55 protein-coding genes (1 of these 55 only partly in view) are annotated in these 57671 nt (G+C 32.9%); 20 read left to right on the forward strand and 35 right to left on the reverse strand.

Annotated elements, in window-relative coordinates; translation table 11 throughout:
• Positions 1 to 18: 18 nt before the first annotated feature.
• The 9 genes from APR43_RS11355 to APR43_RS11395 all read right to left on the reverse strand — a co-directional run bounded on the left by APR43_RS11355 (position 19) and on the right by APR43_RS11395 (position 7232).
• Positions 19 to 855 carry a mechanosensitive ion channel family protein gene (locus tag APR43_RS11355; protein WP_053473516.1) on the reverse strand — a complete coding sequence of 279 codons (837 nt, stop codon included), beginning with the start codon at positions 853 to 855 and terminating at the stop codon, positions 19 to 21.
• A gap of 19 nt (positions 856 to 874) precedes the next feature.
• Positions 875 to 1273, reverse strand: a complete 399-nt coding sequence (locus APR43_RS11360) for a hypothetical protein (RefSeq protein WP_053473515.1) — start codon at positions 1271 to 1273, stop codon at positions 875 to 877.
• Between the two features lie 12 nt (positions 1274 to 1285).
• A complete protein-coding gene (locus APR43_RS11365) occupies positions 1286 to 1723 on the reverse strand; it encodes an acyl-CoA thioesterase (RefSeq protein WP_053473514.1) in 438 nt (145 codons plus the stop codon).
• A 126-nt stretch (positions 1724 to 1849) separates the two neighbouring features.
• A complete protein-coding gene (locus APR43_RS11370) occupies positions 1850 to 3082 on the reverse strand; it encodes an RNA polymerase sigma factor (RefSeq protein WP_053473513.1) in 1233 nt (410 codons plus the stop codon).
• Between the two features lie 46 nt (positions 3083 to 3128).
• Positions 3129 to 3476 carry a YciI family protein gene (locus tag APR43_RS11375; RefSeq protein ID WP_053473512.1) on the reverse strand — a complete coding sequence of 116 codons (348 nt, stop codon included), beginning with the start codon at positions 3474 to 3476 and terminating at the stop codon, positions 3129 to 3131.
• Positions 3477 to 3523: 47 nt separating this feature from the next.
• Complete coding sequence (locus APR43_RS11380; protein ID WP_053473511.1) at positions 3524 to 3976, reverse strand: carboxymuconolactone decarboxylase family protein; 453 nt, start codon at positions 3974 to 3976, stop codon at positions 3524 to 3526.
• A 146-nt stretch (positions 3977 to 4122) separates the two neighbouring features.
• Positions 4123 to 5142: a saccharopine dehydrogenase family protein gene (locus APR43_RS11385; protein ID WP_053473510.1), complete on the reverse strand. Its 1020-nt coding sequence runs from the start codon at positions 5140 to 5142 to the stop codon at positions 4123 to 4125.
• A 21-nt stretch (positions 5143 to 5163) separates the two neighbouring features.
• A complete protein-coding gene (locus APR43_RS11390) occupies positions 5164 to 5868 on the reverse strand; it encodes an outer membrane beta-barrel protein (protein WP_053473509.1) in 705 nt (234 codons plus the stop codon).
• Between the two features lie 74 nt (positions 5869 to 5942).
• Positions 5943 to 7232: a Na+/H+ antiporter gene (locus APR43_RS11395; protein ID WP_053473508.1), complete on the reverse strand. Its 1290-nt coding sequence runs from the start codon at positions 7230 to 7232 to the stop codon at positions 5943 to 5945.
• Positions 7233 to 7602: 370 nt separating this feature from the next.
• Between APR43_RS11395 and dnaK the strand changes: the two genes are divergently transcribed.
• From dnaK to APR43_RS11470, 15 genes are all read left to right on the forward strand, one after another.
• Entirely contained in the window at positions 7603 to 9486 is a 1884-nt protein-coding gene (gene dnaK / locus APR43_RS11400) for a molecular chaperone DnaK (protein WP_053473507.1), read from the forward strand.
• Positions 9487 to 9712: 226 nt separating this feature from the next.
• A complete protein-coding gene (locus APR43_RS11405) occupies positions 9713 to 10276 on the forward strand; it encodes a DUF6252 family protein (RefSeq protein WP_053473506.1) in 564 nt (187 codons plus the stop codon).
• Between the two features lie 174 nt (positions 10277 to 10450).
• Complete coding sequence (gene corA, locus APR43_RS11410; protein WP_053473505.1) at positions 10451 to 11524, forward strand: magnesium/cobalt transporter CorA; 1074 nt, start codon at positions 10451 to 10453, stop codon at positions 11522 to 11524.
• 66 nt (positions 11525 to 11590) lie between these two features.
• Positions 11591 to 13684, forward strand: a complete 2094-nt coding sequence (gene pta / locus APR43_RS11415) for a phosphate acetyltransferase (RefSeq protein ID WP_053473504.1) — start codon at positions 11591 to 11593, stop codon at positions 13682 to 13684.
• 403 nt (positions 13685 to 14087) lie between these two features.
• A complete protein-coding gene (locus APR43_RS11420) occupies positions 14088 to 15272 on the forward strand; it encodes an acetate/propionate family kinase (protein WP_053473503.1) in 1185 nt (394 codons plus the stop codon).
• Positions 15273 to 15373: 101 nt separating this feature from the next.
• Positions 15374 to 18118, forward strand: coding sequence for a LuxR C-terminal-related transcriptional regulator (locus APR43_RS11425; protein WP_053473758.1), 2745 nt, complete (start codon positions 15374 to 15376; stop codon positions 18116 to 18118).
• A gap of 244 nt (positions 18119 to 18362) precedes the next feature.
• Positions 18363 to 21383, forward strand: a complete 3021-nt coding sequence (locus APR43_RS11430; protein WP_053473502.1) for a SusC/RagA family TonB-linked outer membrane protein — start codon at positions 18363 to 18365, stop codon at positions 21381 to 21383.
• Positions 21384 to 21387: 4 nt separating this feature from the next.
• A complete protein-coding gene (locus APR43_RS11435; protein ID WP_053473501.1) occupies positions 21388 to 22842 on the forward strand; it encodes a RagB/SusD family nutrient uptake outer membrane protein in 1455 nt (484 codons plus the stop codon).
• Between the two features lie 18 nt (positions 22843 to 22860).
• Positions 22861 to 23760 carry a LamG domain-containing protein gene (locus APR43_RS11440; RefSeq protein ID WP_053473500.1) on the forward strand — a complete coding sequence of 300 codons (900 nt, stop codon included), beginning with the start codon at positions 22861 to 22863 and terminating at the stop codon, positions 23758 to 23760.
• A gap of 69 nt (positions 23761 to 23829) precedes the next feature.
• A complete protein-coding gene (locus APR43_RS11445) occupies positions 23830 to 25215 on the forward strand; it encodes a glucoamylase family protein (protein ID WP_053473499.1) in 1386 nt (461 codons plus the stop codon).
• Between the two features lie 13 nt (positions 25216 to 25228).
• Positions 25229 to 25942, forward strand: coding sequence for a prolyl oligopeptidase family serine peptidase (locus tag APR43_RS11450; protein ID WP_053473498.1), 714 nt, complete (start codon positions 25229 to 25231; stop codon positions 25940 to 25942).
• Positions 25943 to 25952: 10 nt separating this feature from the next.
• Positions 25953 to 28253, forward strand: a complete 2301-nt coding sequence (gene bglX, locus APR43_RS11455) for a beta-glucosidase BglX (RefSeq protein ID WP_053473497.1) — start codon at positions 25953 to 25955, stop codon at positions 28251 to 28253.
• A gap of 89 nt (positions 28254 to 28342) precedes the next feature.
• Positions 28343 to 29128, forward strand: coding sequence for a glycerophosphodiester phosphodiesterase family protein (locus APR43_RS11460; protein ID WP_053473496.1), 786 nt, complete (start codon positions 28343 to 28345; stop codon positions 29126 to 29128).
• A gap of 56 nt (positions 29129 to 29184) precedes the next feature.
• Positions 29185 to 31095 carry a discoidin domain-containing protein gene (locus tag APR43_RS11465; RefSeq protein ID WP_053473495.1) on the forward strand — a complete coding sequence of 637 codons (1911 nt, stop codon included), beginning with the start codon at positions 29185 to 29187 and terminating at the stop codon, positions 31093 to 31095.
• A gap of 169 nt (positions 31096 to 31264) precedes the next feature.
• On the forward strand, positions 31265 to 32659 hold the full coding sequence (locus APR43_RS11470; protein WP_053473494.1) for a M20/M25/M40 family metallo-hydrolase: 1395 nt from the start codon (positions 31265 to 31267) through the stop codon (positions 32657 to 32659).
• A gap of 74 nt (positions 32660 to 32733) precedes the next feature.
• On the opposite strand, the gene APR43_RS11475 is transcribed toward APR43_RS11470, so the two are convergent.
• The 19 genes from APR43_RS11475 to APR43_RS11565 form a co-directional block, all read right to left on the reverse strand.
• On the reverse strand, positions 32734 to 33039 hold the full coding sequence (locus tag APR43_RS11475) for a hypothetical protein (RefSeq protein WP_053473493.1): 306 nt from the start codon (positions 33037 to 33039) through the stop codon (positions 32734 to 32736).
• A 5-nt stretch (positions 33040 to 33044) separates the two neighbouring features.
• Positions 33045 to 33497, reverse strand: coding sequence for a hypothetical protein (locus tag APR43_RS11480; RefSeq protein ID WP_053473492.1), 453 nt, complete (start codon positions 33495 to 33497; stop codon positions 33045 to 33047).
• Between the two features lie 88 nt (positions 33498 to 33585).
• Positions 33586 to 34278 carry a YiiX family permuted papain-like enzyme gene (locus APR43_RS11485; RefSeq protein ID WP_053473491.1) on the reverse strand — a complete coding sequence of 231 codons (693 nt, stop codon included), beginning with the start codon at positions 34276 to 34278 and terminating at the stop codon, positions 33586 to 33588.
• Positions 34279 to 34386: 108 nt separating this feature from the next.
• Positions 34387 to 35295 (reverse strand): hypothetical protein, encoded by a 909-nt coding sequence (locus APR43_RS11490; RefSeq protein ID WP_053473757.1) that lies wholly within the window; start codon positions 35293 to 35295, stop codon positions 34387 to 34389.
• A gap of 19 nt (positions 35296 to 35314) precedes the next feature.
• Positions 35315 to 36133, reverse strand: coding sequence for a 3-deoxy-8-phosphooctulonate synthase (gene kdsA, locus APR43_RS11495; RefSeq protein WP_053473490.1), 819 nt, complete (start codon positions 36131 to 36133; stop codon positions 35315 to 35317).
• Between the two features lie 155 nt (positions 36134 to 36288).
• Positions 36289 to 37077: an arylamine N-acetyltransferase family protein gene (locus tag APR43_RS11500; RefSeq protein ID WP_053473489.1), complete on the reverse strand. Its 789-nt coding sequence runs from the start codon at positions 37075 to 37077 to the stop codon at positions 36289 to 36291.
• A 238-nt stretch (positions 37078 to 37315) separates the two neighbouring features.
• Positions 37316 to 37657 (reverse strand): hypothetical protein, encoded by a 342-nt coding sequence (locus APR43_RS11505; RefSeq protein ID WP_053473488.1) that lies wholly within the window; start codon positions 37655 to 37657, stop codon positions 37316 to 37318.
• Between the two features lie 25 nt (positions 37658 to 37682).
• Positions 37683 to 38135, reverse strand: a complete 453-nt coding sequence (locus APR43_RS11510) for a hypothetical protein (RefSeq protein ID WP_053473487.1) — start codon at positions 38133 to 38135, stop codon at positions 37683 to 37685.
• Between the two features lie 121 nt (positions 38136 to 38256).
• Positions 38257 to 38934 (reverse strand): lysoplasmalogenase, encoded by a 678-nt coding sequence (locus tag APR43_RS11515; RefSeq protein ID WP_053473486.1) that lies wholly within the window; start codon positions 38932 to 38934, stop codon positions 38257 to 38259.
• Entirely contained in the window at positions 38934 to 40220 is a 1287-nt protein-coding gene (locus tag APR43_RS11520; RefSeq protein ID WP_053473485.1) for a sterol desaturase family protein, read from the reverse strand. Before APR43_RS11520 ends, APR43_RS11515 begins: the two co-directional genes overlap by 1 nt.
• A gap of 65 nt (positions 40221 to 40285) precedes the next feature.
• Positions 40286 to 40561 (reverse strand): ATP-dependent Clp protease adaptor ClpS, encoded by a 276-nt coding sequence (locus tag APR43_RS11525; RefSeq protein ID WP_053473484.1) that lies wholly within the window; start codon positions 40559 to 40561, stop codon positions 40286 to 40288.
• A 38-nt stretch (positions 40562 to 40599) separates the two neighbouring features.
• Positions 40600 to 41433, reverse strand: a complete 834-nt coding sequence (gene prmA, locus APR43_RS11530) for a 50S ribosomal protein L11 methyltransferase (protein ID WP_053473483.1) — start codon at positions 41431 to 41433, stop codon at positions 40600 to 40602.
• 272 nt (positions 41434 to 41705) lie between these two features.
• Positions 41706 to 42458 (reverse strand): triose-phosphate isomerase, encoded by a 753-nt coding sequence (gene tpiA / locus APR43_RS11535; RefSeq protein ID WP_053473482.1) that lies wholly within the window; start codon positions 42456 to 42458, stop codon positions 41706 to 41708.
• A gap of 57 nt (positions 42459 to 42515) precedes the next feature.
• Positions 42516 to 43016 (reverse strand): TlpA family protein disulfide reductase, encoded by a 501-nt coding sequence (locus APR43_RS11540; RefSeq protein ID WP_053473481.1) that lies wholly within the window; start codon positions 43014 to 43016, stop codon positions 42516 to 42518.
• A gap of 307 nt (positions 43017 to 43323) precedes the next feature.
• Complete coding sequence (locus APR43_RS11545) at positions 43324 to 43977, reverse strand: DUF2974 domain-containing protein (RefSeq protein ID WP_053473480.1); 654 nt, start codon at positions 43975 to 43977, stop codon at positions 43324 to 43326.
• Between the two features lie 3 nt (positions 43978 to 43980).
• Positions 43981 to 44442 (reverse strand): hypothetical protein, encoded by a 462-nt coding sequence (locus APR43_RS11550; protein WP_053473479.1) that lies wholly within the window; start codon positions 44440 to 44442, stop codon positions 43981 to 43983.
• A 49-nt stretch (positions 44443 to 44491) separates the two neighbouring features.
• Complete coding sequence (locus APR43_RS11555; protein ID WP_053473478.1) at positions 44492 to 45508, reverse strand: hypothetical protein; 1017 nt, start codon at positions 45506 to 45508, stop codon at positions 44492 to 44494.
• A gap of 111 nt (positions 45509 to 45619) precedes the next feature.
• Positions 45620 to 46741 carry a BT_3928 family protein gene (locus APR43_RS11560; protein ID WP_053473477.1) on the reverse strand — a complete coding sequence of 374 codons (1122 nt, stop codon included), beginning with the start codon at positions 46739 to 46741 and terminating at the stop codon, positions 45620 to 45622.
• 94 nt (positions 46742 to 46835) lie between these two features.
• Positions 46836 to 47378 (reverse strand): DUF1599 domain-containing protein, encoded by a 543-nt coding sequence (locus tag APR43_RS11565; protein ID WP_053473476.1) that lies wholly within the window; start codon positions 47376 to 47378, stop codon positions 46836 to 46838.
• 226 nt (positions 47379 to 47604) lie between these two features.
• Here APR43_RS11565 and folP point away from each other — a divergent pair, with 226 nt between their 5' ends.
• Entirely contained in the window at positions 47605 to 48438 is an 834-nt protein-coding gene (gene folP / locus APR43_RS11570; protein ID WP_053473475.1) for a dihydropteroate synthase, read from the forward strand.
• A gap of 148 nt (positions 48439 to 48586) precedes the next feature.
• Positions 48587 to 49219 (forward strand): hypothetical protein, encoded by a 633-nt coding sequence (locus APR43_RS11575; protein ID WP_053473474.1) that lies wholly within the window; start codon positions 48587 to 48589, stop codon positions 49217 to 49219.
• 37 nt (positions 49220 to 49256) lie between these two features.
• Here APR43_RS11575 and rlmH read toward each other — a convergent pair whose 3' ends face one another.
• From rlmH to APR43_RS11610, 7 genes are all read right to left on the reverse strand, one after another.
• Positions 49257 to 49730, reverse strand: a complete 474-nt coding sequence (gene rlmH, locus APR43_RS11580; RefSeq protein WP_053473473.1) for a 23S rRNA (pseudouridine(1915)-N(3))-methyltransferase RlmH — start codon at positions 49728 to 49730, stop codon at positions 49257 to 49259.
• Between the two features lie 130 nt (positions 49731 to 49860).
• On the reverse strand, positions 49861 to 50163 hold the full coding sequence (locus APR43_RS11585) for an antibiotic biosynthesis monooxygenase family protein (protein WP_053473472.1): 303 nt from the start codon (positions 50161 to 50163) through the stop codon (positions 49861 to 49863).
• A 173-nt stretch (positions 50164 to 50336) separates the two neighbouring features.
• Positions 50337 to 51752: an adenosine deaminase gene (locus tag APR43_RS11590; protein WP_053473471.1), complete on the reverse strand. Its 1416-nt coding sequence runs from the start codon at positions 51750 to 51752 to the stop codon at positions 50337 to 50339.
• Between the two features lie 481 nt (positions 51753 to 52233).
• Positions 52234 to 52515 carry a GNAT family N-acetyltransferase gene (locus tag APR43_RS11595; RefSeq protein WP_053473470.1) on the reverse strand — a complete coding sequence of 94 codons (282 nt, stop codon included), beginning with the start codon at positions 52513 to 52515 and terminating at the stop codon, positions 52234 to 52236.
• 2 nt (positions 52516 to 52517) lie between these two features.
• On the reverse strand, positions 52518 to 52913 hold the full coding sequence (locus APR43_RS11600; protein WP_053473469.1) for an OsmC family protein: 396 nt from the start codon (positions 52911 to 52913) through the stop codon (positions 52518 to 52520).
• Between the two features lie 3 nt (positions 52914 to 52916).
• Positions 52917 to 53798: a pirin family protein gene (locus APR43_RS11605; RefSeq protein WP_053473468.1), complete on the reverse strand. Its 882-nt coding sequence runs from the start codon at positions 53796 to 53798 to the stop codon at positions 52917 to 52919.
• 299 nt (positions 53799 to 54097) lie between these two features.
• Positions 54098 to 55198: a DNA alkylation repair protein gene (locus APR43_RS11610; RefSeq protein ID WP_053473467.1), complete on the reverse strand. Its 1101-nt coding sequence runs from the start codon at positions 55196 to 55198 to the stop codon at positions 54098 to 54100.
• 239 nt (positions 55199 to 55437) lie between these two features.
• Between APR43_RS11610 and nadC the strand changes: the two genes are divergently transcribed.
• From nadC to APR43_RS11625, 3 genes are all read left to right on the forward strand, one after another.
• Positions 55438 to 56295, forward strand: coding sequence for a carboxylating nicotinate-nucleotide diphosphorylase (gene nadC, locus APR43_RS11615; protein ID WP_053473466.1), 858 nt, complete (start codon positions 55438 to 55440; stop codon positions 56293 to 56295).
• A gap of 83 nt (positions 56296 to 56378) precedes the next feature.
• Positions 56379 to 57302, forward strand: a complete 924-nt coding sequence (locus APR43_RS11620; protein ID WP_053473465.1) for a YihY/virulence factor BrkB family protein — start codon at positions 56379 to 56381, stop codon at positions 57300 to 57302.
• 1 nt (position 57303) lies between these two features.
• Positions 57304 to 57671 carry the 5' portion of a DUF2147 domain-containing protein gene (locus APR43_RS11625; RefSeq protein ID WP_053473464.1) on the forward strand. The gene runs 61 nt beyond the window's last position, so 368 of the gene's 429 nt are visible here — the first part of the coding sequence; it begins with the start codon at positions 57304 to 57306; its stop codon lies off the right edge, out of view.

The following is a 57671-nucleotide window of genomic DNA, read 5'->3' on the forward strand; positions in this document are numbered from 1 at the left end:
AGAAGTGTCGTTTATAAACTATTTTTTAAGTGTTACAACTCTTTGCGGATACGGAATATCAATCTCTGCTTCGTCAAAACGTTTTTTGATACTTTGCAGTAAATCGCAATACATAACAAAACCGTCTGTAGAGTTTTTTGCCCAAGCCCAAGCTTTTAGTGTTACGCTCGAATCGGCCAAAGCCACAACTCTTGCTACGACCAAAGGCGTTTTTTGTTTTTTATTTTCGGCAGTTCTGGTGTCAATAAAAAGCGGATGTTTAGCGATTTCATCCTGCATTATTTCTAATGCTTTTTCGACATTCGATTCATAGCCAATTCCTATTTCGATTATTTTACAGCATTTGGTATCGTGCATATTAGTATTGACAATAATCTGATTGCTGATAACGGAGTTTGGAATTATAATTCTGTTATTTTCTGCATCTTTTAAAACAACTTGTCTCAAATTGATGTCTTCAACTGTGCCGACAAAATTATTTATGGTGATTTTATCATTGATTCTAAAAGGCTTAAAAATCACAAGGAATATTCCGCTCACAATATTACTCAAAGCCTGTTGCGAAGCTAAACCTGCAACTAGAGAAATTACGCCGGCACCAGCTAAAAAGGAATGTCCGATTATTTTAAATTCGGGAATTTGGATTAAGGCAAAAGCAAATCCCAAAATATAAATTACAGTGATAATAAAATGTTTTAGAAACTTAAATCCGGTTACATCATATTCCTTATCGCTTAATTTTCGGTATAAAAAATAGCGAAGTACTTTATCTGTTATCGAACCTAAAATTATGGTTGTAATGGCTATAATAGCAATAAAAATTCCTATTCTAAAGTCTTTTAAGTAATCGATCATAGCTTTGAGAATTTTTGTATTAATGTAAAATTACAGATTCGATTAACCATTTTTTGTCTACTTTTTTCAGGTTAAATTCTATTGGCATAGCAATATCCTGATTTGGAGAAACAACTATTTGGGCAGTCGAATCTGTAATTTCTTTTTCGAAATATTGAGCGTCTTTTTCTTTATCCAGAAATCTTGCTTTTTGATCATCCGGAATGCTTTTTTCCATTTTTTTAAGGGTTTCTAAATTCATTAAATTCTCTTTATTAAGAATCACGAATTCTTTCGCAGCTTTAAAATCAAAATGATTTGTTGCAGCTAAATAAGCTGTAACAGTTTCTTTTGGAGTTGCGATTTCCTTTTTGGATTTATGCGATTCACAGCTTGTAAAAACAGCCAGAAAAATTAAAAACGCTATAGAATATTTCATTTGTTTTGTGTTTTACAATCCAACAAAATCATCACTTTTTGGAAAAATGCTTAAAGCCTGAATTGCAATTTCGGGAGTTGGAGAAGCCAGTTTTCTAAGTTTGGTATCCATCCATGCACCGTCGACTGTAATGGTGGCACAAAGTGTATCATCTTCTCGTCTAAATTCGTGAATGATAGACCAGCGCGAAGCATCGGCTTTCATTTTTGATGTTTTGGTATGAATAAATATTTTGTCTGAAAGTTTTAATTCTTTTCTAAAAACACATTCTTCCCTAAATAAAACGGGACCAAAACCCTGCGTTTGCATTACTCGTAATGTCAAGCCAAGTTCTTCGAGAATTTCGATACGATGCTGTGCACCAAAATCGTAATAAGCACTATGACGAACGTGAAAATTTGGGTCAAGATCTGACCAGCGAAAAGAGATTTCCTTAATAAATGAAGCCATTTTTGTATTTGTAATTTAATAATTTTTTAAATGCTGTACTGAAATTGTTTTTTGAACATACATTTTAAGAAATCTAAATTACAAATAAAAACTGAATGGAACTGAGAAAGTAAATTGAGGATTAAACTATATTTTTAGTATACCGATGTTTTGTTTGATGATGTTTTTATCAGAAACGGAACTGGCAAGCTGCAAAGCTTTTTCGAAATGTTCAAGTGCTTTTTTATTGTCAATATCTGTATATAAGTTTCCTAATAAAGAGTAATAAAAATGATTGTCGGTTAATTGTAATTTCTCTGCTTCAATAATGGCAGTTTGTTTTCCGTTTGTTTTGGCTAAAGCAAATGTGCGGTTGAGCGCTGCAATTGGCGAATATTCGAGAATTAATAATTGATTGTAAAGCTGTAATATGTTTTCCCATTTTTGGGCAGAATCTTCTTTTTGAGTATGCCAATATGCGATTCCGGCTTCGAGATGGTATTTCGTAAGTTTGTTTCCGGTTGATGCTTTACCGAGAAAATAAGTGCCTTTTTCTATAAGTTCCTGATTCCAGAGTGTTTCATCCTGATTTTGATATAAAACCGTTTCTCCATCGCTGTTTGTTCTGGCATCAAATCTTGAAGAATGAAAACACATTAAGGAAAGTAATGCATTTACGGGTGGCAGGTTTGTTGCCGGATTTTCGATTAATAAAAAAGTTAAACGCATGGCTTCGGCACAAACGTCTTTTCGTAAAATTGTATTTTGAGACGTTGAATAATAACCTTCTGAAAATAGTAAATACAGGGTTGTTAAGACATTTTCGAGTCTGTTGTTGATTTCAGAATTGCTGGGCTGCTCAATTTTCACATTGGCTTCTTTCAGTTTTTCTTTGGCGCGGTTAATTCTTTTGTAAATGACTTCTTTATTGGTTAAAAAACCGTCTGCAATTTCCTGAATTCCAAATCCGCATAACAGATTTAGTGCCAATGCAATTTGTGCTTCGGCAGAATTTATGGGATCACAAACTGTAAAAATCATGGCTAACTGACTGTCAAAGATATTTTTATTGGATAAATCAATTTCAATTTCTTCAGACTTATTAGCATTGTGTTTTACTTCGACGGCAATTTTTTGTTCGAAGAGTGTATCACGTTTTAAGTAATTTTTTGTTTTGTTTTTTGCAACGGTATAAAGCCATGCCGTTGGATTCTCCGGAATTCCTTTTACGCTCCATAATTCTGTTGCGGCGAGAAAAGTATCGCTGGTAATATCTTCGGCGATTTCGATGTTTTCAATTCCGAATAAATAACAGAGTACCGAAACTATTTTTCGGTACTCTGTTCTAAATAAATTGGGTAAAAGCTGACTTTCTTCCATTTATAAAATTCCTTTTTAAAAGAATAAGAAGTTATTTTTAAGATTATTATGCTCCGGTTACGGCCATTCTAATTTCAACATTTCCGCCCAATCCTAAAATCGGACATCCGTTTGCAATACTTACGGCTTCGTCATAATCTGCCGCTTTTATTATAATCAAACCGCCAATTGCTTCTTTAATTTCGGCATAAGGCCCGTTGATTACACTTTTGTTCGATTTAACAATTTTGCCTTCACCATCCCAGCGCTGTAAAGGTTTTGCTAACTTGTTCTGAGCAGCGATTCCGCCCAGCCAATCCTGCCAAAGCTTAAGTGAATCCTGTAATTCCTGTGGAGAAGGCTGTGTTTCTTTAGTGATATAATCTCTTCTAAATATTAATACAAATTCGTTCATGATATTATTTTTTTAATGTCAATATTTTTATGCGATAATTATTTTGATTAACCGAATTGCCCAACTTTGTAAGTTCCCGGTTCGTTAGGAAATGCAAGGTTGATGCGGTTCCAAGTGTTAATGTTTGTAATTGCCAAGGTTAAATCAATTAATTCCTGTTCGTTAAATTCGCTTACTGCTTCTTTATAAACTGAATCTGGCACGTCGCATTTTGTTACAGCTTCGGCCCAGGCAAAAGCAGCTCTTTCGCGATTTGTGTAATATGAGGTTTCTCTCCATGCACTTAATCCGTATAAACGTTGTTCAGTTTCACCTTTATGGCGTGCATCTTTATAATGCATATCTAAGCAATAGGCGCAGCTGTTTATTTGTGAAACTCTAAATAAAACTAATTCTAAAAGAGCTGATTCTAAAGTTGATTTTTTTAAATAACCGCCAATTCCGTAAAGTGTTTTTAAAGCGTCTTGTCCTTTTTCGTGAATGTTAATTCTTGTTTCCATTTTGTATAAAGTTTTAATGTTATACTCTAATAACAATCGAACTTTCGGAATTGGACAAAATATTTTATTTTTTTTGAAATAAATTTGAAAATAATTAAAATTCCTTGTGTTTACAGGACTTTACGGATACTTTTTTTAATGAAAAATTATAAATGAGATTCTTCTATAGCCGAAATTGTGATGTCATCTTCATTTAAAGACTTTAAAAAATCTGCTGTGTCAAAAATTTCTCCAATAACGGTAACACCAGTTTTAGCTGTTTTTTCAGATAGTATTCTGTTTACGGTTTCTACGACTAAAGGTGAAGTTACAGCATAAATATCTTGTCCTTGTGCTGTAATTTTTCTTTTGATATTATCTTTTACAGCAACCACTTCTACAGAAAACTGCTGCGATGACCTGTTCTTTTCGTCAGTAGGTTCAGGTTCAGGAGTATCTTTATTTCTAAGATCGTCTAAAGAATTTTGACTCAAATAAGTATTGATCGTATTTACATTTAAATGACGTGAAATGGTAATAATTTCAGAGAGAGGTAGACTCACAACTTGTTTAATTCCAATTGGATTTTGGAAATTCCAGTCAATTGGAACACTTGGTTCCAGTTCTTGTAATTTATTGTTTTTTAATGTTAATCTGGTGTAATGATTTCTATCGCCTGTTAATCTGGTTCCTTTTGTGGGATACCAGGAATCAAGGCCAATATAGATGTTTATTTCGTCAATTTTGTCCCAATCGTATGTTATTGCCGTACTCAATAAATCGCCTAAACCGCCATAGAATGCAACGGCAGGAATTATTAAAATTTTGCCTTTGGCTTTTTCAGCATAATTTTCAAATACATCTAAAACTGCTTTTTGCTCGGCACTTAAATCAATATAATGAATACCTAACCTTAAAGCAGATTCAATAATAGGTTCTGCAGTATCTAAAAATGGACCTGCACAGTTTATAATAATTTCAGATTCAGAAAAAGCATTGTCTAAACTTTCAGCGTCACTAATATCTGCGGCTTTTATTGTTGAATTTGGATATTGACTTTTCAATTGCTGCAACTTTTCCTCATCTCTTCCGGAAAGAATTAATTGATATCCTTTTCTGGAAAGTTCAGCGACAATAAATTTTCCCGTGTGTCCGTAAGCGCCATAAATTGCAATGCTATTTTTCATATTCCAGAGTTTTTTAGTTTTTTATAGTACTTGATACGTTACACCAAATCTGAAGATTTTTGAGTAAGCTTCGTTTGTGCCGCCAACATATCCATCAAGATAATTTTTTAATCCGAAAGAATAGCCTACATAAACACCAAATTTTTTATAATCTGTTGAGATTTGAATTCTTGGACGTAAATCTGTACTTATTGTTTTTCTGTCTCTAGACGTAGTATATTTATTTCCATCTGTATCAGTTGCATCTCCTTTTTCTTTAGTACTTAGGATATTTGCAATATCAAGACCTGCCACTAAATCGATAGGAAATGTATCTGCATTAAAACGGTATCCGGCAAAAGGGTTTACGTTGATGGTATTAACATTCATGAAAGTTTCGCCAGAAACGGGAACAGCAACAGCTTCTTCATATTTAAATACTGAGGTCAAGGAAGTTTTGCTTCGCAAATCTTCGTAACCAACTCCTATACCATATATAAAATTAACTCTGGTTACTCTTTTCAAATTTAATGAAACTCCATAAGAAAGCGTATTTTTTGATCCATAAGGATTATTGGTGTATCCATAACCTATGGTTTCAGAATCTAAAATAAACGAAGATGATTCTGCACTTTTTCCGCCAAAAGCAGAAAGTCCAGAATCTAAAGAAACTCTTAATTCTGTTTTTTGAGCGTAAGAATTGGAAAAGAAAATAAAGGCAATCGCTAGTAATACTACTTTTTTCATTAGAAGTTTTTGGTTAAAATTAATGAAGCTAATGTAGGTAAAATAGTATTGTATTTTGAAGCGATATTTTATTTTTATTTTAAATTTTCTTCTAGTTTTTGTTCTTTTTCACTTTTAGCATTTAATCGTTTAACGATCCACGGAAGCGTAAGTCCCTGCCCGATAAGCGTAAAAAGCACGACTGCAACAGAAATAAAAATAATCGTATTTCTTTCGGGAAAAGGAGTACCGTCTTCAAGAAATTTTGGAAGTCCAATAGCAATGGCAAGAGATACAATACCGCGCATTCCGGACCAGCCTAAAATAATACTGTTGTTAAAGTCTAACAGCGCATCTTCACTAACTTTTCTTTTTCCGCCTCGGTTTTTTTGAAATGCTTTTTGAAGATTGATTTTTTGGAGAAATACCCTAACCATTCTAATCAACAAAGCTACAATTGTAATGATAAAAGCATAACCGAGATATGGCAGAATCATGTGATTATCGATATCTTTTAATAAATATCTGGCATTAAGTCCAATTAAAATAAAGATTAATCCGTTTAATAGAAAGATGATAATATCCCAAAGGCTTTTGGAACTGTTTTTTAAGTTTTCCGGAAATATTTTTTTGCTGAAACGGGCAATTGCCAGTCCGGAAACTACTACTGCAATTACGCCTGAAACGTGAAATTGTTCTGCTACCAAGTAGGCTACAAACGGCATTAATAGCATAAAGCTAATCGTGACATTGGTGTTTTTATGTACTTTACTTAATATAAAAGCAAGGATTTTTGCAATCACCATTCCTACCAAAAAACCGCCTCCTAATAAAAAGATAAACTGCAGCGTTGCTTTCCAGATTACAAAAGCAGATCCCATTACGGCTGCAACAGCAAAGCGATAGGCAACAAGTGCAGAAGCATCGTTTATTAAACTTTCACCTTCTAGAATTGTAATGGTTTTATGAGATATTCCCAGTCCTTTAGTAATGCTTACAGCGGCAACGGCGTCGGTTGCAGAAAGTATGGCGCCAAGTACAAATGCCAGCGGCCAGGTAATATTCGGGATCATATAATGAGCTACTACGGCAATCCAAAATGTGGTAAGAAAAACTAAAGTTATCGCCAGCGTGCTGATGGTATTGAGATTGGTTTTAAAATCCTTTGGAGAAATATTAAACGAAGCATCATATAATAATGGCGGCAGAAATATCAAAAAGATAATTTCGGGATTAATCTGGATTTCGGTCATGGTTGGAATAAAACCAATGGCGATTCCAACAATTACAAGAAGAATAGGGTAGGGAAGTTTTGCTTTATCAGCAAAGACAGATAATCCGATTACGATGGCAAGTATAAATATAATGATGCTGTAATTTTCCATTTTTTGGATTTAGAAAAATGCTAATGTACTTAATTCAGTATTTAATTAAAAATTATTCTGATTGGAGAAAGACAAAAGTTCTAATGAAAACTAATGCCCTAGCCCCGATAGAAGCGGCATCCTTTTATGGTCTCGTTTCTTTAACGAGACCATAAAAGATATAGCGGATAGCGGGAATAAGCTCCTTTAAATATGACATATTTATAGGCTTATGCCATGGTTGTCAGTCTTGAAAAATGTCATGTTGTCAGATGAATATTGTTGTGCCAATATTAAAACTGACAATTTACTTTGGTTTTTTATCTTGGCACAAAGATTGACTTATGCCACGTGAGTTATGAAAATTAAATCAAAATTAAATATATAAAAAATGGGTAAAATAATCGGAATTGACTTAGGTACGACGAACTCTTGTGTTTCTGTAATGGAAGGTAACGAAGCAGTTGTTATCCCTAATGCAGAAGGAAAAAGAACGACTCCATCTATCATCGCTTTTGTTGAAGGTGGCGAAATTAAAGTAGGGGATCCTGCAAAAAGACAAGCAGTAACGAATCCTACAAAAACGATTGCTTCTATTAAACGTTTTATGGGACACACTTTTGCTGAAACTCAAGATGAGGCAAAAAGAGTTCCTTACAGTGTTGTAAAAGGTGACAACAATACTCCACGTGTGGATATTGATGGTCGTTTATACACTGCTCAGGAGTTGTCTGCAATGACACTTCAAAAAATGAAAAAAACTGCTGAAGACTATTTAGGTCAAACTGTAACTGAAGCAGTTATTACTGTTCCTGCTTACTTTAACGATGCACAACGTCAAGCTACTAAAGAAGCTGGTGAAATTGCTGGTCTTAAAGTTATGCGTATCATCAACGAGCCAACTGCTGCTGCACTTGCTTACGGATTAGATAAAAAAGGAACTGATCAAAAAATTGCTGTTTACGATTTAGGTGGAGGTACTTTTGATATCTCTGTTCTTGAATTAGGTGACGGTGTATTTGAAGTATTATCTACAAATGGTGATACTCACTTAGGTGGTGATGATTTTGACCAGGTTATTATTGACTGGTTAGCTGACGAATTCAAATCTGAAGAAGGTATTGATTTACGTTTGGATCCAATGTCATTACAACGTTTAAAAGAAGCTGCTGAGAAAGCTAAGATTGAATTATCATCTTCTGCTGAAACAGAAATCAACTTACCATACGTAACTGCTACTGCTTCTGGACCAAAACACTTAGTGAAAAAATTATCTAGAGCTAAATTTGAGCAATTATCTGATACTTTAGTAAAACGTTCTATGGAGCCAGTTGCTAAAGCATTAAAAGATGCAGGTTTATCTACATCTGATATCGACGAAGTTATCCTTGTAGGAGGTTCTACTCGTATGCCAAGAATCGCAGACGAAGTAGAGAAATTCTTCGGTAAAAAAGCTTCTAAAGGTGTTAACCCTGATGAGGTTGTTGCTATTGGAGCTGCTATTCAAGGTGGAGTTTTATCTGGAGATGTAAAAGATGTATTGTTACTTGACGTAACACCTCTTTCTTTAGGTATCGAAACTATGGGTGGTGTATTGACTAAATTAATCGAGTCTAACACAACTATCCCAACTAAAAAATCTCAAGTATTCTCTACTGCTGCTGATTCTCAACCATCTGTTGAAATCCACGTATTACAAGGAGAAAGAGCTATGGCTGCTGATAACAAAACTATTGGTCGTTTCCACTTAGATGGTATCCCGCCAGCACCAAGAGGAGTTCCTCAAATCGAAGTAACTTTCGATATCGATGCTAATGGTATCATCAAAGTATCTGCAACTGATAAAGGAACTGGAAAATCTCACGATATCCGTATCGAGGCTTCTTCTGGATTAACAGCTGAAGAAATCGAAAAAATGAAAAAAGATGCTGAAGCTAACGCTGATGCTGACAGAATTGCAAAAGAAAGAGCTGAAAAATTGAACGAAGCTGATAGTACTATTTTCCAAACTGAAAGTCAATTGAAAGAATTGGGAGATAAATTAACAGACGATCAAAAAACAGCTATCGAGTTTGCTTTAACTGAATTAAGATTTGCTCACCAATCTCAAGATCTTGAGGCAATCCAAAAAGGATTAGACAATGTAAATGCAGCTTGGAAAACAGCTACAGAAGCAATGTACGCTCAAGGTGGTGAACAAGGTCAACAAGCTGCTCCACAACAAGAGCAATCTGGAGACAATGTTGAAGACGTTGAATTCGAAGAAGTAAAATAATTTACTACGTAAAGACGCACTGCGGTGCGTCTCTACAATTGAATATAAAAACCGAGTCAGAAATGACTCGGTTTTTTTGTGTCTATATATTAAATTGTTGTGTTTCAGTTATATGAAAATTAAGATTGATTTAATTGAAAAAAACTTCGCAAAATGAGGTTTCCCTCAATTTAATTATCAGGTTTTAGCTTAGTTTTGGGAAAAATAACCTAAAACAAAAAATACCATGAAAAAAATCTTAAGCCTCGGGTTTATCTTCCTGACTATTCTATTTACGGGATGCAGCAGTGATAACGATGATAATGCTGTTGACAATGAAAACTCAGTTTCTGCTGTTATAAATGGAGCAGACTGGAAACCTACAAAAATCAATAGTGTGACTTTAATTAAAGTACCAGGAATGAACCAGCGTTTTGATATAAACATTCAAGATGATTCTAAAATGCTTATGCTTGCATGTGAAAACGCTACTACTGCTGAAGATGCAATGCCATTAAAAGAATATAATTTTTACGAAGAGATAGATGAAGAAGATAAAAAATTACAGGTTAGTGATGCATTATTTATTAATTCTTATTTAATCGATGGAAATACTTATACAGAACACATTCCTGTTTCTGGAAAAATAACAATAACCGCAATGGATCCAAATAAAAAGACGGTTTCGGGAACATTTAGTTTTAAAGCTGTAAAAGGAGGCGTGTTGCAAACTAAAATTGTAACTCCAGAAGTTTTTGAAGTAAAAAATGGAGTGTTTACTAATTTATCATATACGGTTTACAAACAATAAATTACATCGAAAATGATATCAAACCGAGTTAGAAATGACTCGGTTTTTTTATGCCTGTTATTTAACGTAGAGATGCACTGCAGTGCATCTATTTATAAGGTTTTTTACAAAATGACAATTGTCATTTCCCATTCAGATTCTTTTTCGTAATATTACTATTGTAAATTTTTTTGAATGAGAAAGATTAAATACAAAAAAGGAAGAAAGCTCCAACACATTACTTTAGAATATACAGGCTCGCATAAAGAACATGAAGCCGAAATGCAGCTTTTTGTTTATGATGATGCCGATGTTGTTGAATATGAAAAGTTTACAGTTCTTGCTTTAAATTCCTGTTTTGATTATTCTAAAAATAACTGGCTGAATATTCATGGTCTAAATGACATCAATCTTATTAAAACAATTGGTGCACATTTTAAGCTGGATGATTTTTTACTTGCCGATATTTTAAATACTACCAAAAGAACCAAGCTAGAGGAACAGCAAAATGTTTTATTCTTTAATATAAAATCACTTTTGCCTTCTGAATATTCAGATAGTATCAGCGTAGAACAAATTAGTTTTATTTTAAAAGACGGAATTTTAATCTCATTTCAGGAAAAACGAAGTGATTTCTTTACCCACATTCGCGAGCGCCTTCGTACACATGCAGGAATTGTAAGGACTAAAAAAGTAGATTATTTGCTGTATTTACTTTTAGATGCCGTTATGGAAAACTTCTACATTACAATTGAAGATGAAGAAGAGAAGATCGAAGAATTAATCAATTTGACTAAAAAAGGAGCTGATCCTGTAATTTTAGAAAAAATTGAGAATCACAGGGATAATTTTAATTTTCTAAAACGTTCAATAGTTCCGCTTCGGGATTCTTTATATTATCTAAAAACAATTAAAGATGACGATGAAAATAACGGTCTGATTCAGAAAGAAACGTTTAATTTCTTTATCAGACTTCATCAAAAAAGTTTAGAACTTTTGGAACAAATAGAATCAGATATGAGCGCGCTCGAAAGTGCCTCTAATTTTTATTTTTCGGAACAAAGCCGGAAAATGAATGAAATCATGAAAACTTTAACTATAATCTCAGCCATATTTATTCCGCTGACTTTTATTGTTGGAGTGTATGGAATGAATTTCGAAAATATGCCGGAACTGAAAACAGAAAACGGCTATTTTGTAGTAATGGGCATTATGTTTTTGTTAGTGTTGGGATTAATCATTTATTTCAAGAAAAGACGTTGGTTTTAATGTTTATTTCAATTTAGAAAAAAATGATTTTGTGTGGATTTAATATTTAGAATAATATAAATAATTATGAGTAAAGCTATATATATAGCCACAAGCGATCAAAACAGCGGGAAGTCGATAATTACACTTGGCTTAATGAGTATTTTGATTGGTAAAACGGCTAAAGTAGGTTATTTCAGGCCTATAATCGAAGATTTTGTGGATGGTGAAGTAGATAATCATATCGAAACAGTTTTGTCTTATTTTAACCTTGATATTCATTTTGAAGATGCGTATGCTATCACAAAAAGCAAACTGATTAAAAAGAAAAATAAAGGTAAAATAGGAGAGGTTCTGGATTTGATTATCGAGAAATATAAAAAACTGGAAGAACGATTTGATTTTGTTTTGGTTGAAGGAACGAGTTTTACCGGTGAAGGAACTTCTATTGAATTAGATTTGAATGTTTTAATTGCAAAAAACCTCGGAATTCCAACCATAATTATTGGTTCAGGAATTGGTAAAACTTTAGAAGAACTGGTTGATAGTTTGTATCTGGTTTACGATTCTTTTAAAGTAAAAGAGGTTGAAGTTTTATCTGTTTTTGCCAATAAAGTACAGCCCGAAAATATTGAATTAGTTACCAAAAGCCTGCAAAAAAGCCTTCCTCCAAATGTTTTAGTAAATACAATTCCGCTGGTTTCAAGTTTAAACAATCCTACCATGCAGGAAATTGTAAATGAACTTAACGCAAAAGTGTTATTTGGAGAAAATTACCTGAATAATGAAATTGGCCATTTTAGTGTGGGAGCTATGCAATTGCATAACTATTTGGTTCATTTAAATAATAACGCGCTCGTAATTACGCCAGGAGATCGATCTGATATTATTCTGGGAGCTTTACAGGCAAATGAATCTGCAAATTACCCAACTATTTCAGGAATCATTCTAACCGGAAATATTGTTCCGGAAGAAAGTATTTTAAAGCTTATAGAAGGACTTTCGGCCATTGTTCCAATTATTGCTGTTGATGGCGGAACGTATCACATTACAAACAAAATAGGATCTATTAAATCTGAAATCTACGCTAACAATACGCACAAGATCGAAACCTCAATAACTACATTTGAGAAATACGTTGATAACGACGCTTTATCAGAAAGATTAATCACTTTTGAAGCAGAAGGCATGACGCCAAAAATGTTTCAATACAATATGGTTAAAAGAGCCAGACAGCATCGCAAGCACATCGTTCTTCCGGAAGGAAATGATGACAGGATTATTATTGCAGCTTCAAGGCTTTTGGCAATGGATGTAGTTGATATTTCGATTATTGGAGATAAAAAGCAAATTGAAAATAAAGTTACTGAATTAGGAATCACCCTTGATTTTTCAAAAGTAAATATTATAAATCCTAAAGAATCTGAACTTTACGAAGATTACGCCAATACGTATTATGAGCTTAGAAAAGCTAAAAACGTAAGTATTACAATGGCCAGGGATTTAATGGAAGATGTTTCGTATTTCGGAACGATGATGGTGTACAAAGGCCACGCCGACGGAATGGTTTCGGGAGCGGCACATACAACGCAGCATACTATTTTACCGGCGCTTCAGTTCATCAAAACAAAACCAAATTCTTCTGTCGTTTCATCCGTATTTTTTATGTGTTTAGAAGACAGGGTTTCTGTTTTTGGAGATTGTGCCATTAATCCAAACCCAACGGCAGAACAATTGGCAGAAATTGCCATTTCATCAGCAGAATCAAGTTCCGCTTTCGGAATTGAACCAAAAATAGCTATGCTTTCGTATTCTTCAGGAGCTTCAGGAAAAGGGGATGAAGTAGATAAAGTGAGAACCGCAACCGAAATCGTAAAACAAAAACGTCCTGATTTAAAAATTGAAGGGCCAATTCAATACGATGCTGCAGTCGATCGCGCGGTTGGAAAAAGCAAAATGCCGGATTCTGAAGTAGCAGGACAGGCGAGCGTACTTATTTTCCCTGATTTAAATACCGGAAATAATACTTATAAAGCCGTACAAAGAGAAACAGGTGCTTTAGCAATTGGACCAATGTTACAAGGTTTAAACAAACCTGTAAATGATTTAAGCCGAGGCTGTACAGTCGATGATATTATCAATACAGTTGTAATTACAGCAATACAAGCGCAGGGATTATAATCAATTAAAAATTTGGAATTAAAATAAAAAAATAGAACGCGAATGAGACTGATTCGCTATCGCGAAAACGCAGATTTACACAGATTTTATTTTTGATAGAATAAAAATCCGTTTTAATCCGTGTCTTTACGAAGTAAATCCGCGTCATCCGCGTGCTAATCTCAACAACAAGAAATAAAAAATTAAAAAATAGAACGCGGATGAGACTGATTCGCTACCGCGAAAACGCAGATTTACACGGATTTTATTTTTGATCGAATAAAAAATCCTTTTCAATCCGCGTCTTTACGAAGTAAATCCGCGTTATCCGCGTGCTAATCTCAACAATAAAAAAGTAAAATTTCTGTCTTCAGAATTAAAATAAACTTAGTGACTTAGCGCCTTTGTGGCAAAAACATAAAAAATGAAAATACTTATAATTAACTCAGGAAGTTCATCCATAAAATACCAATTAATGGTTATGCCGGAAAACGAAGTAATTTGTACTGGAATGATCGATAGAATTGGTTTAGAAACATCAAATATTACGTTTAAAACAGCTTCAAATTCATATGAAGAAATACTGCCTGTTCAAACCCATAAAATTGGTTTGCAAAAGGTTGCCGATATGCTTCTTGATCCTGAAAAAGGAGTTATAAAAACAACTTCAGAAATTACGGCAGTTGGACACAGAGTAGTGCATGGCGGAAGTTATTTCTCCAATACAACCATAATTACCGAAGAAGTTAAAGACAAAATAAAAGAGCTTTCAGAGCTGGCTCCGCTTCATAATCCTGCTCATTTAGTGGGAATTAATGTTGCCGAAGAAATTTTTTCAGGAGCAAAACAAGTAGCCGTTTTTGATACTGCTTTCCATCAGACGATTCCTGTTGAAGCTTATAAATATGCCATTCCAAATTTCCTTTTAACAGAACATAAAGTTCGTGTTTACGGTTTTCATGGAACAAGCCATAAATATGTTTCAGAAAAGGCCATTGGCTATTTAGAAAAAGGTTCGAGAATAATTACAATTCACTTAGGAAACGGCTGCAGTATGACAGCTGTAAAAGATGGAAAAAGTATCGATACAACCATGGGATTTTCTCCGGCAAATGGTTTAGTTATGGGAACTCGTGCCGGTGATATCGATCAATCGGTTATTTTTTATATGGTTAAAAATTTAGGTTATACACCAGATGAAGTAAATTCTATTTTGCTAAAACAAAGCGGAATGCTTGGTTTAACAGGTTACAGCGACCTTCGTGATATCGAATCTAAAGCCGAAGAAGGAAATAAAGACTGTCAATTAGCCTTATTAATGAATGCCTACAGAATCAGGAAAACTATAGGTTCATATACAGCAGCTTTAAACGGATTAGACGCTATTATTTTTACTGCCGGAATTGGTGAAAACTCTTCATACATGCGTAAATTGATTTGTACCGATATGGATTATTTTGGAATTGAAATTGATCCCGAAAAAAATCAAATTCGTTCAAAAGAAATCAGAGAAATTAGCACAGCAAATTCAAAAACGAAAGTTTTGGTTGTACCAACTGATGAAGAATATGAAATCGCAAATCAGGTTTATCAGTTATTAGAAAATTAGAAAAATAAATTTAAATATAAAGAAAGCTTCTCGATCGAGAAGCTTTTTTTGATCCAAAAAATCAATATTTGTCAGTATCTTTGAATTTAAAACCGAATATCTTGAAATCGATACTTTTAAAATCAATTTTCTTGTTTTTCGCTGCTTTTCAAATTCAAGCACAAGAACTTCTTCCTTTCGTAGAAAATTATAATAAATCAGACTATCAGGGTGACAATCAAATCTGGAATGTTGCTCAGGGTAAAGATAAAGCCATGTATTTTGCTAATAACCATTATTTACTGCGTTATGACGGCGTTATTTGGGAAAAATATGCTCTGCCCAATAAGACAATTATTCGCTCAATTTTAATTGAAGGAGACCGAATTTACTCCGGTTCATACAAAGAATTTGGATATTGGTACAGAGAAAATGGTAAAATGCGTTACGTTTCTATCACCAAAAATCTTCGCTTATTTGCTGAAAAAGACAATGAAGAAATCTGGAAAATTTTCAGGTTTAATGGTTCGTTGTATTTTCAGTCTTTCAATGATGTTTTTATTTATGATGGAAAACACATTAAAAAAATTAAATTTCCTTTTTTAATTTCTTACTGTTTCGTTGTTGACAAAGATCTGTATGTTGCTTCAGTAGATAAAGGTCTTTTTAAAATGAAAGGTTCCAAAATTGCAAACCCGAAAGGCTGGAATATTTTAAAAAATACGGTTGTTCACGCGATAGAAAAGGATAAAAACAAAACCTATATTTTTACACAAAAAAAAGGAATTTTCATTGTTGAAAATGGAGGTTTAAAACCCTGGAATAATCCATTAAATGAAACTTTAAAATCTAACGGAATTAATGTAGCCAAGTTTATTAAAAATAATAAGCTAGTTATCGGCACAGGAAACAAAGGCGTTTTTATATACGATTTCAACAATAATACTTTTAAAAATATTGACCGAAATAATGTTCTGATGAATAATTCGGTTTTAAGTATTGGTTTTGATAAAGAAGAAGATTTATGGCTGGGTCTTGATAACGGACTTGCACATGTTGAGGTTAATTCTCCTATTTCATTCTTTTATGATAATTCCGGAATTCTGGGATCTGTATATTCAGTTGCGACAATTGATAAAGGTTATCTAATAGCTTCAAATCACGGAATTTTTGAATTTGATTCAGGTAATTTTAAAATGCTCCCAAACACGCAAGGACAGGGTTGGAATATTACCAAAATTGGCAGTAAATATGTTATAGGTCATAATGACGGAACTTTTTGTTATGAAAATGGTGCTTTGGCAAAAATAAATAATGTGAGCGGCGGATGGAATTTATCAAAAAGTACTATTAATGATGCGTATTTTCAGTCTACCTACAGCGGCGTTTTAGTTTATGATGATGCGTCAAAACTATCGCAGAATATAAGAATAAATGATCTTTCGAAACCGATTAAATATGTAGCCCAAAATAAAAAAAATGAAATTTGGGCAGCCGATAATTACCGTGGATTGTATCGGGTTTTTCTGGATGATAATTTCAAAACTATAAAGGTTGAAAACATCACGCAGCAAAGTAAAATCAAAAATGATTTTGGTGTTAAGATTTTTGAATTTAGAAACGAAATACTTTTTCTAATCAATAACGTTTGGTACACGTTTAATTCGATTTCGAATAAATTAGAAGAAAATGAATTGTTCAATACGAATTTTAAAAATATTTCTGACGTTGTGGCAATCGATAAGGATCATTTTATGGTGCTTCAGGACGGAATTTTATATCATATCTATTCACACGACAATAAGTTTATCTGGAATATTATTCAGGAGAAATATTATAAAGGAAAACTTATTAACGAAAACCTGAGAATTTTTAGAAGTCAGAATCATTATTTACTCAATCTTGATGATGGTTTTATTTCACTTCAGTTAGGATATCAAAATGAACAAAACAAAGGCGTTAAAGTTGAAGCTTACAATGACAATGAACTACTGGAAAATGATGGAAAAATAAAACACAATACAGAACTCAGAATAAATGTTATTTCCGGAATTTACGGTGCAAGCAAACCAAATTTATTTTATCAGATAAATAAAGGCAAAAATTATATTCCAATTTCAAATGGAGCTATAGTTTTAAATAATTTAAGCAGCGGTTCACATTCCGTTGTAATTTTTAAACATGATGGGGCTAATTATGATAAAGTTTCCAGTTTTGATTTTAAAGTTGCTCAGCCATGGTATTTCTCTTTTTGGATGATTCTTCTTTATCTATTGTTAATAGGGGCAGTATTGTTTTTCTATTATAAATGGAATAAGCTTCGTTATACACAAAAATTAAAATTACAGGCCGAAGAATTAAAGCATCAGCGTGAAATTCTTGAAATGGAATTAAAAAAGGAAAACGAATTAAATATTCAGGAATACGAAAAACATATTTTAGAACTGGAATTACAAACCAAATCTTCTGAGGTTGCCGGAAAATCGTTGTCAATTGCTAAGCAAAGCGAAATGATTGAAAATATCCAAAGCATTTTAGATTCTGAAAAAGATTTCAATAAACTTAAAAGCGAAATTAAAAAAGCAATCAAGATAAATGAAGTAAATAAACACGAATGGGAAATATTTGAGACTAATTTAAATCAAATCCATAATGAGTTTATTATAAACCTTTCAAAAAAATATCCTCACTTAACTCCAAAAGATATAAAACTGTGTGTTTATCTTAAAATGAACCTTTCTTCAAAGGAAATTGCACCTATGATGAACATCTCTTTTAGAGGTGTAGAACTGCACAGATATCGCCTCAGAAAGAAATTAAATCTGACTCAGGACGAAAACCTGTCCAAGTTTTTATTAAGTCTGTAAGATTACAGTTTGTTTTTTACAGAATTTATATTTTTCTACATCAAAATTTACATAATTCCAATACATCATTACTACATCATAAGGTTATGTTAAAGAAATTGATTTAACATTTATGATATTGATAATCATTAGGATACACTTGTGTTTTAACATAATGATGTAGCTATGCTGTAGTGGTATTTGATGTACTACAACGTTGTAATTGCTTAATTTGGCTCTACTAACTTAAACGATTACAAACTGTATGAAAAATTTTATTTTTAGCTTATTTGTGCTCTTATTGTTACCAGTCTATATGTCTGGACAAGCACAAGCAATTAAAGGGAAAGTAGTTGACAGCAGCGGAATGGGAATTCCCGGAGCAGTGATTGCTTCATCTGATGCTAGAGCAACTGCTGATGCAGATTTCGACGGAAACTTTACAATCAATGCAAAACCTGGAGACATTTTAAAAGTCTCTATGTTAGGTTTTGATCCAGTTTCTGTACCGGCAACAACCGCACCAATGACAATTACCTTAAAAGAAGCAGCTGATACTGCCTTAAAAGAAGTTGTTGTAATTGGGTACGGTACGAGAAAAAAGATTGATAACACAACTGCAATTTCTTCATTAAAAGGGGAAGACGTGGCAAAAACAAAAGTTCTAAATGCATCTCAAGCTATTCAAGGGAAAGCGGCAGGTGTACAAGTAACTTCTTCTGATGTACCAGGAAGTACTCCCTCTGTAGTAATTAGAGGTTTGGGTACAGCTTTAGGGGGAAGATCGCCCTTATATATTGTAGATGGAATGGCAACAGAAAACATCAACAATATTAATACAAATGATATTACTTCATATGACATTTTAAAAGATGCTTCTGCACTGGCTATTTATGGTACAAGAGCTGCAAATGGAGTAATCATTATTACTACTAAGAAAGGTAAAGGAGATAAAGTCTCTGTTGAAATTGAAAGCTTTGGTGGTGTAAGAACGCCGCTTAAAAAAGTAAAAATGGCTGGAAGTAATAAATTCGCATACTACACTAATTCAGCATTACAATCTACTACATTTTCTCAAGATCAGCCGGTTAACACAGATTGGTTTGATGAAATTACAAGAACAGGAAGTTATACTCAAAATAACATATCTGTTTCTGGTGCTACAGAAAACATTAAATACTTTTTCAGTTTAGGAAATTATGAAGAAAAAGGGATATTAAATGGTTTAGATTATGGGCGTACTACTTTTAGAAATAATAATGAATATAAAATTTCTAAGAAATTGACTTTAACTCAAAACTTTAGTTTAACATCGACTAAATCAGCTCCACAACCATTATCAGCTTTTACAAATGCTTACAAACAATCTCCTGTTGTTCCTGTATATTTTGCAGATGGTAAATATGGAGTTTCTCGTGTAGGTGATGATGGTTTTGCAAGTGAAACCGGAAGCTCAATTAATAATGTTGGAAATCCAGTTGCTCAATTAGATTTCTTCGACGAACAACAACGCAGCATTACTTTACAAGGAGGCTTAAAATTAGATTATGAAATTTTAAAATCTTTAAAATTTACTTCTCAATTTAATGGTGAATATTACACTTGGAAGCAATATAATTTCGAAGACACTAAGAATATCTGGTTAGCAGCAAATCCTAATAAAGTTTCAAGTGATTATGAAAAGGAGTTTCCAAATGCTAATATCAATTTATTAACAAAAGGAAGAGAGCAATATTATAACTGGAGTTTATCTAACTACTTAACATATAATAAAGTATTTAACGAAATACACGATATTGAAGTCACTGCTGGTATTGAGACCTATGTTAAAGGATCAAGAGAGAAGTTGACTATAAAAAGAAAAAATGTTAATGCAGATGCAAATTATTGGTCTTTAAAAGATGTTGAATACGCAACAAATGTAACAAGTTATAAAGATGAAGTTTTTAACGAAACTAAATTAGCATCTTATTTAGGTCGTTTCCAGTATAAATTATTAGACAGATATTTGTTAACAGGAACTGTTAGACGTGATGGGTCTTCAAATTTTGGTAAAGACTACCGTTGGGGAACTTTTCCAGCTTTTGGGGCAGGATGGATTATTACAAAAGAAAGCTTTTTAGCTGATGCTAAAGGAATCAACTTGTTGAAACTTAGAGGAAGCTGGGGAAAATTAGGAAATCAAAATGTACCACTTAACAGCCAAGGTTATACTTCAGGACTTAATGCTTATTTAGGAGGTTCAATTCTTAATGAAGGAACAACTATTAATTCTCAAATTGATCCAAGTCTATCTTGGGAGGTTACAGAAGAAACTTCTGCAGGTTTAGATTTTGAATTTTTAGACAGCAGATTAAAAGGGACTTTTGATGTATATGACAAAAATACAAACAATGTAATTTTAAATACAAAACCATACATTACATCTGGAATTACGACTGCATCACCAGCACACGTAGGAGAAGTATCTAATAAAGGATATGAAATCTCTTTACGTTGGGATGATAAAATTGGTGAAAATTTCAGCTACTATGTTGGAGGAAACTTTTCTAACAACAAAAATGAACTTACAGGTTTAAAAAATGTTGTTTTATCTCCAGTTATTGGTGGAGGATTAGGAAATGGACAAGATACAAAGTTACTTGATAACACTACTATCGGTCAGCCATTAGGTAGTTTCTATATTTATGAATATGCTGGTTTTGATCCTGCAAACGGAAAAATGTTATACTACAACGCTGCGGGAGATAAAGTAACTCAGGATGCTTTAAGTGCTACTGTTGATAAAAAATACGTTGGTTCAAGTTTACCAAAATCTAATTACGGAGTTTCTTTAGGATTCAATTACAAAAACTTTGATTTCTCTGTTGATGGTTATGGTACTGCTGGTGCAAAAGTATATAACGGAAAAAAAGCACAGCGTTTTTATGGAGAAAACATAGAAAATTCTATCGCTACAGATTTTTGGACACCAAATAATGTAACTGCGTCAAATCCTGCACCATTTAATCAGGTACCAGTAGCTTCTACTTATTACCTAGAGTCAGGTGATTTCTTTAGAATTAACAACATTACACTAGGATACAAATTACCATTGCAGGAAGGTAGTTTCATAAGTGCATGTAGAATTTATGTAAATGCGATTAATCCATTTATTACACAAAAATTCTCAGGATTCTCTCCAGAGTTAAACGGAGATGGAAATCCTTATGGAACCCAAGGTGTTGAGCTTGATGCTTACCCAACTTTAAGATCATTTGTACTTGGTGCTAATTTAAAATTTTAATATTATGAAAAAGATATATATAGCAACGTTTGTATTATCAGCGTTCTTTTTTACAGCATGTGCAGACGATTATTTAGATGTAGATCAAACGGAATCTATTTCTACAGACGATGTAGAGTTATTTAATAACGAAGCTGGAGCAGCACAATTTGTAACAGCAATTTATAACAAGTTTTTAAATTGGGATATGACTTCTTTTGGTTGGATCGGCCTTTCTAGCATTACATCTGATGATGCTGATAAAGGATCTTCTGCCGGAGATACAGGAACAGATAAAGATGTATTGGATGCTTTGACTTATAATGCTTCTAATCCTTCTGCTGAAAGCACTTTTATTGCTAATTATGATGGAATAAACAAATGTAATCAGGCCTTAAACATACTTCCAAAATTAGATAAAGTAAATGTTAATTTAAGAAACAGATTAGCAGGTGAAGCTAAATTTTTAAGAGCCTTTATGTATTTTACTTTGGTAAAATGTTACGGTGGAGTGCCAATTGTAGATCATTTACCAGTTCCGGCTTCAGAGTCAGACAGAATTATGCAGTTAACACGTAAAACATCTGCAGAAGTATATGCTTTTATCGAAGCAGATTTAAATGATGCAATTGCAGCGTTACCTGAAAAAACAGCTTATGGAGCTAATGATAAATCAAGAGCTTCAAAAGGTGCAGCATATGCACTTTTAGCAAAAGTAAGTTTATATCAAAAGAAATGGCAGCAAGTAATTGATAATGCTAATAAAGTTACAGGTTATTCTATTGTAAATGATTATGCATCCATGTACAGACCAGCAGGAAAATTTGATTCAGAATCTATTTTCGAAATTTATGCACAAGGTGCAGTTCCGGCAAAAGGAATTGAAGGTTATTCTAACACGCAAGGTGCCCGTGGTACCGGCGGTTGGGGTTGGGGTTTTAATACACCATCTCAAAGTTTAGTAGACGCTTATGAAGCTGGCGACGTAAGAAAAGCAGCAACAATCATTTTTAGAGGATCAACTTTATATGATGGAAGAGTAATACCAACAACAGTTGAAAATGAAAGATACAACTACAAAGCATATTCATCAGCTTATACAGATGCATGGGAAACAGATGTTGATATTAAATACCTAAGATATGCTGAGGTTTTATTAATGAAAGCAGAAGCATTAAACGAACTAGGACAAACTTCAGACGCTATTCCTTTATTAAATCAAATTAGAAAAAGAGCTGGTTTAGGAGATACTCCTGCAGTTTCTCAAGCAGATGTTAGAATTGCAATTTGGAAAGAAAGAAGAGTAGAAATGGCTTTTGAGCACGACAGATTTTTTGATTTAGTACGTACAGGTCAGGCTAAAGCTGCTTTTGCTATAGATGGGAAAACGTTTACTGAAGGTAAAAACGAATTATTTCCTATTCCGGCATCGTTCATCAAACAAGCAGATGGTTTATCAGCTCAAAATCCTGGTTATTAATTCTTAAAGACATTAAAAATGAAAAAAAATAAATCTATTTTCATGCTTTCTTTTGTTTTAGCTTCAACATTGTTTGCTGGCTGCGAGGATAGTATTGATAAAGTAAACAGTCCAATTCCATATGAGTCAATTGGAGGATATGAGAATTCAGATGATGTTGCAGCTGCTCACTTAGTATCCAAATTTAGTTTTGACGGTAATATTGCCGATTCAAAAAATAGCATAACAGACGGATCAGCTACAAATGTAACTTATGAAACCGGTATAAAAGGAGAAGCATATAAAGGATCTCCAAGTTCTTTTATTTCTTATAATACGGTTGCAAATTCAGTTGTAAACCTGAAAAGTGTAACAGTTTCAATGTGGATTAAAACAGATCCACACACAGGTGGTGCACAGTCATTGTTTATGCTTCCTAAAAAAACAGATTTTTGGGGAAATATTTTTACCCTTATTGAAGGAACAGGACCAGCAACAACAATGTTGTTGAAAAATCATATTCAAAAAGATGTTACACCAAGTATTCCTTGGGCAGGACAATTTATTGAGCATGGAGGAACAAATGTTTTAGCCAATATGTTTGGAGCATGGAAACATTTAGTTTGGACTTACAATGGAACAAGCTCTACATATAGTATTTATATCGATGGACAAAAGTTAGATATACCTGCTTCTATCTCAAAAAGATATGCAAGTGATCCTTCAACTGGAGGAGGGCCTTATGGAGAATTAGCAAACTCTGAAGTTTCTAAATTTATTATTGGAGGTTATCAGCAGCATTTAGGTGCTCCTTGGGGAGCGGCTGATGGATGGATGCTTCACTATACAGGTTTAATGGACGAATTCAGAATTTATGATGCAGCTCTTACTGACAATGAAGTCGTAGCTCTTTATAAATTAGAAAAAGACAAAAGATAAGCATTCTTTAAACACCTGGAGGTTTTTCCTCCAGGTGTATTTTAATTAGTTAATACATTATTTATCGACATGAAAATTTCAATATACATAGTCTCTCTTTTTAGTTTTTTTAACTCATGTTCATCTTCGGGACCTGATGGAACAGGAGGAGGAACCCCTTTACCAACAACTCCAACTACACCAACAAAGCCTTTGACAGATACAGAAGCAATGGATCAGGTGCAGAAAGATGCAATAAAATATTTTTGGGAATACGCAGATTCTAATTCAAAACTTGCAAGAGAAAGATATATTACTGAAGATCCTAATTTTGAGTCAAATATTGTAACTACAGGTGGTTCAGCTTTTGGTTTAATGAGCATTATTGTAGGCGTAGAAAGAGGTTTTTTACCTAGGGCAGAAGCTGTTTCTAGACTTACAACAGCCTTAACCTTCCTTGAAAAAGCAGATCGTTTTCATGGAGCGTGGCCGCACTGGATGGACAATAAAGCAGGAAAAGTAATTCCATTTGGAACAAAAGATAACGGAGGAGATTTAGTAGAAACTTCTTTTGTTTGCCAGGCATTAATTACGATCAGAGAATATTTTAAAAACGGAAGTACAGCTGAAAAAGAATTAGCGACAAAAGCGGATGAACTTTGGAAAGGTGTAGAATGGGATTGGTACACCCAAGGACAAGACGCATTATACTGGCATTGGTCACCAAATTATGGCTGGGAAATGAATTTCAAGTTAGAAGGATATAACGAATGCTTAATTACATATGTAATGGCAGCTTCTTCGCCTACACATCCAATTTCTGCAGAAGCTTATCATAAAGCATGGGCAAGAAATGGTGCTATAATAGATGGCAGATCTCAATACGGTATTCCGGTAGTTTTAAACTACAATGGAGCTTCAGGAAATGTCGGGCCAATGTTCTGGTCGCATTATTCTTATTTAGGTTTAGATCCAAATAACCTGAAAGACAAATATGCAGATTATTGGCAATTGACTCAAAACCACGCTAAAATCATGGTTCAGTACAGCATTGCCAATCCAAAAGGTTTTAAAGATTATTCAGATAAATGCTGGGGGTTAACAGCAAGTTATACCAGAAATCCTGATGGAACAACAGGTTATACAGCACACCAGCCAAATAACGACAATGGAGTAATTTCGCCAACAGCAGCGTTATCATCATTTCCGTACACGCCAATAGAATCTATGAAATTCCTGCATTATTTATATGATGAAAACAAAGCAAAATATGTTGGAATTGCAGGGCCTTATGATGCTTTTTCTCCACAATACAATTGGGTAACAGCTAGATATTTAGCGATTGATCAAGGAACAATAGCGCCAATGATTGAAAATTACAGAACGGGTTTATTATGGAAGTTATTTATGAATGCATCTGACACAAAGCAAGGTCTAAAAAAACTAGGCTTTACATCAGGAAAATACGGTATTTAAGAAATAATCTATTATGAAATATAAACTAGGTCTATTATTGCTGTTTATTTCTGCATTGGGTTTTGCGCAAAGTGAAACCACAGGAAAAATAAAAACAGTTATTGTAACGAATAATGAATTAGGCTACATATTGCATAAACCAGCCAATACAAAAGATAAAAAGCCATTAATAGTTTTTATTTCAGGTGATGGAGAAAAAGGGACAGACATTGAAAAAGTAAAAATTCATGGTCCTTTTAAATATTTAAAAACGCATCAGTTAGACGCTTATGTTTTAGCGCCGCAATGTAAAGAAAATGAAAATTGGGATACAGAATCAATTTATGAACTGATTTTAAAAATTCAGAAAGAGAATAAAATTGATTCAGAAAGAATATATGTTACTGGTTTGAGCTCAGGAGGCTGGGCTTCGTGGAATTTGGCTTTTGCACATCCGGATCTATTTGCCGCAAACGTACCTGTCGCTGGCTTTGTAGATTTAATTCAGTTAGAAAAAACTTGTGAAATAGCCAATATTCCAACCAGAATTTTCCACGGATTATTAGATGATGTGGTAAAAGTAGATTATGCCATAAGCGTTTACAAAGAATTAAAAAAATGTAATGCAAAAGATGTTCAGTTAACTATTTTTGATGATGCTGGACACGACAGCTGGACACGAGTTTACGACAATCCCGAAATTTATGACTGGATGTTGAAACAGAAAAAATCAAATATGAACAAATAAATATTATAGAATGAAAAACAAATTAGTCTTACTTTTTTTAGGATGTGCTGTTTTGGGTTACGCTCAAAAAAAGAGCACAAAAAGTACAGTGAAAATTAAACCTAAGTCAGAGTTTGTAGCAGAATTAATGTCAAAAATGACATTAGAAGAAAAATTAGGACAGTTAAATTTACCAACATCTGGTGATATTACAACAGGACAGGCAAACAGCTCAAACGTTGCAAAAAATATTGCAGAAGGAAAAGTGGGCGGTTTGTTCAATATAAAATCAGTACAAAAAATTAAAGAAGTACAAAAAATTGCTGTCGAACAAAGCCGTTTAAAAATTCCATTACTTTTTGGTATGGACGTTATTCACGGTTACGAAACAACATTCCCAATTCCGTTAGGATTATCTTGTACCTGGGATATGGCTTTAATAGAAAGAAGTGCGCAGATTGCTGCAAAAGAAGCAAGTGCAGACGGAATCAACTGGACATTTTCGCCAATGGTAGATATCTCTCGTGACCCGCGCTGGGGAAGAGTTTCTGAAGGTTCAGGAGAAGATCCGTACTTAGGAAGCCAGATTGCAAAAGCAATGGTAAACGGATACCAACAACATGATCTTTCAAAAAATAACTCCATTTTAGCGTGTGTAAAACACTTTGCATTATATGGTGCGCCAGAAGCAGGTCGCGATTACAACACAGTTGATATGAGTCATATCAGAATGTTTAATGACTATTTTCCACCTTACAAAGCAGCTGTTGACGCTGGAGTAGGATCGGTTATGGCTTCTTTCAATGAAATTGACGGAATTCCGGCAACAGGAAACAAATGGTTGATGACAGATGTTTTAAGAAAACAATGGGGTTTTAAAGGTTTCGTAGTAACAGATTTTACAGGAATTCCTGAAATGATCGAGCACGGAATGGGTAACCTTCAGGACGTTTCTGCTTTAGCATTAAACGCTGGAGTTGAAATGGATATGGTTGGAGAAGGTTTCTTAGGAACTTTGAAAAAATCATTAGATGAGAAAAGAGTTTCTATCGAAACAATTGACAATGCGGTTAGACTTATTTTAGAAGCAAAATATGATTTAGGTTTATTCCAGGATCCATATAAATATTGCGATGAGAAAAGAGCTAAAACGGAGATTTTTACAACAGACAGCAGAAAAGAAGCACGTCAAATCGCTGCACAATCATTGGTATTGTTAAAAAACCAAAATCAATTATTACCTCTTAAAAAATCAGGAACAATTGGTTTAATCGGGCCTTTGGCAGATGCTAAAGAAAACATGCCGGGAACATGGAGCGTTGCTACAAGAATGGAAAATGCCGTTTCATTATTAGCTGGAATTAAAGAAGTTGCAGGACCATCAACAAAAGTTTTATATGCTAAAGGAAGTAATTTAGATTACGACGAAGAATTTGAAACTAAAGCAACAATGTTTGGAAAAACATTACACCGTGATGCACGTTCAAAAGAAGAATTATTAGCAGAAGCTTTAAAAGTAGCTCAGCAATCTGATGTAATTATTGCAGCAATTGGAGAATCTGCAGAAATGAGCGGAGAATCAAGCAGCCGTACAAATCTAGAAATTCCACAAGCACAAAAAGATTTATTAAACGCATTATTAAAAACTGGAAAACCAGTTGTTGTAGTTTTATTTGACGGACGTCCGTTAGTAATTACTGACGAAGAAAAAACAGTTCCAGCCATTTTAAATGCTTGGTTTGCTGGTACAGAAGCGGGTTACGCCATTGCTGACGTTTTATTTGGAGATGTAAATCCTTCTGGAAAACTAACAACAACTTTCCCAAGAAGCGTTGGTCAGTTACCAATTTACTACGCACACAAAAATACAGGAAGACCACTTTCTAATACAGAAGGAAAATTCGAAAAATTCAGATCAAATTATATTGACGAAAGAAACGAGCCATTATTCCCATTTGGATTTGGGTTAAGTTATACGACTTTTGATTATTCAAACCTTAAAATTTCTTCTGATAAAATGAATTTCAGCGGAAAATTAAAAGTAACAGTTGACGTAGCAAATACTGGAAATTTTGACGGAAAAGAAACAGTTCAATTATACATTAGAGATTTAGTTGGTTCAGTAACAAGACCAGTTAGAGAATTGAAAGGTTTCCAAAAAATAGCACTTAAAAAAGGTGAAAAACAAACAGTAAGTTTTGACATTACTGTTGAAGATTTAAAATTTTATAATTCTGATTTGCAATTCGCAGCAGAACCTGGACAGTTCGATGTTTTCGTTGGAGGAAATTCAACTGCCGACAAGAAAGTTAGTTTTGAGTTAACTAAATAGTTGGTTTATTGATTAGTAAGGCCCTCCGTTTGGTTGACGGAGGGCTTTTTTTATAAAACAACATTTTTATAAAACATAATTTTAAAATAATGAAGACTATTAAAGCACTCAGAATACTACTTTTTTTAGCAGTAACAATTTTTTTTCAATCATGCTGTGTAAAGGAGAATGCAATAGTGGCACATCGTGGCGCATGGAAAAAAAATAGCCTTCCTGAAAATTCTATTGCTTCTTTACGACATGCAATTGATTTAAAACTTCCCGGTTCAGAATTTGATGTTTGGAGAACGGCAGATGATTCGCTTGTAATCAATCACGATGCGCATTATAACAAATTACTTATTGAAGAAACTAATTATGCCGACTTAATAAAGTTTAAACTTTCTAACGGAGAAAAACTTCCAACATTACACGAATACATTTCAGAAGGAAAAAAGAACAACAAACAAACTCTTTTAGTCTGCGAAATAAAACCTTCGGAAATTAGTAAAGAAAGAGGACAAAAAACGGCGTTAATGTCTGTTGAAATCATTAAAAAGCTAAAAGCAGATAAAAACACCTGCTATATAAGTTTCGACTATGAAATTCTAAAACAAATTAGACAAGTTGACCAGAAAACCGTTTTACAGTATTTAGAAGGAAATAAATCTCCAAAAGAACTAAAAGCAGATAATATTTCAGGTGTCGATTATCATTATTCAGTCTTTAAAAAACATCCCGAATGGATTAAGGAAGCGAAAGACAACAAGATTATCCTAAATGCCTGGACAGTTAACGAAGCCGCTGATATGGATTGGATTATAGCGAATAAATTCAATTACATTACCACAAACGAACCTGAACTTTTAAGCGAAAGATTAAAAGAAAAAAAATAGATTTTCATCATCATTTTACTAAAAGATTGAATTCTATAAACTTAAAAAGAATACAAATGAAAAAGATATTCCTATTGCTTTTGGCTGCCTGTACAACAAGTATGTGGTCGCAAAAAGCGAATATTCCCGGAAAAACAGATTGGTTTGACCCAAATAAACCAGCAACAACTTATTGTAATCCAATTAATATTGGCTATAATTTTACGACTCACAATCATAACGGAATTCCTGAATCGCGCCGTTCAAGTGCTGATCCTGTAATTATCACTTATAAAGGCGAATACTATTTATTTGCTACCAATCAGGCAGGTTTCTTTTGGAGTAAAGACATGTCAGACTGGAATTTCGTTTACGGAAGTTTTCAAAGAAAGCCCGGAGATGATGACCAATGTGCACCTGCGGCGTGGGTTGTAAATGATACTTTATTTTATGTGGGTTCAACATGGAACAGAGATCATCCAATTTGGAAAACTGCCGACCCAAAATCGGGAAGATGGACACGTCACGTAGACAAAGCTATGCTGCCAACTTGGGATCCTGCGATCTTTCAGGATGACGATAAAAAAGTATACATGTATTATGGCTCAAGCGGAAAACTGCCGCTTGTAGGTACTGAAGTTGATTACAATACATGGCTTCCAAAAGGAAATCAGGCAGATTATGCACAATTATACAAAGCAACAGAAGTAGAAGATATTCAGCGCCCGTATGGACAGATCAAAGAAGTTGCTATTTTAGATCCTGCAGCTCACGGCTGGGAACGTTTTGGCCCAAATAATGATATGGAACCGGCACCTTGGGGAAATTTTATTGAAGGAGCGTGGATGACGAAACACAACGGAAAATATTATATGCAGTATGGCGCGCCTGCAACCGAATTTAAAGGTTATGCAAACGGAGTGCATGTTGGTGATAATCCATTAGGCCCATTTACGTATCAAAAACACAATCCAATGTCTTATAAACCGGGCGGATTTGTAATTGGTGCCGGACACGGAAATACTTTTGCAGATAACTACGGAAATTATTGGAACACAGGAACATGTAAGATTTCTATAAAAGATCGTTTTGAGCGTCGTATCGATATGTTTCCTGCTGGATTTGATAAAGATGATGTCATGTATTCTATTACGTCTTACGGAGATTTTCCAATTGTTCTTCCAACAGGTAATCGTGACCAGACAAAAGGAGCTTCATCTGGATGGATGCTGCTTTCTTATAAAAAACCTGTAACCGTTTCGTCTTCTGAAGAATGTTTGGAAGTTGAAACACACAGAATGGATAACGGCGGAAAAAAAGTCTACGAGAAATTTTGTTATGGTCCTGAAAATTTAACCGATGAAAATATCCAAACCTATTGGTCTGCTAAAACAGGCAATCCATACGAATGGCTTCAAATGGATTTAGGCCGTCAAATGGAAATTAAGGCATTGCAGATCAATTATGCAGATCATAAAGCAACGCAGTATAACAAAGCAATGGACATTTATTACCAGTATAAAATATTTATGTCTGATGATGGACAAAACTGGACTTTGGTGGTAGATAAATCTAAAAATGATAAAGATGCTCCGCATGATTATGTTGAATTAACAAAATCATTTAAAGCGCGTTACATCAAAATGGTTAACATTCACAATGCATCTGGCTTGTTTGCCATTTCTGATTTCAGGGTTTTTGGAAATGGATTATCAGAAAAACCAAAAGCAATTTCATCTTTTAAAGTAGACAGAAATAAAGCAGATTCAAGAAACGCTATGATTTCGTGGAAAAAACAAAATGATGCTGTAGGATACAATATTTATTATGGAATTGCTCCGGATAAATTATACAACAGTATTATGGTTTATGGAGATAACACGTACGATTTTAGAGGTTTAGACAAAGGAACAAAGTATTATTTTACAATTGAGCCTTTTAACGAAAACGGAATTGGTACAAAAAATAAGATTATCGAAGTAAAGTAACATTATTTTAAAGAAAATAAGAAAAACTCTAATTATGAACAAAAAAGGTTTATAATTAGAGTTTTTTTTTGAGAAATGGCTGCGAAAAAACTCTGACAGTTCTACAGAATTTTGTTTCTTTGTAAGAGAAGCCAAAAAAGCAACATAACCCCAAAATGTTATTAAAATTATGAAAAAAACGATTCTTTTAACTGCATTAGTTTTAAATGGATTGACCGCATCTTTTGCTCAGTCAAATGATGAAAAAAACATTAAATTATTTTATAAAAAAGCTTTAACCGAAGCTAAATGTTATTCTTGGTTAGAATATCTTTCAAATGATATCGGAAGCCGTTTATCTGGATCAAAAGGTGCTGCAGAAGCTGTTGAGTATACAAAAAGACAATTAGAAACTCTTGGACTTGATAAAGTTTATCTGCAGGAAGTTATGGTTCCTCACTGGGTTCGCGGTGAAAAAGAAACTGCTTTTATCGTAGATGGAAAAGTAAAAACTGCTGTGCCAATTTGTGCATTAGGCGGATCTGTTGCTACTCCAAAAACTGGACTTACAGCAGAAATAATTGAAGTGCAGGGAATTAAAGAATTGAATGAATTAGGTGCTGATAAAGTAAAAGGAAAAATTGTTTTTTATAACCGACCAATGAATCCTGAAAATATCGAAACATTTACCTCATATGGTGCGTGTGTAGACCAAAGATATGCTGGTGCGAAAGAAGCTGCGAAACTCGGAGCTGTGGGAACAATTGTTCGTTCAATGAATTTACGTTTAGACGATTTCCCTCATACAGGAGCGCAGAGTTATGGTGATTTGCCAAAAGAGCAATATATTCCAACCGCAGCAATTAGTACAAATGGAGCTGAATTATTAAGTAAAACTTTAAAAGTAAATCCAGCTGTAAAATTTTATTTCAAACAATCTTGCGAAACATTGCCAGATGTATTATCTCATAACGTAGTTGGAGAATTAACAGGATCTGTAAACCCATCAAATATTATGGTGGTGGGCGGACACTTAGATTCTTGGGATTTAGCCGATGGTTCTCATGATGATGGAGCAGGAGTAGTACAAAGTATGGAAGCTATCCGTATTCTTAAAAACTTAAATTACAAACCAAAAAATACAATTCGTGTAGTGTTATTTATGAACGAAGAAAACGGTGGAAAAGGTGGTGCTAAGTATGAAGAGCTTTCAAAACAAAACAATGAAAACCATATTTTTGCATTAGAAAGTGATTCAGGCGGATTTTCTCCAAGAGGATTTTCTATTGAAGCTGATGATGCTAATTTGAAAAAAATACAAGGATTTAAAGACTTTTTTGAACCTTATTTAGTTCATAGTTTTACAATTGGACATGCGGGTTCAGATATTAATCATTTAACGTCTAAAGCAATTGTTAAAGCAGGATTAAAACCAGATTCTCAGCGTTATTTTGATTACCACCACGCAGCAAATGATAAATTTGATGCCATCAATAAAAGAGAATTAGAACTTGGAGCAGCAACAATGACTTCGTTACTTTATTTAATTGACCAAACAGGAATTATTCTTCCTTCTGCAAACTAAGATTTTTAAAATCGATATATCTAAAAGCTGCGAGTATAAACTCGCAGCTTTTTTATTAGATGAAATTCTAAATTTTAATTTTTCATTACTAGTAAGTAGTAAAAAAAGGTGATTGGAATATTAGAAAGCAGGATTAAGATTTTAACCGCAATATCTCTTCTTTGTTCGGGAAGATGAATAAACCGGTCTGTTAAGTGAATGAACATTATAGCATTTACAATTATGGCTGAAAATGCAAATGGCCAGGCAATTACAAGAATGTTCGGACTTTGATTTGTAATAATATAAAGTATAAATAGTATTGTAATGATAATGAAAGTTCCAATTGCTAATTCTGTAGATTGTTTTTCTTCAAATGTTTTATGGTTGATTGTTTTCATAAGTTTTAAATTTTAAATGTTTGTTGAATAGATTCGATAGGCATCAAAAGCATTTTTGAAAAATCCAGATAATAGAACGAATGTGCTTGTTTTCCTCTTTTAAATTGGTGTGTGAAATATTTTATTTTCTTCGGATAAAATATCGTTCCAGTTAAAATAACCATAAACAAATACAAGCTTCTTTTTCCGTTACCAAGAAGATAATACTGCATCCCGATTTCCTCATAAACAGAAATTCCAGTATTCGTTAAAACATGAATAATATCATGATCTTCCAGTTTTTCCTGAATGTCAAAATGATTTTTGAAGAGAAAATTTCCTAAACCATAGCCTAAACTATCTTTAGGGAAATTCATTAATTCGGTTTTATTGATTTCCCAAGGTTCATTCTTTTTAAAATACTTTTGATATGGCTTTTTAGTGGTTTCGTATAATCTTTCAATTAAATAATCTCTCATGTTTTGGTTAGTTAAAAGTTCTTTGAATTTCAAAGTAAATAATGAAATAAAAAAGCTAATTGGTTTTAAAATTAGCTTTTATCGAATTTTAATAATTATCAATTATAGTTTTAAGCAAATTTGAATCGTCAAGGTCAGAAGGGGCAACCACTTTTTCTTCTAACGGAATTTCATTGCCATATCTTTCTTTTAATATTTTTTGAACTCTCGGATCTTTTAAATTAAAACTCTTCAATTCTCTTAGTTTTGAAAGCTCGATTCCGGCGGCATTTTTATAAATCTTCCAAACCAATTCAGAACAATAAATTCTAGTATCTGTCCATTCAAAATAAGCGTCATATTCTTTTCCATCAAACTGCTGGCTGTACTCTTTCATTTTTTCAAGAACAGCCGGAGTTAAAACTTTATCAGCATTTTTTAATCGTTTTACCACATATTTATTGTCTTTTCCGTGCTGAATCCATTCATCAAACGGCGTAAGTTTTACAGGCTGAACGGCTTCAAAAACAAACCAATTCCCGTTTACATTGTAAATAATTCCGCAATGAGAAAATTTAGAATTAGTTGCAATTCGTACCGCTTCGCATTGAGGAGATTGTGAAGTTTGAAATATAATATCTCCATCCTGAATTTTACTCGATTCAGTTTTCGTTTCCGTCTTTGTTTCAGATTTTGTTTTTGAAAACGGATTATTGGGGAAAACTTTCATTGCCACAAATAGCGCTAAGCCAAAACTTAGTGCGAATGTGATGATAAGGAAAATATATTTTTGTTTTTTCATGATGTGTTCAAATAGTAAATAAAGTACTTTGAGTTACAAAGTAAATAATAAAAAAAATAGTTACCAAATAAATGATAACTATTTTTAAAATATATTTTTGAAGAAGAATTAGATTCTAAAAATTCCTCCAACAGCAATAATCCTTTGAAAGTAATAAAAGTGCTGTGAAGCCTTATCATCGTTACTTACAGTAGTTTTAATATCGTGCATATCGATATAACCGCCTTTTAGTTCTCCCTGAAGGTAGAAATGTTTGAAGAAAGTAATATTTAGACCCGCTTTTGCAGAAATACCGTAACCAGAAACATGAAAATCATCATGTCGTTCTTTTCCTAAAAGAGTAGTATTGGTTTTAGGATATAAAATACCGGCTCCTAATCCTTCAGTCAAGTTAATCTGTACTTTGTCAATATTTGGAAGACTGAACAATTTCGAAATATCATCAAATCTTGAAACCTCTGTATTAATGTAATTCAAACCATCTGTATGCTCGTACATTAAAAAAGCAGGTCCATTTGGATTAGTAACCCCCATGTCATAACCACCTTCTATAGCACCATTTAAAGACATATCTACAGGTCTATTAACGTAATCTCCATTGTAAAGAGCAGCAGCAGGATCATTCGCAGGTAAATTAATATAACCATTAACTTTAGCCGTTTGATTCTGAGCCATTACATATTTCATATGATCAACACCAATTGTAACACTATAGTGATCACTAAAGAAATAACCCAATCTCAAATTCGTTTGAGGAATTGTCATATTAGCAGGGTTGATATAATCAACGTGCCATCCTTTTGGTTTATCATGAGCAGACATATCTTCTACTCTAAACTTATAATCTTTTCCAGTAAAAGTTACATCAGATTTTGAGTAACTTTCTCTGTTACCACCCCACATTACAAAGAATTTTCCTTTGTTGTGAGCAGTATATTTTTGTACAGGTATTTCTTCCTGAGCAAAAGTGTTTAATGAAAAACACAATAAGAAGAAAACTAAAATATTTGTTTTCAATGAACGTAATGTATTAAATTTAAAATGAGTTAACTGTTTTTCTGATAGCAACAAGCTTATTCATTAAACCTTCAAAATAGTCTAAATGAAGCATGTTAGCGCCATCACTTTTTGCGTTTGCAGGGTCAAAATGTGTTTCGATAAAAATTCCGTCAACACCAACTGCAATACCAGCTTTAGCAACAGTTTCGATCATATCAGGTCTTCCGCCCGTAACTCCGGCAGTTTGGTTTGGCTGTTGTAAAGAATGCGTAACATCCAATACCGTTGTTGCATATTGCTGCATAGTAGGAATTCCCCTAAAGTCAACAATCATGTCTTGGTAACCAAACATAGTACCACGATCTGTAACGACAACATTTTCGTTATTACAGTCTAATACTTTTTGTACAGCATGTTTCATACTTTCAGGACTCATAAATTGCCCTTTTTTCAAGTTTACTACTTTTCCCGTATTTGCAGCTGCCACAACTAAATCAGTCTGACGCACTAAAAATGCAGGAATTTGTAAAACATCAACGTATTGTGCTGCCATGTCAGCATCTTCATTAGTATGAATATCTGTAACTGTTGGAATGTGAAAAGTTTCAGAAACTTTTCTTAAAATTTTTAAAGCTTTTTCGTCCCCAATTCCAGAAAAACTGTCAATTCTGGAACGGTTTGCTTTTTTAAATGATCCTTTAAAAACATAAGGAATCTTAAGATTGTCGGTAATACCAACTAATTTCTCAGCAATTCTAAGAGCCATTTCCTCTCCTTCAATAGCGCAAGGTCCCGCCAATAAAAAGAAATTCCCGCTGTCAGTATGCTTAATTTGTGGAATATGTTGTAAGTTCATAAAATTATTTTTTTGCCCTGCAAAGGTAGTTATGATTTATGAATAGCAGATGAAGATTTAAGATTATTTTAAGAGCAATAATTGTTAAATATGTAATACTTTTCTGTACGCAATCGGTTTCTTTATTTTTAGTAAGAGTTTCTACACAAGAGTTATTATACCGTCAAATTAAATTCGGTTTTTAAAATGGTATTCAATTGATCATCTTCAAAAGGAATAAGTTCAGTAACTCCGTTTGTTACTGATTTTATCGAATTTTTAAATAGTATTTTTTTACCCAACGGGTTCTGTAAAACCACAATTAAGTTTTGTGTGAAAAATGAATCAGGATGTGAGTAATTGTAATGATTGGCAGGTTTAAAATCGATCCATCTTTGAGGAGTTAAATCAAACGAATATAGATCAGACCATTCTTTTCCAATTTTTATTTGCAGTAAATAGTCATCATCTTCTGTTTTTACCAAAGTAAAAGTGTCAAAATCCTGCTGAATTTCAGTTCCAATTTTACTCAGTTTTAAAGGTTCTCTAATGCTGTTACCTCCAAATCCTAAATCAATCAAATATTCTTCATTTTCAATTGTCGCTATTATTGCCAAATGCGTTTTAGCATTTGGAATAGGATTTACCAATGGACGTACCGCAATATAATAATGCGGAAGACCAATTTCCTGAAGTAATAAAGAAAAGATTCCGTTAACCTGATAGCAATAGCCGCCGCGATTTTTAGCTACGATGTGGCTTACAATATCATCACCAATAAGTGAGATTGTTTTACCTGCCTGTACATCAAGATTTTCAAAAGGCACACTAAATATCTGACTTTGCATCAATTTTTTTATACCTGCTAAGTCTAATTTAATTTCTTCTGAAAAATTGATTCTGTTTAAATATTGCTGTAAATCGAAACTTGGAGCTTCAATTTTATATTTTTTTGATTGTTCCATTTGAGTAAATTTTATTTGTTTCGATAAGAAACAAGAATGTTTAAAGCATATAGAAAATGCTTACTTGTAAAGTTACAAATTCAGTAAGTTTGAATTTGCTTTTTCTGATTTTTTCTTTTGACAGTTGTGTCTCGTCCTAAAAAAAGTTTACATATTTACACTTTTGTGTAAACCTATTTTAGGACAAGACATCTTTGCAGGCACGAGCGGGACGCTCGCGCTAGCGAAAGGTTTAGCTTTATTGCTTTTTAGTTTTTGAGGTCGTTTCCTTCCATCTTTTAATAAAATACTGCACAACAATTACAACAAAAAGAATTAAAGCAGAAATAAAAGTAAGTCCAATTAAACCAACAAATGGCATTCCGCATCTTGGTGAATTTGGATATTGTTCAAAGTATTTTGAAAAATTATAAGAAGCAATACAATAAGAAGTAATTGCAAAAACAAATTGAAGAACTATATTAATTATATATACGGTTTTAAACCTAAAAGAATAATTTCTGAAAATAGAGATTGTTCCAAATATTATTTGAAATAATAAAGGAAGAACGATTAAAACGAGAGGAGTTATTCCTAACATATAGGGTTTAATATATAATTATTATTTACTCCTTCTTCAAACTCAATCCCATCGGAACCATTAAAATTCCCTTTTCATATATATTTAAATACAGCGTAATAGGTTTTTTTTGTCCTTCCCAAGTCAGTTCGTATACATTTAAAAATCCGGCTCCCATACTGCTTCTTTTAGTTGGAAAAGGACAGCAGGTTTCTAAGCGTTTATAAGTGATTTTTTCGCCGTTTGGTCCGGCTAAAGCATTCAAAAAACGAACCTCATTTGTAGCTTCATCCTGCGTATTTCTAAAAAATAGATTTACCGGATAATCAGGATCATAACCGTATTTTTTGTCTTTGCTAAATTGTGTAATAACAAACGTATTATTCTTATTTAAAATTAAATCAGGAGCATTATCATCTACATTTTTTAAAGTAGATTTTGTACTAATACAAGAAGTTACTGAAATTAATAGAACAATAAAAAGACTAATTTTTTTCATGGTTGAGGTTTATTTTGGTCACACAAATGTAAAAGGTTTTTTGTCACAGATTATAAATTCAAAAAGAAATAGAATAAAAAACTCCGTGATAATTCGTTTAACTTGTGTTATCAGCGAGCTATTATACTTCCTTCTTTGAATTCAGTTTTAATATACCTTTTACAATCAGATATTGTGCCACAAGATAAGTAAGCATAATAATAAATGAACTTTTCTGAATTGGGAAATGAAATTTATTGATTGCCAAAATGCTATCAGAAATAACAAAAAACAGCGCTCCAAAAAAGACATATTGGTTCGCTGGTTTTTTCCAGATTAAAAGTCCGTTGTAAGCAAACAAAAGCATAACAGAAATTACGCTGGCATAAACGATAACCGGGATTTTTAAATCGCCTAAAGCAGGTAATAAAACCGATAACATTCCGATTAAATAACAGGCGATAACAAGGCTTCCGAAAATAAAAATTATAGTATCTCTTTTCATTTTCTCTTTAATCTGTCTGTTAAAAAGTACGCAATAAATGATGTGAGAGATTAGAAAAGAAACTAATCCCAAGATAAAATAGATTTCGGCAATATCTGCAAAAAGCAAAATTACATCGCCAATCCATGAAAATACCAATGCCGTTAAAAGAATATTTTGCGTTGGGAATTTTTTGGAAAAATACACTCCAACAATTAATAACGGAATTAGAGCCGGTTTTAAATAACAGTCTAAACTTTCATATCCCAGATATAAAAGCAGTAAATAAATAAAGCTGAAAGCAATATAAATTTTAAAAAATACAGCGTTTTTCATTATGTGGTTTGTGGGTTTATGGTTTGGTTTTGGTTTTGGTTAGTTCTAAAATCAATGATTACAAAGTAAATCGCAGCTAAAAACGATATACTTAAATAGCCCAGAATGATATAATTACTAAATGAGAAAACAGAATTTAAACCAAACCAATCGCCGTAAAATGCTATAATTGTAATAGCAATCGACAACCTAAAACCTTCCCAAAAAATGGCAAACCTGCTTTTGTCCATTAATTCAGAATTGCTGTAAATGGTAACGAGGATAAAAAATCCATAAATAAAGATATTGGGCAGGCCAATTTTGGCAATATTATCAAAAAGAAAACTGACAAACAAAAGCGTAATTAATATTTGCGTAACCGACCAATTAATTAGTTTTTGAGAATTCTGTGTTCCATATTTATCAAAATTAAAAACATCTTCAATTTTGCTTACAGGATATTTTTGTTCAAAATTTTCAGGTCTCCATCCGGTTGGTTTAAACCAGATGGTAAGTTTGTCTTTCCAGCTTTCGGCACGCCAGGCATCTTTTATTAATAACGTCAAATGTTGAAAATTTATTTTTATAGGGTTCCATGTATTGGCTGGTCTTGTGATTCCGAAAACTGGCGGAACATCATCTAATTCTTCCTGAAAAGTACCAAAAAGTTTGTCCCAGAAAATAAAGATCTGCGAATGGTTTTTATCTAAATATTCAGGATTTATAGCATGATGAACACGATGATGCGAAGGGGTAACTAAAATATGCTCCACAAATCCCATTTTTTTGATGTGTTTGGTATGGTACCAAAATTGTAAAAACAAATGGAGCGGAAGCGTAATAGCAATTACAGAAGCCGGAACTCCTAATAACGCTGCAGGAATCAACAGAAAAGTAAATAAATTAACTAAACTCGCAATGGGCTGACGAAGTGCACAGGCGAGATTAAACTCTTCACTGCTGTGATGAATGGCATGTTTGTTCCAAAGGAAATTAATTTGATGTGCCAGTCGATGACTCCAATAGCCATAAAAATCGATGACAAAAAAGGCAATAAAATAAGAAAGAATATTAGCTTCCTGATGAAAAATGGCAATTTTAGAAACCATCCATTCATAGGAAAGAAAAGTGACACTGAGTCCTAAAACATCTTTTACAGAATTAGTAATTCCGGAGCTTATACTGGAAACGCTGTCGATTAATGGAGCAGTATCGTTCTTTTTGTAAATGCCGTATAGTTTTTCAATTACAATTAAAACCAGAAAAATCGGCATTGCGATAATTAATATTTTTCCATATTCTTCCATAAAAAAACATTCTATTTTATTTCAAATATAAAATAAAATAGAATGTTTTTTAAATTATTGGTAAATTAAACAATTTCGGCGCTCAGTCCGGCTTCCAAAAGTTGTGTACATTGAGGTTTTAATTTATCCATAGGCCCTGTTTTTACAGTGCATTTTCCGTTGTAATGTACAATTAAGGAACATTGTTCTGCTTGCTCAGGTGTGTGGTCACACACGCGCATTAAGGTATCAATTACGTGGTCAAAAGTGTTTACATCGTCATTATACACAATGATTTCGTTATTGAATCCGGTCGCTTCTTTTTCGCGAACTCTTTCTCTTACTTTTTCTTTAGTACTCATTTCTTTTTAGTTTTTTGTACTGCTGTAATTACTACTAACTAATTTACGTATTTTAATGAAACCCAGTTGTTTCTTTGAAGTTTTTTAACATAAGTCAATCCTTTTTCAGTGCACGAGGCATCGATAAACGGAATGTCTTCTTCATAAAAACCGCTAAATAAAATAATTCCGTTTTTGTTTAAACAATCTACATAACTCTGCATATCGTTTAATAAAATATTTCTGTTGATATTAGCGATAATCAAATCGTAACTTTTTCCGGCTAATAAAGCAGCATCGCCTTCGTAAACGCTAATATGTTTGCAATTATTGCGTTCGGCATTTTCAATAGAATTTAAATAACACCAATTGTCAATATCAATGGCATCGATTGGTTCTGCGCCTTTCATTTCTGCTAAAATAGCCAAAATTGCAGTTCCGCAGCCCATGTCTAAAGTTTTAAGACCTTTTACATCCATTTCTAATAAATGCTGAATCATCATGTGAGTTGTTTCATGATGTCCGGTTCCAAAACTCATTTTTGGTTCGATTACAATATCAAATTCCGCATCCGTTTTTGGGTGAAAAGGAGCGCGAACGTGGCATTTTCCGTCAACATCAATAGGTTCAAAATTCTTTTCCCATTCTTCGTTCCAGTTTACCTGATCGATTTCTTCAATTGTATATTCAATTTTAAATTCTTCTGATTGTAAAATATAAATATCATCCAGAATATTCTCATCCCATAAATCTTTCTTCACAAAAGCCGAAATTCCGTTTTCTGTTTCTGTAAAACTTTCAAACGCTTTTTCGCCTAATTCAGCCACTAAAATTTCTGATCCAAGTTCTTTTGGCTCAATAGTAAAATGATATCCTAAATAAATATTCGACATAAATAATTTTTTTGCAAAGGTAAGAATCCAAAGCAGAAGTTGTTTAAAAATCTAATCGAACATTCTTAATTTAAGAATTATTTAAAACATAAAAAAAGCGATACTATTTAAGTATCGCTTATATTTTTTTTCTGCCACAGATTAAAAGGATTAAAAGGATTTTTTTTTCTGCCGCGAATTCACTAATTTTTTTAATTTGAATTTGTGAATTCGTGGCGAAAAGTCATAGAAAATAAATCTGTGTAAATCTTTTTAATCTGTGGCTAATAAATTTAGATAGCCGTTACAATTGCTAAGAAATCATCTGCTTTTAATGCAGCACCTCCAATTAAACCACCATCAACGTCTGGTTTAGAGAAAATTTCTTTAGCATTGTCTGGTTTTACAGAACCACCGTATAAAATAGAAACTTCATCAGCGATTTCAGCTCCAAAGGCTTTACGGATAGTTTCTCTGATAAATTCGTGCATTTCCTGTGCCTGTTCTGGTGAAGCAGTTTCTCCAGTTCCAATTGCCCAAACAGGCTCATAAGCTAAAACAACTTTTGCCCAGGATTCTTTTGCAATGTGGAAAATTCCGTCACGTAATTGGTTTTCAACAATATTGAAATGATTTCCTGATTGACGATCTTTTAATTCTTCTCCAAAACAGAAAATTACAGTTAAATCATGTTTTAAAGCTGTATCTACTTTACTTGCGATTAATGCATCAGTTTCGTGGAAAATAGCTCTACGCTCAGAGTGACCTAAAATTACTGTATTAACACCAATACTTGTTAACATATCTGCAGAAATTTCTCCTGTAAAAGCACCGCCTTCAGCCTGGTGAACGTTTTGAGCAGCAACACCAATAGTTGTGTTTTTTACTTTTGCTACAGCAGCTTGTAAGTTTACAAATGTTGGAGCAACGATTACTTGTGCAGTAGTTTGTGCTGGTATTTTAGTGATTAATTCGCTTAACAATTCTTCAGTTTGTGCTGCGTTTTTATGCATTTTCCAGTTTCCTGCAACAATCTTTTTTCTCATTTTGGTAGTTTTTGTTATTTTTTAATTTTTTGTTTTTTGTTATAATTTGTGTGCTGTTTAAGCTTGTTTTAAGCTTTTTAAAGTTTCATTGATTTTGTCAAAATCAGTTTCGATAGCACGATAAAGAACAATTTTTCCTGTTTTGTCAATGATAATATATCTTGGAATCCAGTCTAAATCGATCGCTTTTCCAAAAACACCTTTCATTCCGTCGTTCATCATAAAATGATCGCCTTTTAATTCATGTTTTTCAATTCCAATTTTCCATTTGTCAGCCGTTTTATCAGCAGAAAGGAATAAATACGAAACATCAGGATTATTAGCTTGCAGCTCCTTAACTTTTGGCATTGCTTTTACGCAGTCGCCGCACCATGAAGCCCAAACTTCAATGACTAAAGTTTTTCCTTTATATTTTTTTAAAATGCTTTTGAAAGAAGTCTGATCTCCTTCAAGAGTTAATAATTTTTCAGACAAAGCTTCTTTAGAAAAACTTGTTTTCTGAGCTTGTGAGCATGAGAAAGTTATAAATGCGATAATAAGTAGTGCCGTTTGTTTCATGTGATAAATGATTTTTAACAAAGTTAAACAAACAATTGGAAAGCCAAATACAGATTAACAAAATTTGAAGAGTCGTTTATTTTGTAACAAAAAGTTAATTTTCGGTTAGAAAAACAGGAATGAAATCGTAATAGTTGAAGAGGAAATTCAGGATTTTTTAAACATTACTTTTTTGAAGACAAAAAAATGATTGATTTTTTAGTTTACGTAATGATTTTGGAAGCAAAAAAACGTCAGGTTTGAAGCAAAAAAGCCTTTAATAAATTTAAATTATTAAAGGCTTTGCTATGTTTTTCTTTCGGGATTTTTAATTCAAATCATAATTTCCATTTGCCCATTTTTTGCATGGAACAATCCATTCATCTAAAGCTTTATATAAAAAGCCATGTTTTAAATTAGTATTCAATTCAATTTGTTTGAAATGATTTATTTTGAGTTTTGAAGTTTCTTTTCTTTTAATTGCCGAAACGCCATAAATATCTGATTTTTCATAAATGGTTAAAATATTTCCGCAGAAATTAATATCCGGAATTTCTTCAATATCTACATCTCTAAAACATCCAATAAAAACAAAATTCACATCAGGATTTGCTAAATAGGTTGAAACATATTGTGCAATATAACCGCCTTTTGAAGTTCCAATTACGGTTATTTTATTTGGCGCAACTCCTTTTTTCAGAAGTGTTTTGATTTGTTTTACAATCTTTTCTGCGTAATCAGAAGCATTTGTATTTTTCTTTCTTTTTTCGCTAAAAACAATAAAATTATCTTTTCTAAATGATTCTAAAATTTCATTGTATTCGGCTTTGCCATATTCAGGATGCGGAGTATTCAAATCGTTTTCTTCAACAAATTTATTGTGGAAAAAGAAAATATACCGCTGATCTGCAGTCTGGCTGAAAACTGTACTATTGCAAAGTATTATAAGTGATAAAATAAAAAACTTAATTGTATTTGGCATCGATTATTGGTTTTGAGTATCAATTAAAATCTTATAAACTCCAGTTGTTTTATCTTCCTGAAATTCTACATTTTTGATTTGCAGGGATGTTATTACAGTAGAACTACAATGCTCACTTTTTCTTTTTTCAGTAGAAACATGAAACTCAAAAATACTTTTGTCTTCTATCTTTACAGCATATTTAAATGTTCCCGCATCCCATCCCATAGCATTGAAGCCAAGGCGATAAAGATTATCTTCTTTCAGGTAAGCATACTGTATTATTTTGTTTTCGTTTAAATCAGTTATGGTTACCGCCTTTTTTGCATCAAATGTGCCATTTTTAAATAAATTTTCTCCAGAAGTTTTATCTACAAATTCAAAAGTAACAGAAGGTGGGGATGTAGTACAGTTATAAGGATCGCTTGTGCAGCCAAAACTAGTAATTATTAATAAAATAACTGATAATTTAATTAATCTCTTCATAGGTTTGATTTTGTTTTTGATTGAGTCAAATATAGGATTATTATTATATTTAAAATCTTTTCCTTACTAAAAGATAATTGTAAATACTAATGATAAAAGGGAAAATTATAAAGGTAATCCAAATTGCAAATTGTCTGGAAACAAAGTCATAATAATAGTTCAAAAAGAAAATGGAACCTATAAAAACAGCACAAAATATCGAATCTAAATAACTCACTTGTTCTTCAGAATATCTATCAATATGCTCGTCTTTGAGTTCTCTGAATTCTTCAAAATATTTTGAATTGAAAAATCTTTTCCATCGTGGCAGAAAACCAATAAGCATCATGAAATTCTGAATCATATAAATACTCGAAACCCCTAAAAGAAAATATTGAACTGCAACGTATATTCCCTGTAGAATATCATCTGAGTTAGTAGCATTGTGATTTTCATAAATTGAATTTAGATTATCTATAGCAAAAAACATCATGATTATTGAGCTCCAAATACTTAAGATAAATTTGTTTCTGTCTGATAAATGAGTTTTTGTAAAAGCATGAAAAAAAGAAAATAACGAAAATGAAATACCAATAACTATTAAGGTTTGGGAAATTATGTTGTCAAAGTTGATCAAACCGTTATCAACTACCCAATATATCATGGCAATCGAGAGAAATAATGTGATGCCTTCTGTTAGTTTTGGAGTAATATTTCGTTCGTTAAATATTCGGGAATAAATAACATAAAAGACAAAAAATATAAAAGGCCAAAATACAAGGCTTCTATTCAAAATGAATTCAAGACTACAATTTGATTCATCAACTATACTGCATAAAAAAGAACCGAGGAAAAATATAAAAATAAAAGAAAGGATTCCTATAAAAACGGATGTTGTCCATTTATTTGAAATTCTCCTGCTTTCAAAAATTACTCCTGTAATTAATGCCAAAATCTGAAGAGAAACTAAATGTGTACCAGAAGATTTGTGAATATAAAAATCATAAGCGGCATAAATAATTAAAAATAATATAAATAAAAACAGGAAAGGATTTGAAAAAAACAGCCTTAGTAATTTTGTCATCATAGTTATAAATTGGTTTTATTTAAGATTTGGTTGTTGGTTTTGTGCTAAAAAAAAAACGCCAATATATCTAAAAAATAGAATATTGGCGTCTTTAATTGTTGTCAAATATTGTTAAATGCCATAAGCAACATCAGATAGTTTTAAATCATCAACATCGTTGTAGTGCACTTTTTGAACTACTGTTCCTTTGTGTAAAACCACGATACTTGGATTGGCTCTTTCAACAGTTTTTAAAGCTGTTGCATCGCAAAAATAAAAATCAACATCTAAATTGTATTGTTTTTTTGCTTTTGCAATTTCCTCAGCTCCAGAAGCTGTCATTGCAATTACTTTATAACCTTTTGCTTTTGCATCTGCAGTAACTTTTGCTAGTTTTTTCATTCCGTCTGGATTTGATAAAGCCAGATCATAGGTTACAAAAATCAAGAGTTTAGGTTCTTTTAATAATTCTGCTTTGTAGTCAGAATCGTCTTTTGTCATTGTAAAATCGTGAATTGGCGGTACGTAACCTTCTGTAATCACTTTGTCCTTTCTGTCCACAAAAGTGGCACCTTCCGGAATATTCATTAAATCTTTCTCTGTAAATTCTTTATCAACTCCGTTTACTTTATAAATAAACACCATTTCAACTACAGATTTTGGAGCGCCTTCCGGAATTTCCATTCCTTTTTCGATGTTAGTTCCAACTTTGTATGGACGGAAATCTTTTATTGGATTATGGTTTAAAACCCAATACGCCATAATTGCACTTAAAGTAACACTTACAATAGTAATTGCATTTGTAACTGTATTTGAAAATAAAGGTTTTACTAATTTTTGATTGATGAATAAAATCAAAATAAAGAATAATAAAACAACATCTTTTGTGAATGACTGCCAAGGTGTTAAATGTAAAGCGTCGCCAAAACATCCGCAATCTTTTACTACATCAAAATAAGCAGAGTAGAAGGTAAGGAACGTAAAGAAAACGATTAAAAGCAATAATGCCCAAATTGTTGTTTTAGCTTTATATCCCACTAGTAACATTACACCCAAAACTACTTCTAAAATTACCAGAAAAATAGCTAAACCTAAAGCCAATGGTTCTAAAAATGGCATATTGAAAACAGGTTCACTAAAATATTCGGCTAATTTATATGAGAACCCAACAGGATCATTTAGTTTGATTAATCCGGAAATGATAAATAATACACCGACAAATAATCGGGAGAATTGAGTAATGATGTTTTTCATAGGGTAAATATTAAATTTAAAATTCCAATATTTGAAAATCCAAATTCCAAAATCTTGTTGAAAAATTGGAATTTGGAATTTATTTTTTGGAATTTTATTTGTTTATTGGGTTTAGAATCAAGGCAAAAACAGAATAATTAATCATATCCTGATAATTAGCATCAATTCCTTCAGAAACTAAAGTCAGACCTTTATTATCCTCAATTTGTTTTACGCGAAGTAACTTCTGCAAAATTAAATCAGTTAAAGAACTCACACGCATATCACGCCACGCTTCGCCATAATCGTGATTTTTAGCTTCCATTAAATCTTTGGTTAATTTTACTTTGGCATCATATAATTCGGTTGCTTTTTCAACATCCAAATCAGGCTGATCAACAACGCCCAATTCTAACTGAATTAAAGCCATGATAGAATAATTGATGATTCCGATAAATTCTCCTTTTTCATCCTCATCAACTTTACGAACATCATTTTCCTGTAAACTTCTGATTCGTTGTGCTTTTATGAAAATTTGATCGGTCAATGAGGGAAGTCTTAAAATTCTCCATGCACTGCCGTAATCTTTCATTTTATTGATAAATAAGGTGCGGCAAACCGTAATTACATTATCAAATTCAAGGGAAGTATTCTTCATTTATTGCTGTATATTTGCTAAAATTTCTCCAAAAATAAGGATTAAATTAAAGAGTTTCAAGTTTAAGGTTTCCTTTGTTTCAAGTTTTTTCTAAACAAAGTGTTAACGGGAATAACTTGAAACTAAAAAATAATAAAAGTTTCAAGTTTCAGGTTTCAAGTTGATGCAGATTGCGCAAGTTCTAGAACTTGAAACCTGAAACCTGAAACAAAAAATAACAAAACAAATGACAATTAATTGTAAAGGCGAACTTATAGATTTATCGATTCCTAAAGTTATGGGAATTTTGAATGTTACGCCTAATTCTTTCTTTGATGGAGGAAAATATAAAAACGAAGATGAAATTATTTCTCAGGTAGATAAAATGCTGTCTGAAGGCGCTTCATTTATTGATATTGGTGCTTATTCAAGCAAACCCAGCGCCGAATTTGTTTCGGAACAAGAAGAAATTGACCGCATTATTCCTGTTATAGAATTGATTTTAAAGCATTTTCCGAAAGCTTTATTGTCAATTGATACTTTTAGAGCCGAAGTAGCAAAAGCGAGCATAGAAAGTGGCGCAGCGATTATAAACGATATTGCAGCAGGAGAGTTAGACGATAAAATGTTTGATGTTATTGCAAAATACAACGTTCCGTACATTATGATGCACATGCGTGGTAATCCGCAGACCATGCAGAGTTTGACAGAATATGAAGATATTGTAAAAGAGATACTTTTCTATTTTTCTGAAAAAGTGAAACAGGCAAGAGCTTTAGGAATCAACGATTTGATTCTCGATCCAGGATTTGGTTTCGCCAAAACAACCGATCAGAATTATGAAGTCATGCAAAAAATGGAGCTTTTTAATCTTTTAGAATTACCTGTTTTGGCTGGAATTTCTCGAAAATCAATGATTTATAAAACACTTAATATCACGCCGCAGGAAGCTTTAAACGGAACAACGTTTCTAAATACAATTGCGTTGACAAAAGGCGCGAAAATTTTAAGAGTTCATGATGTGAAGGAAGCGATTGAATGTGTGGCTTTATACAACAAATTGAATTTGAATACTATTTAAACGACAGATTTGTCATTCCGAGAAACGAGGAATCGCACTCGGAACTCGACACAGATTGGCGACATTCTTTGAGGAAATACTAGTGCGATTCCTCGTTCCTCGGAATGACAAACTTTGAGTAAAATCATTAGATAAAAAATTAAATAATATGAAATACTTCTCTTTGATCATAATCTGTTTATTATTTTCCTGCGAAAAAAAACAAGATGTTCTACTTCCAAAATCAAACATAACAATTGTAAAAGATGTACAAGATCTTTCACCAATTTATATCTTTTTTGAAACCGAAGGACAAGATACAATTGCAGATGTAAACCGAAAAAGCGCAATAATTTCAACCAACTGGATTTTCAATATTGACAAACGTCTTCCTCTAAAAGTAGTAATTCCGGAAGTAATGAAATTACAGGAAAAAAAGCGAGCCGACAGCGCCCACAAAAATGAAAATGCCGAAAATTATTATTCTTATGCAGATTCTATCGGGAAGAATTTAGCCTTTGTGCCTTTCACGAAAGTGTTTTATAAAACGGAAAAACCAAATAGAGAAAATCTTGTTGTTTATTTTAGAAAAGGGAAAAAACAGGTTTTCATGGCAAATAAGGAAATAAAAATTTCAGAAATACTACAACGTTTCTACACTTTAAAATTTGAAAGAGTGCCAGATTTGGTGTTTTTCTTCGATAAGAACATGAGTTATGAAGAATATATACAATATAAAATTCTACTGCAAAAACATGTGACTTACAATCTTGATAAACTTCCGGTAGAATTCATTAACTAAAAAACTGAGCACTGAAAACTGTGACTGAATACTAATTTTATTGGTGATGATAAGGTTCATTACGTAAAATCGTAAAGCCACGATACAATTGTTCGATAAAAAATAAACGAACCATTTGATGTGAAAACGTCATCAGCGAAAGCGAAACTTTTCCCTGCGCTTTGCTGTAAACTGTATCAGAGAATCCGTATGGGCCGCCAATTACAAAAACCAAAGTTTTGATTCCCGAATTCATCTTCTTTTGTAATTCTTCTGAAAAACCAACGCTTGAGAAGTTTTTCCCATTCTCATCCAATAAAATCAATTGATCGGTTGGTGAAAGTTTTGACAGAATCAATTCGCCTTCTTTTTCCTTTTGCTGGCTTTCAGATAAGTTTTTTACGTTTTTGATATCGGGAATAATTTCCAGATCAAATTTGATATAAAAAGACAAACGTTTGGTATAATCGTCAATCAAAGTTTGAAGCGATTTATTATCTGTTTTGCCAATGGCGATGAGTTTGATATTCATTGTTCTTTTATTTTGCCACGAATTGCACGAATTAGCACGAATTATTTTTTTGCCACAGATTAAAAGGATTAAAAAGATTTTTTTAAATTAATTCTGTGTAAATCCGTTGAATCTGTAAAATCTGCGGGCTCTATTTTTTATTCTCAAAAACGGTTTCGAAATGTTCTACAACAGGAAACGGTTCATAATAATGATGCAGAATGTTTTTCCATTCCAGATAAGCTTCAGAAGTTCTAAAACCTACTGTGTGATCTTCAAGTGTATTCCAATCGACTAATAAAAGATATTTGTTTTCGACTTCCAGACATTTCTCTAATCGATGTCCTAAATAACCTTTAATAGACGAAATATATTGGCTTGCTTTTGCAAAATCAACTTCAAATTGATTTGCTAATTCAGGTTTTACAAAAAGATATGCGGCTTCTAGAATCATATTGAATGAATTTTTATCTGCCAAATCTGCTAAATCTGCGAGAGTATATTTTTCCCGCAGATTTAGCAGATTCAGCAGATTTTATTTTTTAATTTTTTGGTTTAAGTAAATCTGCGTTGATCGGCTTAAATCTGTTTAAAATCTGCGTGCAATTTCGCAAAGATGATACAGCTTTAATTTTTAGAAAACTTCGCTTCAAAAACTTTAAATCTATTATCAAGATCTTTAATCAATTGTTTTTTAACCGATTCATCTTGAATAAAACTGTAATTGATGCTGTTGTAAACGTATTTCTTTATTGTTTCGTAATTAACATCAGGATATCTTTTAGCTAATAAAACGTATTGTTCTGTCATATTGCTTCTTAGAATTCCTGCATCGTCTGTACTGATTACAATTGGCACATTAAATTCTTTGTAAAGCGTAAACGGATGTCTGTTTTCTTTTACTTTCAAAATGAATTCATTACTCACTAAATTGATCTCAATTGGAATGTTGTTTTTAGACATGTATTTCAATAAATCGTATGAGTTTGCTTCGTAAGCAATATCAACTCCGTGACCAATTCTGTTTGCGCCTGCAATATAAATTGCATCGTTAATATGCCACGTTAAATCTTCCGGCTGCACTAAACCTAAAGTCAATTCTCCTGCGTGAAGCGTATATTTTACATCTGGAAATTTAGAGTGACAATATTTAAACATTTCCATGTGTAACCAATAATCTTTCATAGAATTTTCGCCATGTTCTGGAGAAACGATATTTACACCCGCAGTCAATTTACTTTCGTTAGAAGAAATAAAAGCGATAACCAAGTTTTTAAATAAATCAACAGGTTCCATAAAACGCAGTACAAAGTTTTGATAGCGCATTGTAAAACGCTCATCATCTATTTTTAAATCTTTGTGGAGTTTTGCTATGAAATTATTGTTGAAATCATCAGCATATTTTTTAGCGTCTTTTTTCTGAATCGATTTATACAATTCGTCTAAAAGTTTTGTAACCGCTTTTTCGTCTTTTTGATTAGCTGCCTTACGCAATTTTGTATTGAAATCAGTTAAATCTGAAACATTCATATCGCACGGAATGGTTGATAATTGCGTTTCGATATAGCTTACATTTTCTGCAATGGCACGTTTTTTTAATTCGAGCATTCCTTCAGCAAAATGACCTTTTATGGTAGGCTCGAATTTTTGAAAAGAATCAAAAAACTGATCATCAGAAGGAACAGAACCGTTATAATCTTTAACCGACCAGGTTTGCATTACTTGCTGTTGGTAATAATCTAATTTGCCATCATTTTTTAGAGAAGAAAAAGTCTGCCAGTTTCCTTTTTCAGGTTTGGTTTTCGAAACCGCCATGGTTTCTAAATTCAAATAAAAATCTTCTGCAATAGCTCTTTCTAAAAGTGGTTCTGCGTAAACTGATCCTGAAAAATGGTGGTGTAAATCGCCTCCTTTTGGCATTTGTTGAAAGAAAGCTGTTAAGAGAGCTTCATTATTTCTGATTTTTTCTAAATAACTTTCAGCTGTTTGAGAAAAGCCGATTTGTGCTATAAAAATACAGAAAAGCGTAATTATCCTTGTCATACTCTAAGTTTAAATTACATGCAAATATACGACTTTTCGGAGAAATTTAAAAATTGAATTTCTTTGTGTTGTTTTTTTAACGCAAAGAGCGCTGAGATTTTTCGCAAAGTTCGCAAAGTTTTTTGGAAAGTGGTTAAAGGTTTTTGAAGTTCGCTAAGCTGGTTGTATAAAGAATTTAAAAAGAGTTCCGAAGGAACGTTAAATATTGTAGGGATGGATTTTAATCCATTCACGCATGCAGAATCGATAATTTATGTCATTTCGACGTAAGGAGAAATCGCACTAGAAACTCGACAAAGGGAATCGTCAATCTTTGTGGATTCCCGAGTGCGATTTCTCCTTACGTCGAAATGACAAACCTGATGTCTATAAAATGCGAAAGACGCACTGCTGTGCGTCTCTACGAAAAAAACTTTGCGCACTTTGCGTAATTCTTTGTGTGCTTTGCGGTTAAAAAAAACTCAGAACCTTAGTATCTCTTTTAAGAAAGTACATCACGTATTTCCTCAACCTTATCAAAAACGCTTTTTGCAAAAGGACAAAGCGGAATGATTTTTACATTGTTAGTTCTTGCATAATCCACAGCAGCCATCACTAATTTTTTACCGACACCTTTTCCGTTAAAATCTGGACTTACTTCAGTATGGTCAATAATGAATTTTGAATCTCCAGCCCAGGTGTATGTCATTTTTCCGGCTTCTTTTCCATCTTCGATGGCTTCAAAATATCCTTTTTTTGTATCATTAATTTGTTGAATTTCCATGATTATATTAATGTGGTTTTAATTTCTATTGAATGTGTAAGTGTTTTGTGAATTGGGCAGCTGTTAGCAATCGTTTCTAAACGTTGTCTTTGAGTTTCGTCAACTTCGCCAATTACTTCAATTTTTCTTGTAAATACGGATACACTTCGCTCAGAATCTCTTTCAAAATCAATTTTGACATTAATTTCAGAAACGTCCCATTGTTTACGATTAATATACATTCGTAAAGTAATTACAGTGCAGGAAGCCAAAGATGCTGCCAAAAGTTCAGTTGGATTTAATCCTAAATTTTTCCCGCCCAATTCCTGCGGTTCATCAGAAATTAAAACATTGTCGCTTGCTGATGTAATTTCCGTTCGATACAAACGAGTATCTATTTTTGCTGAGATTGTATCCATAATTTATTTGATTCTTGGTTCAGGTAATGGAACAAATTCAGTTTCGCCCGGAACTTTTGGGAAAGTCTGTTCTGTCCAGTCTTTTTTAGCTTTTTCGATGAGGTTTTTATCCGAAGAAACAAAATTCCAAAAGATGAAATGTTCTTCAGGAAACGGTTGTCCGCCAAAGATATATACGGTAGAATTTTCGGCAATTTCAAACTCGCAAAGCGTACTGTCAGTTGTAATTAGAATTTGTTTTGGATCATAAACGTGTTCACCGCTTTTGATACTTCCTTCTAAAATATACAAACCGCTTTCGCCGAATAAATCCTTGCCAATGTTTATTTTTTTAGCCTCAGTACTTTTGATTTCAATAAAATAAAGCGGACTATAAACAGGAACCGGAGATTTTTTTCCAAAAGCTTCACCAGCAATTAATTTGTATGAAACTCCGTCTTCTTCCCAAGCCGGAATGTCATCTGCTTCAACATGTGCAAAATTCGGATCCATTTGCTCTAATTCTTTAGGAAGTGCAACCCAAATCTGGAGTCCGTGAAGCATTTTGTCTGAATGTCTTAAATATTCAGGAGTTCTTTCAGAGTGAACGATTCCTTTTCCGGCTGTCATCCAGTTTACGGCACCTGGTTTTATTTCTAATTCTGTTCCTAAACTATCGCGGTGCATAATGCTTCCTTCAAACAAAAAAGTAAGCGTCGAAAGTCCGATATGCGGATGTGGAGGAACATCCATATTTTCGTGATCACTTAAATGTGCAGGTCCCATATGATCAATAAATACAAATGGGCCGACAGCTCTTTTTTCACGGAAAGGCAATAAACGACCCACCATAAAGTTGCCAATATTGGCAGCACGTTCTTCGATAATTAAACTGATATTTGACATGGTATTTTTATTTGATTTGAAAACAAAATTACAGTTGTGATAGAAATCTGTAACTTAATTTAGATTAAGAAAAGTTGTTTTTGGATTTATCTAAATTATAAAAGTAAGCAAAATAGCTAGTTGTTCAAATTCATTTTTTATGATATTTCGGTTTTTTTGTCATTTCGACGAAGGAGAAATCTCCACAAGAAACTCTACAAAGATTGGGTTTTCGTTGAGGAGCTACTCGCGGAGATTTCTCCTTCGTCGAAATGACAAACAGGACAGTTAAAACCTTGATGATTTATGAAATTTGTTTTTTAATCAATCAATTCAAACTCTAAAACCTCACTCTCCGTTCCATTAATAATAATCGACAACTGATGCGCTCCAGTATGAAAAACTCTCGTTGTAATCAGTTTAAAAGATTGATTTCTTTCGATTTTAGTTAATTGATTCGGCTGGTAAATCTTCTCACTGATTTTAAAGACTTTTTTCGCCAAATGCCCTTTTGCTTTTTTATAATGAACAGCATATTCTAAACGAATTGTTTTTGGTTCTTCGTTTTTATTGTTTAAGTGAAATTGAAACTGAAGATAATCCCCAATTTTTACAATAGGTGTTTTAATTTCAAAAGAAGAAAGCTCAATATTCGTGCTTTCTAAACCATAATGACCTAAAATTTCCGGATGACCTTGTTTCAATAAAGTTCGGCAGCCATGCTTAATAATTCCGTCGGTTTCCTTGCTGTGTCCTTTCCATTTATTGGCGATTTCTAACACAATTTGCGGATTATCTTTTGCAATATCATTTAAGTTATTGGCAACGCTTCTGCGGACATATTCAGAAGGATCGTTTTTTAGATTTTCTAATATTGGAAGAATAGAAGAAGGATCTTTTTTCAAAAACGGAATTGCCATTGCCCATGGTAATCTTGGGCGGGAACCTTCACTGGCTAATCTTCTAACATGGTGATTTTCGTGCAGAGACCATTTTGTCATTTCGTCGATCATTTGTTCTTTATATTTTAAAATAAAAGGACGAACGGCAAATTCACAGCTTATAAATTGTGTTATAGAAACAAAGGCTTTCGCCGAAGTTTTAAAATCGTCTAAACCGTATATTTCGATATAATCGGCAAAGAAAATGAAAGCCAGATTGCTGTCTGCAAAATTATTTTTCTTTAGATTTTCTATAATTTTATCAATTAAGGAAACGGCTTCGGGAAAGTTTTGAGGCATAAATTGATGAAACACAACTGTGGTATGTTTCATTCTTTCTTTCCATTCTTTTTGAGCAAAATCACCTTCGTAAATTGTCTCAATAAATTTTTGTTTGTTGAATGCCGGATGTACTTCGGCGACAGCCTGACTGAATTTTTCGTAAAAAGAAACCGAGTAAATATCTTTAATTAATCCCATAAATTTTGCTTGATTGAACCTCAAAGATATTTAATGTTTTTAATTGTTGACGTACATTTTGATTGGAAAAATTATTAGCCACAGATTACACAGATTAGCACAGATTTTTTTGAAATCATTTTAATCTTTTTAATCTGTGGCTAAATATAAATTTAAGGTGATAAGAAACTTTTAGCAGAAAGGAAACTTTTAAATCCATAAAATAAGTCCTAATTTAGCATATTATTAAAATTATAAAAATGATAAGCGAAGCTCAATTTCAAGCAGAATTGCAACTTTTGATAAGTAATGCCATTAGAGAAGATGTTGGACCGGGCGATTACAGTTCACTTGCCTGTATTCCCGATACTGCTCATGGTCAGGCAAAATTATTGGTAAAAGATCAGGGAATAATTGCCGGTGTTGAACTTGCTAAAATGATATTCGAACATGTAGATCCAAAATTAAAAGTAAAAACTTTTATTGAAGACGGAACGCATGTAGAATATGGAGAAGTTGTTTTTGAAGTTTCTGGAAGCTCACGGTCTATTTTAAAGGCCGAAAGAGTGGTTTTGAACACCATGCAGCGTATGTCTGCCATTGCGACAAAAACAAAACATTTAATGAAGCTTTTAGAAGGAACAAACGCTAAAATATTAGATACACGTAAAACAACGCCCAATTTTAGAGTTGCCGAAAAATGGGCTGTAAAAATAGGCGGAGGTGAAAATCACCGTTTTGCCCTTTATGATATGATTATGCTGAAAGACAATCATATTGATTTTGCGGGCGGAATTACACGTGCTATTTCAAAAACGAAAGAGTATTTAAAAGAGAATAATCTGGATTTGAAAATCATTGTTGAAGCCCGTAATCTAGATGAAATTAGAGAAATTTTACTGAGCGACGGCGTGCACAGAATCCTGATTGATAACTTTAATTATGAAGATACAAAAACGGCAGTAAATTTGATTGGTACAAAATGTCAGACAGAATCTTCGGGAAATATCAGTGAAAAAACGGTTCGTGAATATGCTTTATGCGGTGTAAATTATATTTCATCAGGCGCTTTAACGCATTCTGTTTATAATATGGATTTGAGCTTAAAGGCTTTTTAATGAAGTTATGAATTTTGAGTTATAAGTTATGAGTTTGATTGTAATCTAAAATCTGCACTCTAAAATCTAAAATCAAAAAATATATGTCGAAAGAGATAGAAGATCGGATTGAAAAATTGCCCATAATACGCAATGTGGCCCGACTTTTTAAAAGAATAAAACTCCCTTGGTTAGAGGGATTTTCTTTGTATGATTTACTCGAAATGTACACTTTAGGAATTCTTGAAGGAGCTTTTTCGTATCATGCAAGCGCAGTTTCTTTTAGCTTTTTTATGGCTTTGTTTCCTTTTACGTTATTTATTCTAAACTTAATTCCGTTTATTCCTATAGATAATTTTCAAAATGACTTTCTGCAGTTTGTGCAGCAAGGCGTTCCTCCAAATACTTATGATGCAATTAGTAAAATTATCAGCGATATCTTAAATAATAGTCATTCGGGCTTATTATCTTCGGGATTTTTGCTTTCTATTTTCTTGATGGCAAATGGCATTAACGGAATTTTAAGCGGTTTTGAATCGTCTAAACACGTATTTGACAAACGCGGATTTTTTAGTCAGTATCTAGTGGCATTGGCAATTTCGCTTGTAATGACCATTATATTGTTTGTAACAGTAGCTACAATTGTTGTTTTTGAGGTTTTTATTCAAAAAACAATCATTCAGGATGTATTGAGTGATCGTATTCCGCTTATAATTTTAGGACGATATTTATTCGTTGTTTTAATGATTTTGATAACATCTTCAATATTATTGCGTTATGGTACAAAACAGTACAATAAAGTGCCTTTTATAAGCATTGGATCTGTTTTTACAACGATACTAATTGTTATATCTTCGTTCTTTTTTGGGATTTGGGTTATAAAATTTTCAAAATACAACGAACTTTATGGTTCTATTGGAACATTATTAATTCTAATGTTTTATATTTGGATAAACTGTATGATTCTGCTTTTAGGGTTCGAATTGAATGCTTCTATCAGAAAATTAAAACAAAAAAAAAATAAATAATATGAAAAATTGGATGTTAACGATTGGTGTGTTTTTCTTTGCAATGAGTATTCAGGCTCAAAGTGTTATAGGAAAATGGAAGACCATAGATGATGAAACGGGAGAAGCTAAATCTGTAGTTGAGATTTACGAAAAATCAGGAAAAATTTACGGGAAGGTAACAGAAATACTTCGCGAGAATCATAAAAAAGATGTTTGTATAAAGTGTGAAGGTGCCGAAAAAAACAAACCAATTTTAGGAATGACCATAATAAACGGTCTTAAAAAAGACGGTGCTGAATATAACGGAGGAACAATTTTAGACCCAACAAGCGGTAAAAAATACAAATGTTATATCTCATTAGAATCTGCAGATAAATTAAAACTTCG

The organism is Flavobacterium sp. NLM (assembly GCF_002210235.1).
Taxonomy (GTDB): Bacteria; Bacteroidota; Bacteroidia; order Flavobacteriales; family Flavobacteriaceae; genus Flavobacterium; species Flavobacterium panici.

Excerpts from the sequence above, each read along its gene's own strand:
- APR43_RS11355 (WP_053473516.1), bottom strand. The coding sequence starts at position 855 with ATGATCGATTACTTAAAAGACTTTAGAATAGGAATTTTTATTGCTATT.
- APR43_RS11360 (WP_053473515.1), bottom strand. The coding sequence starts at position 1,273 with ATGAAATATTCTATAGCGTTTTTAATTTTTCTGGCTGTTTTTACAAGC.
- APR43_RS11365 (WP_053473514.1), bottom strand. The coding sequence starts at position 1,723 with ATGGCTTCATTTATTAAGGAAATCTCTTTTCGCTGGTCAGATCTTGAC.
- APR43_RS11370 (WP_053473513.1), bottom strand. The coding sequence starts at position 3,082 with ATGGAAGAAAGTCAGCTTTTACCCAATTTATTTAGAACAGAGTACCGA.
- APR43_RS11375 (WP_053473512.1), bottom strand. The coding sequence starts at position 3,476 with ATGAACGAATTTGTATTAATATTTAGAAGAGATTATATCACTAAAGAA.
- APR43_RS11380 (WP_053473511.1), bottom strand. The coding sequence starts at position 3,976 with ATGGAAACAAGAATTAACATTCACGAAAAAGGACAAGACGCTTTAAAA.
- APR43_RS11385 (WP_053473510.1), bottom strand. The coding sequence starts at position 5,142 with ATGAAAAATAGCATTGCAATTTATGGCGCTTACGGACACACGGGAAAA.
- APR43_RS11390 (WP_053473509.1), bottom strand. The coding sequence starts at position 5,868 with ATGAAAAAAGTAGTATTACTAGCGATTGCCTTTATTTTCTTTTCCAAT.
- APR43_RS11395 (WP_053473508.1), bottom strand. The coding sequence starts at position 7,232 with ATGGAAAATTACAGCATCATTATATTTATACTTGCCATCGTAATCGGA.
- dnaK (WP_053473507.1), top strand. The coding sequence starts at position 7,603 with ATGGGTAAAATAATCGGAATTGACTTAGGTACGACGAACTCTTGTGTT.
- APR43_RS11405 (WP_053473506.1), top strand. The coding sequence starts at position 9,713 with ATGAAAAAAATCTTAAGCCTCGGGTTTATCTTCCTGACTATTCTATTT.
- corA (WP_053473505.1), top strand. The coding sequence starts at position 10,451 with ATGAGAAAGATTAAATACAAAAAAGGAAGAAAGCTCCAACACATTACT.
- pta (WP_053473504.1), top strand. The coding sequence starts at position 11,591 with ATGAGTAAAGCTATATATATAGCCACAAGCGATCAAAACAGCGGGAAG.
- APR43_RS11420 (WP_053473503.1), top strand. The coding sequence starts at position 14,088 with ATGAAAATACTTATAATTAACTCAGGAAGTTCATCCATAAAATACCAA.
- APR43_RS11430 (WP_053473502.1), top strand. The coding sequence starts at position 18,363 with ATGAAAAATTTTATTTTTAGCTTATTTGTGCTCTTATTGTTACCAGTC.
- APR43_RS11435 (WP_053473501.1), top strand. The coding sequence starts at position 21,388 with ATGAAAAAGATATATATAGCAACGTTTGTATTATCAGCGTTCTTTTTT.
- APR43_RS11440 (WP_053473500.1), top strand. The coding sequence starts at position 22,861 with ATGAAAAAAAATAAATCTATTTTCATGCTTTCTTTTGTTTTAGCTTCA.
- APR43_RS11445 (WP_053473499.1), top strand. The coding sequence starts at position 23,830 with ATGAAAATTTCAATATACATAGTCTCTCTTTTTAGTTTTTTTAACTCA.
- APR43_RS11450 (WP_053473498.1), top strand. The coding sequence starts at position 25,229 with ATGAAATATAAACTAGGTCTATTATTGCTGTTTATTTCTGCATTGGGT.
- bglX (WP_053473497.1), top strand. The coding sequence starts at position 25,953 with ATGAAAAACAAATTAGTCTTACTTTTTTTAGGATGTGCTGTTTTGGGT.
- APR43_RS11460 (WP_053473496.1), top strand. The coding sequence starts at position 28,343 with ATGAAGACTATTAAAGCACTCAGAATACTACTTTTTTTAGCAGTAACA.
- APR43_RS11465 (WP_053473495.1), top strand. The coding sequence starts at position 29,185 with ATGAAAAAGATATTCCTATTGCTTTTGGCTGCCTGTACAACAAGTATG.
- APR43_RS11470 (WP_053473494.1), top strand. The coding sequence starts at position 31,265 with ATGAAAAAAACGATTCTTTTAACTGCATTAGTTTTAAATGGATTGACC.
- APR43_RS11475 (WP_053473493.1), bottom strand. The coding sequence starts at position 33,039 with ATGAAAACAATCAACCATAAAACATTTGAAGAAAAACAATCTACAGAA.
- APR43_RS11480 (WP_053473492.1), bottom strand. The coding sequence starts at position 33,497 with ATGAGAGATTATTTAATTGAAAGATTATACGAAACCACTAAAAAGCCA.
- APR43_RS11485 (WP_053473491.1), bottom strand. The coding sequence starts at position 34,278 with ATGAAAAAACAAAAATATATTTTCCTTATCATCACATTCGCACTAAGT.
- kdsA (WP_053473490.1), bottom strand. The coding sequence starts at position 36,133 with ATGAACTTACAACATATTCCACAAATTAAGCATACTGACAGCGGGAAT.
- APR43_RS11500 (WP_053473489.1), bottom strand. The coding sequence starts at position 37,077 with ATGGAACAATCAAAAAAATATAAAATTGAAGCTCCAAGTTTCGATTTA.
- APR43_RS11505 (WP_053473488.1), bottom strand. The coding sequence starts at position 37,657 with ATGTTAGGAATAACTCCTCTCGTTTTAATCGTTCTTCCTTTATTATTT.
- APR43_RS11510 (WP_053473487.1), bottom strand. The coding sequence starts at position 38,135 with ATGAAAAAAATTAGTCTTTTTATTGTTCTATTAATTTCAGTAACTTCT.
- APR43_RS11515 (WP_053473486.1), bottom strand. The coding sequence starts at position 38,934 with ATGAAAAACGCTGTATTTTTTAAAATTTATATTGCTTTCAGCTTTATT.
- APR43_RS11520 (WP_053473485.1), bottom strand. The coding sequence starts at position 40,220 with ATGGAAGAATATGGAAAAATATTAATTATCGCAATGCCGATTTTTCTG.
- APR43_RS11525 (WP_053473484.1), bottom strand. The coding sequence starts at position 40,561 with ATGAGTACTAAAGAAAAAGTAAGAGAAAGAGTTCGCGAAAAAGAAGCG.
- prmA (WP_053473483.1), bottom strand. The coding sequence starts at position 41,433 with ATGTCGAATATTTATTTAGGATATCATTTTACTATTGAGCCAAAAGAA.
- tpiA (WP_053473482.1), bottom strand. The coding sequence starts at position 42,458 with ATGAGAAAAAAGATTGTTGCAGGAAACTGGAAAATGCATAAAAACGCA.
- APR43_RS11540 (WP_053473481.1), bottom strand. The coding sequence starts at position 43,016 with ATGAAACAAACGGCACTACTTATTATCGCATTTATAACTTTCTCATGC.
- APR43_RS11545 (WP_053473480.1), bottom strand. The coding sequence starts at position 43,977 with ATGCCAAATACAATTAAGTTTTTTATTTTATCACTTATAATACTTTGC.
- APR43_RS11550 (WP_053473479.1), bottom strand. The coding sequence starts at position 44,442 with ATGAAGAGATTAATTAAATTATCAGTTATTTTATTAATAATTACTAGT.
- APR43_RS11555 (WP_053473478.1), bottom strand. The coding sequence starts at position 45,508 with ATGATGACAAAATTACTAAGGCTGTTTTTTTCAAATCCTTTCCTGTTT.
- APR43_RS11560 (WP_053473477.1), bottom strand. The coding sequence starts at position 46,741 with ATGAAAAACATCATTACTCAATTCTCCCGATTATTTGTCGGTGTATTA.
- APR43_RS11565 (WP_053473476.1), bottom strand. The coding sequence starts at position 47,378 with ATGAAGAATACTTCCCTTGAATTTGATAATGTAATTACGGTTTGCCGC.
- folP (WP_053473475.1), top strand. The coding sequence starts at position 47,605 with ATGACAATTAATTGTAAAGGCGAACTTATAGATTTATCGATTCCTAAA.
- APR43_RS11575 (WP_053473474.1), top strand. The coding sequence starts at position 48,587 with ATGAAATACTTCTCTTTGATCATAATCTGTTTATTATTTTCCTGCGAA.
- rlmH (WP_053473473.1), bottom strand. The coding sequence starts at position 49,730 with ATGAATATCAAACTCATCGCCATTGGCAAAACAGATAATAAATCGCTT.
- APR43_RS11585 (WP_053473472.1), bottom strand. The coding sequence starts at position 50,163 with ATGATTCTAGAAGCCGCATATCTTTTTGTAAAACCTGAATTAGCAAAT.
- APR43_RS11590 (WP_053473471.1), bottom strand. The coding sequence starts at position 51,752 with ATGACAAGGATAATTACGCTTTTCTGTATTTTTATAGCACAAATCGGC.
- APR43_RS11595 (WP_053473470.1), bottom strand. The coding sequence starts at position 52,515 with ATGGAAATTCAACAAATTAATGATACAAAAAAAGGATATTTTGAAGCC.
- APR43_RS11600 (WP_053473469.1), bottom strand. The coding sequence starts at position 52,913 with ATGGATACAATCTCAGCAAAAATAGATACTCGTTTGTATCGAACGGAA.
- APR43_RS11605 (WP_053473468.1), bottom strand. The coding sequence starts at position 53,798 with ATGTCAAATATCAGTTTAATTATCGAAGAACGTGCTGCCAATATTGGC.
- APR43_RS11610 (WP_053473467.1), bottom strand. The coding sequence starts at position 55,198 with ATGGGATTAATTAAAGATATTTACTCGGTTTCTTTTTACGAAAAATTC.
- nadC (WP_053473466.1), top strand. The coding sequence starts at position 55,438 with ATGATAAGCGAAGCTCAATTTCAAGCAGAATTGCAACTTTTGATAAGT.
- APR43_RS11620 (WP_053473465.1), top strand. The coding sequence starts at position 56,379 with ATGTCGAAAGAGATAGAAGATCGGATTGAAAAATTGCCCATAATACGC.